Annotated in this window: 52 protein-coding genes, 1 tRNA gene and 1 pseudogene (1 of these 54 cut by a window edge); 29 read left to right on the forward strand and 25 right to left on the reverse strand. The window is 68.6% G+C overall.

Annotated elements, in window-relative coordinates; translation table 11 throughout:
• Positions 1–164: 164 nt before the first annotated feature.
• On the reverse strand, positions 165–1,553 hold the full coding sequence (pdxR, locus tag E0H73_RS30850; RefSeq protein ID WP_131362203.1) for a MocR-like pyridoxine biosynthesis transcription factor PdxR: 1,389 nt from the start codon (positions 1,551–1,553) through the stop codon (positions 165–167).
• 69 nt (positions 1,554–1,622) lie between these two features.
• On the opposite strand from pdxR, the gene E0H73_RS30855 reads away from it, so the two are divergent.
• Positions 1,623–2,303 carry a pyridoxamine 5'-phosphate oxidase family protein gene (locus tag E0H73_RS30855; protein WP_131362205.1) on the forward strand — a complete coding sequence of 227 codons (681 nt, stop codon included), beginning with the start codon at positions 1,623–1,625 and terminating at the stop codon, positions 2,301–2,303.
• On the opposite strand, the gene E0H73_RS30860 is transcribed toward E0H73_RS30855, so the two are convergent.
• The 5 genes from E0H73_RS30860 to E0H73_RS30880 form a co-directional block, all read right to left on the reverse strand.
• Positions 2,300–3,082 (reverse strand): ABC transporter permease, encoded by a 783-nt coding sequence (locus E0H73_RS30860; protein ID WP_131362207.1) that lies wholly within the window; start codon positions 3,080–3,082, stop codon positions 2,300–2,302. The two genes, E0H73_RS30855 and E0H73_RS30860, sit on opposite strands and share 4 nt — an antisense overlap.
• The gene (locus E0H73_RS30865) at positions 3,079–4,035 is read right to left on the reverse strand and encodes an ATP-binding cassette domain-containing protein (RefSeq protein ID WP_131362209.1); all 957 of its coding nucleotides are present in this window, start codon (positions 4,033–4,035) and stop codon (positions 3,079–3,081) included. Before E0H73_RS30865 ends, E0H73_RS30860 begins: the two co-directional genes overlap by 4 nt.
• Before the next feature lie 136 nt (positions 4,036–4,171).
• Positions 4,172–4,696, reverse strand: coding sequence for an EXLDI protein (locus E0H73_RS30870; RefSeq protein WP_131362211.1), 525 nt, complete (start codon positions 4,694–4,696; stop codon positions 4,172–4,174).
• 121 nt (positions 4,697–4,817) lie between these two features.
• The gene (locus E0H73_RS30875; protein WP_131362213.1) at positions 4,818–5,426 is read right to left on the reverse strand and encodes a hypothetical protein; all 609 of its coding nucleotides are present in this window, start codon (positions 5,424–5,426) and stop codon (positions 4,818–4,820) included.
• A gap of 48 nt (positions 5,427–5,474) precedes the next feature.
• A complete protein-coding gene (locus tag E0H73_RS30880) occupies positions 5,475–6,092 on the reverse strand; it encodes a hypothetical protein (protein ID WP_131362215.1) in 618 nt (205 codons plus the stop codon).
• A gap of 81 nt (positions 6,093–6,173) precedes the next feature.
• Between E0H73_RS30880 and E0H73_RS30885 the strand changes: the two genes are divergently transcribed.
• Positions 6,174–6,620 carry an Lrp/AsnC family transcriptional regulator gene (locus tag E0H73_RS30885; RefSeq protein WP_131362217.1) on the forward strand — a complete coding sequence of 149 codons (447 nt, stop codon included), beginning with the start codon at positions 6,174–6,176 and terminating at the stop codon, positions 6,618–6,620.
• Positions 6,621–6,815: 195 nt separating this feature from the next.
• Here the strand turns inward: E0H73_RS30885 and E0H73_RS30890 are convergent, their stop codons facing one another.
• The gene (locus tag E0H73_RS30890) at positions 6,816–7,076 is read right to left on the reverse strand and encodes a cell division protein CrgA (protein WP_131362219.1); all 261 of its coding nucleotides are present in this window, start codon (positions 7,074–7,076) and stop codon (positions 6,816–6,818) included.
• Between the two features lie 111 nt (positions 7,077–7,187).
• On the opposite strand from E0H73_RS30890, the gene E0H73_RS30895 reads away from it, so the two are divergent.
• A complete protein-coding gene (locus E0H73_RS30895; RefSeq protein WP_131362221.1) occupies positions 7,188–7,958 on the forward strand; it encodes a DUF881 domain-containing protein in 771 nt (256 codons plus the stop codon).
• Between the two features lie 17 nt (positions 7,959–7,975).
• On the forward strand, positions 7,976–8,593 hold the full coding sequence (locus E0H73_RS30900; RefSeq protein ID WP_131362223.1) for an aminodeoxychorismate/anthranilate synthase component II: 618 nt from the start codon (positions 7,976–7,978) through the stop codon (positions 8,591–8,593).
• A gap of 54 nt (positions 8,594–8,647) precedes the next feature.
• Here the strand turns inward: E0H73_RS30900 and pknB are convergent, their stop codons facing one another.
• The 6 genes from pknB to E0H73_RS30930 form a co-directional block, all read right to left on the reverse strand.
• Positions 8,648–10,474, reverse strand: a complete 1,827-nt coding sequence (pknB, locus tag E0H73_RS30905) for a Stk1 family PASTA domain-containing Ser/Thr kinase (protein WP_131362225.1) — start codon at positions 10,472–10,474, stop codon at positions 8,648–8,650.
• Positions 10,475–10,589: 115 nt separating this feature from the next.
• Complete coding sequence (locus E0H73_RS30910) at positions 10,590–12,041, reverse strand: peptidoglycan D,D-transpeptidase FtsI family protein (RefSeq protein ID WP_131362227.1); 1,452 nt, start codon at positions 12,039–12,041, stop codon at positions 10,590–10,592.
• Complete coding sequence (locus E0H73_RS30915; RefSeq protein ID WP_131362229.1) at positions 12,038–13,435, reverse strand: FtsW/RodA/SpoVE family cell cycle protein; 1,398 nt, start codon at positions 13,433–13,435, stop codon at positions 12,038–12,040. The genes E0H73_RS30910 and E0H73_RS30915 overlap by 4 nt, the downstream gene beginning before the upstream one ends.
• Positions 13,432–14,832, reverse strand: a complete 1,401-nt coding sequence (locus E0H73_RS48070; RefSeq protein WP_131362231.1) for a PP2C family protein-serine/threonine phosphatase — start codon at positions 14,830–14,832, stop codon at positions 13,432–13,434. The genes E0H73_RS30915 and E0H73_RS48070 overlap by 4 nt, the downstream gene beginning before the upstream one ends.
• Positions 14,833–14,842: 10 nt before the next feature.
• Positions 14,843–15,325 carry an FHA domain-containing protein FhaB/FipA gene (locus tag E0H73_RS30925; RefSeq protein WP_131362233.1) on the reverse strand — a complete coding sequence of 161 codons (483 nt, stop codon included), beginning with the start codon at positions 15,323–15,325 and terminating at the stop codon, positions 14,843–14,845.
• A 10-nt stretch (positions 15,326–15,335) separates the two neighbouring features.
• Positions 15,336–16,151 (reverse strand): FhaA domain-containing protein, encoded by an 816-nt coding sequence (locus E0H73_RS30930; RefSeq protein WP_131362234.1) that lies wholly within the window; start codon positions 16,149–16,151, stop codon positions 15,336–15,338.
• Between the two features lie 226 nt (positions 16,152–16,377).
• Here E0H73_RS30930 and E0H73_RS30935 point away from each other — a divergent pair.
• The 6 genes and pseudogenes from E0H73_RS30935 (at position 16,378) to E0H73_RS30965 (ending at position 22,759) form a co-directional block, all read left to right on the forward strand.
• A tRNA-Leu gene (locus tag E0H73_RS30935) sits at positions 16,378–16,461 on the forward strand.
• A 546-nt stretch (positions 16,462–17,007) separates the two neighbouring features.
• A pseudogene (locus E0H73_RS47450) lies at positions 17,008–18,006 on the forward strand (Abi family protein).
• 59 nt (positions 18,007–18,065) lie between these two features.
• A complete protein-coding gene (locus E0H73_RS30950) occupies positions 18,066–18,896 on the forward strand; it encodes a carbon-nitrogen hydrolase family protein (RefSeq protein ID WP_131362240.1) in 831 nt (276 codons plus the stop codon).
• A gap of 136 nt (positions 18,897–19,032) precedes the next feature.
• Positions 19,033–19,791: an ABC transporter ATP-binding protein gene (locus E0H73_RS30955; RefSeq protein ID WP_131362241.1), complete on the forward strand. Its 759-nt coding sequence runs from the start codon at positions 19,033–19,035 to the stop codon at positions 19,789–19,791.
• Entirely contained in the window at positions 19,776–21,599 is a 1,824-nt protein-coding gene (locus E0H73_RS30960; RefSeq protein WP_131362243.1) for a hypothetical protein, read from the forward strand. The genes E0H73_RS30955 and E0H73_RS30960 overlap by 16 nt, the downstream gene beginning before the upstream one ends.
• Before the next feature lie 182 nt (positions 21,600–21,781).
• Positions 21,782–22,759 carry a helix-turn-helix domain-containing protein gene (locus E0H73_RS30965; RefSeq protein ID WP_131362244.1) on the forward strand — a complete coding sequence of 326 codons (978 nt, stop codon included), beginning with the start codon at positions 21,782–21,784 and terminating at the stop codon, positions 22,757–22,759.
• 34 nt (positions 22,760–22,793) lie between these two features.
• On the opposite strand, the gene E0H73_RS30970 is transcribed toward E0H73_RS30965, so the two are convergent.
• Positions 22,794–26,426, reverse strand: coding sequence for a S8 family serine peptidase (locus tag E0H73_RS30970; RefSeq protein WP_131362246.1), 3,633 nt, complete (start codon positions 26,424–26,426; stop codon positions 22,794–22,796).
• Positions 26,427–26,571: 145 nt separating this feature from the next.
• Between E0H73_RS30970 and E0H73_RS30975 the strand changes: the two genes are divergently transcribed.
• The 9 genes from E0H73_RS30975 (at position 26,572) to E0H73_RS31015 (ending at position 34,013) form a co-directional block, all read left to right on the forward strand.
• Positions 26,572–27,369 carry a PrsW family intramembrane metalloprotease gene (locus E0H73_RS30975; RefSeq protein ID WP_131362248.1) on the forward strand — a complete coding sequence of 266 codons (798 nt, stop codon included), beginning with the start codon at positions 26,572–26,574 and terminating at the stop codon, positions 27,367–27,369.
• Positions 27,370–27,402: 33 nt separating this feature from the next.
• Positions 27,403–28,029, forward strand: a complete 627-nt coding sequence (locus E0H73_RS30980; RefSeq protein ID WP_131362250.1) for a helix-turn-helix transcriptional regulator — start codon at positions 27,403–27,405, stop codon at positions 28,027–28,029.
• Complete coding sequence (locus E0H73_RS30985) at positions 28,013–29,143, forward strand: aminotransferase class I/II-fold pyridoxal phosphate-dependent enzyme (RefSeq protein WP_131362252.1); 1,131 nt, start codon at positions 28,013–28,015, stop codon at positions 29,141–29,143. The genes E0H73_RS30980 and E0H73_RS30985 overlap by 17 nt, the downstream gene beginning before the upstream one ends.
• Positions 29,140–30,060 (forward strand): ornithine cyclodeaminase family protein, encoded by a 921-nt coding sequence (locus tag E0H73_RS30990; RefSeq protein WP_131362254.1) that lies wholly within the window; start codon positions 29,140–29,142, stop codon positions 30,058–30,060. The genes E0H73_RS30985 and E0H73_RS30990 overlap by 4 nt, the downstream gene beginning before the upstream one ends.
• Positions 30,061–30,415: 355 nt before the next feature.
• Positions 30,416–31,543 (forward strand): endonuclease, encoded by a 1,128-nt coding sequence (locus E0H73_RS30995; protein ID WP_238164385.1) that lies wholly within the window; start codon positions 30,416–30,418, stop codon positions 31,541–31,543.
• A gap of 131 nt (positions 31,544–31,674) precedes the next feature.
• On the forward strand, positions 31,675–31,929 hold the full coding sequence (locus E0H73_RS31000) for a type II toxin-antitoxin system Phd/YefM family antitoxin (RefSeq protein WP_131362256.1): 255 nt from the start codon (positions 31,675–31,677) through the stop codon (positions 31,927–31,929).
• Entirely contained in the window at positions 31,926–32,366 is a 441-nt protein-coding gene (locus E0H73_RS31005; protein WP_131362258.1) for a type II toxin-antitoxin system VapC family toxin, read from the forward strand. The genes E0H73_RS31000 and E0H73_RS31005 overlap by 4 nt, the downstream gene beginning before the upstream one ends.
• Before the next feature lie 123 nt (positions 32,367–32,489).
• Positions 32,490–33,287 carry a siderophore-interacting protein gene (locus E0H73_RS31010; RefSeq protein WP_272949165.1) on the forward strand — a complete coding sequence of 266 codons (798 nt, stop codon included), beginning with the start codon at positions 32,490–32,492 and terminating at the stop codon, positions 33,285–33,287.
• A 45-nt stretch (positions 33,288–33,332) separates the two neighbouring features.
• On the forward strand, positions 33,333–34,013 hold the full coding sequence (locus tag E0H73_RS31015) for a class I SAM-dependent methyltransferase (protein ID WP_131362261.1): 681 nt from the start codon (positions 33,333–33,335) through the stop codon (positions 34,011–34,013).
• On the opposite strand, the gene E0H73_RS31020 is transcribed toward E0H73_RS31015, so the two are convergent.
• Positions 33,976–34,695 (reverse strand): DUF1129 domain-containing protein, encoded by a 720-nt coding sequence (locus E0H73_RS31020; RefSeq protein WP_131362263.1) that lies wholly within the window; start codon positions 34,693–34,695, stop codon positions 33,976–33,978. The genes E0H73_RS31015 and E0H73_RS31020 overlap by 38 nt on opposite strands.
• Before the next feature lie 17 nt (positions 34,696–34,712).
• Here E0H73_RS31020 and E0H73_RS31025 point away from each other — a divergent pair, with 17 nt between their 5' ends.
• Both E0H73_RS31025 and E0H73_RS31030 read left to right on the forward strand, forming a co-directional pair.
• Entirely contained in the window at positions 34,713–35,633 is a 921-nt protein-coding gene (locus E0H73_RS31025; RefSeq protein WP_420323439.1) for an aminoglycoside phosphotransferase family protein, read from the forward strand.
• Positions 35,634–35,645: 12 nt separating this feature from the next.
• Positions 35,646–36,107 (forward strand): group II truncated hemoglobin, encoded by a 462-nt coding sequence (locus tag E0H73_RS31030; RefSeq protein ID WP_131362267.1) that lies wholly within the window; start codon positions 35,646–35,648, stop codon positions 36,105–36,107.
• A gap of 13 nt (positions 36,108–36,120) precedes the next feature.
• On the opposite strand, the gene E0H73_RS31035 is transcribed toward E0H73_RS31030, so the two are convergent.
• Positions 36,121–36,777 carry a hypothetical protein gene (locus E0H73_RS31035; protein ID WP_131362269.1) on the reverse strand — a complete coding sequence of 219 codons (657 nt, stop codon included), beginning with the start codon at positions 36,775–36,777 and terminating at the stop codon, positions 36,121–36,123.
• A gap of 157 nt (positions 36,778–36,934) precedes the next feature.
• On the opposite strand from E0H73_RS31035, the gene E0H73_RS31040 reads away from it, so the two are divergent.
• The 4 genes from E0H73_RS31040 (at position 36,935) to E0H73_RS31055 (ending at position 41,625) form a co-directional block, all read left to right on the forward strand.
• The gene (locus E0H73_RS31040) at positions 36,935–38,005 is read left to right on the forward strand and encodes a quaternary amine ABC transporter ATP-binding protein (RefSeq protein WP_131362271.1); all 1,071 of its coding nucleotides are present in this window, start codon (positions 36,935–36,937) and stop codon (positions 38,003–38,005) included.
• Positions 38,005–39,960: an ABC transporter permease subunit gene (locus E0H73_RS31045; RefSeq protein ID WP_131362273.1), complete on the forward strand. Its 1,956-nt coding sequence runs from the start codon at positions 38,005–38,007 to the stop codon at positions 39,958–39,960. Before E0H73_RS31040 ends, E0H73_RS31045 begins: the two co-directional genes overlap by 1 nt.
• Positions 39,957–40,916, forward strand: coding sequence for an ABC transporter substrate-binding protein (locus E0H73_RS31050; RefSeq protein ID WP_131362275.1), 960 nt, complete (start codon positions 39,957–39,959; stop codon positions 40,914–40,916). Before E0H73_RS31045 ends, E0H73_RS31050 begins: the two co-directional genes overlap by 4 nt.
• A 112-nt stretch (positions 40,917–41,028) precedes the next feature.
• Positions 41,029–41,625: a ParA family protein gene (locus tag E0H73_RS31055; RefSeq protein ID WP_131362277.1), complete on the forward strand. Its 597-nt coding sequence runs from the start codon at positions 41,029–41,031 to the stop codon at positions 41,623–41,625.
• A gap of 44 nt (positions 41,626–41,669) precedes the next feature.
• On the opposite strand, the gene E0H73_RS31060 is transcribed toward E0H73_RS31055, so the two are convergent.
• The 4 genes from E0H73_RS31060 to E0H73_RS31075 are packed head-to-tail and all read right to left on the reverse strand — an operon-like array spanning position 41,670 to position 45,648.
• Positions 41,670–42,869 carry an ROK family transcriptional regulator gene (locus E0H73_RS31060; RefSeq protein WP_131362279.1) on the reverse strand — a complete coding sequence of 400 codons (1,200 nt, stop codon included), beginning with the start codon at positions 42,867–42,869 and terminating at the stop codon, positions 41,670–41,672.
• A gap of 21 nt (positions 42,870–42,890) precedes the next feature.
• A complete protein-coding gene (locus E0H73_RS31065; RefSeq protein WP_131362281.1) occupies positions 42,891–43,781 on the reverse strand; it encodes an oxygenase MpaB family protein in 891 nt (296 codons plus the stop codon).
• A 29-nt stretch (positions 43,782–43,810) separates the two neighbouring features.
• On the reverse strand, positions 43,811–44,344 hold the full coding sequence (locus E0H73_RS31070) for a GNAT family N-acetyltransferase (RefSeq protein ID WP_131362282.1): 534 nt from the start codon (positions 44,342–44,344) through the stop codon (positions 43,811–43,813).
• Between the two features lie 8 nt (positions 44,345–44,352).
• Positions 44,353–45,648: an NsdA family TPR-like regulatory protein gene (locus tag E0H73_RS31075; RefSeq protein WP_131362284.1), complete on the reverse strand. Its 1,296-nt coding sequence runs from the start codon at positions 45,646–45,648 to the stop codon at positions 44,353–44,355.
• Between the two features lie 229 nt (positions 45,649–45,877).
• Between E0H73_RS31075 and E0H73_RS46085 the strand changes: the two genes are divergently transcribed.
• Complete coding sequence (locus tag E0H73_RS46085; protein ID WP_165555895.1) at positions 45,878–46,051, forward strand: hypothetical protein; 174 nt, start codon at positions 45,878–45,880, stop codon at positions 46,049–46,051.
• Between the two features lie 389 nt (positions 46,052–46,440).
• Here E0H73_RS46085 and E0H73_RS31080 read toward each other — a convergent pair whose 3' ends face one another.
• Complete coding sequence (locus E0H73_RS31080; protein ID WP_131362286.1) at positions 46,441–47,457, reverse strand: GNAT family N-acetyltransferase; 1,017 nt, start codon at positions 47,455–47,457, stop codon at positions 46,441–46,443.
• 99 nt (positions 47,458–47,556) lie between these two features.
• On the opposite strand from E0H73_RS31080, the gene E0H73_RS31085 reads away from it, so the two are divergent.
• On the forward strand, positions 47,557–48,933 hold the full coding sequence (locus tag E0H73_RS31085; RefSeq protein WP_238164407.1) for a sulfatase family protein: 1,377 nt from the start codon (positions 47,557–47,559) through the stop codon (positions 48,931–48,933).
• A 152-nt stretch (positions 48,934–49,085) separates the two neighbouring features.
• On the opposite strand, the gene E0H73_RS31090 is transcribed toward E0H73_RS31085, so the two are convergent.
• Entirely contained in the window at positions 49,086–50,537 is a 1,452-nt protein-coding gene (locus E0H73_RS31090) for an MDR family MFS transporter (RefSeq protein ID WP_131362290.1), read from the reverse strand.
• Between the two features lie 110 nt (positions 50,538–50,647).
• Here E0H73_RS31090 and E0H73_RS31095 point away from each other — a divergent pair, with 110 nt between their 5' ends.
• A complete protein-coding gene (locus tag E0H73_RS31095) occupies positions 50,648–52,906 on the forward strand; it encodes an NACHT domain-containing protein (RefSeq protein WP_238164388.1) in 2,259 nt (752 codons plus the stop codon).
• Here the strand turns inward: E0H73_RS31095 and E0H73_RS31100 are convergent.
• Entirely contained in the window at positions 52,896–54,029 is a 1,134-nt protein-coding gene (locus E0H73_RS31100; protein ID WP_238164389.1) for an MFS transporter, read from the reverse strand. The genes E0H73_RS31095 and E0H73_RS31100 overlap by 11 nt on opposite strands.
• A 55-nt stretch (positions 54,030–54,084) precedes the next feature.
• Here E0H73_RS31100 and E0H73_RS31105 point away from each other — a divergent pair, with 55 nt between their 5' ends.
• Positions 54,085–54,819, forward strand: coding sequence for an AraC family transcriptional regulator (locus E0H73_RS31105; protein ID WP_131362292.1), 735 nt, complete (start codon positions 54,085–54,087; stop codon positions 54,817–54,819).
• Here E0H73_RS31105 and E0H73_RS31110 read toward each other — a convergent pair.
• A complete protein-coding gene (locus E0H73_RS31110) occupies positions 54,792–55,403 on the reverse strand; it encodes a TetR/AcrR family transcriptional regulator (RefSeq protein WP_131511616.1) in 612 nt (203 codons plus the stop codon). The genes E0H73_RS31105 and E0H73_RS31110 overlap by 28 nt on opposite strands.
• Positions 55,396–56,791: the 3' portion of an AMP-binding protein gene (locus E0H73_RS31115; protein ID WP_131362294.1), read on the reverse strand. The gene runs 173 nt beyond the window's last position; 1,396 of the gene's 1,569 nt are visible here — the last part of the coding sequence; the start codon falls outside the window, past its right edge; it ends in the stop codon at positions 55,396–55,398. Before E0H73_RS31115 ends, E0H73_RS31110 begins: the two co-directional genes overlap by 8 nt.

Genomic DNA, 56,791 nt, shown 5'->3' on the forward strand with positions numbered 1-56,791 from the left:
GAGCAGGCAGCCCCTACTCGGCAACCCACGAATCTGTGCGAGTGAGGCCCCGGCCCGCAACCACCCAGCAACCCCGAGCGGTCACTTCATACCGTCTAGTCCAACCTTCATTGGTCCCCTCCCCAGACAGAGCCCTCCAGGTGAGAGCGTGTCAGGCGGTCAGGTCAAGCGGGAGCCTTTCGAGAGGTGTCGAAACGGTCGAGGACCTGGACCAGGATTTTGAGGGCTTGGTGGAGGTCGGGGGTGGTGGGGGTGGCGTAGCCGATGACCAGGCCGGGTGGGCCGGGGGTGGAGCGGCGGTAGTCCGAGAGCGGGGCTACTACTACGCCCGCTTGGCGGGCCGCGGTGGTTATGGCTTGGTCGTTGAGGTGGGTGGGGAGGAGCAGGGTGATGTGGAGGCCGGCTTCTTGGCCGATGATTTGGCCGTACGGGGCGAGGGCGGTGCAGGTGTGGAGGCGGCGGTCGGCGTACAGGCGGCGGCCTTTGCGGACGGTTTGGTCGAGGTAGCCGTCGCGGAGCATGGCGAGCAGGGCGGCCTGCATCGGCCAACCGGGCCAGTCGCCGGACTCGGCGCGGAAGCGGGCCAGTCGGTCGACCATCGCGTCGGAGGCGACGAGCCAGCCAAGCCGGAGCGCCGGGCTGATCGTCTTGGAGAGCGTGCCGAGATGGACCACCCGATCCAGGTCGAGTTGGGCGAGCGCGGGCAGAGGCGCGACGTCGTACCGGAACTCGCTGTCGTAGTCGTCCTCGATCAGCATCGCGTCGTTGCGGCGTGCCCACCGGACCAACTCGTTGCGTCGGGCAACGGGTAGCCGGCCGCCGAGCGGGTACTGGTGCGACGGCGTGACGTAGACGGCGGGGACCTCGGTCAGTGCGGAGACCCGCAGCCCGTCGGAGTCCACCGGTACGTCGACAACGTCGAGGTGATGGTCCCGCGCCGCGACGACCGCGTTCAGGTAGCCGGGATCCTCGATCGCGATCCGGTCGCCCGGCCGCCGGGTCACCGTGAGGATCAGCCGGAGGCCGTGCACGGTGCCGTTGGTGATCAGGATGTTCTCCGGCCCGCAGGCGATCCCGCGGACCCGGCCGACGTGATCGGCCAGCGCAGCTCGGAGCTCCGGCAGACCGGCGGCATCGTCGTACCCACGTGGTGGCGACTGCGTCGACACCTCCCGCCAGGCACGTCGCCAGCCCGGGTCCGGCGTCGGGGCGATGTACGGGATGCCAGGCCGCAGCGACAGCAGCTCGGCTGCCGGGTCCGGCTGGGGTGCGGCCCGGTGCCGTACGGCGGGCTGCAGCGGTACGACGTCCGTCACGTAGGTCCCGGCACCCGTGCGACCCTCGATCCACCCCTCGGCGTGGAGTTGGTCGTACGCCGCCTGGGTCACGGACCGGGACACGGACAGGTCGCGGGCGAGGTCGCGGGTGGACGGGAGCCGGTGGCCGGACCGGAGCCGGCCGTCCAGGATCGCGGCCCGGAACTGCTCGGCCAGCTGCAGGTGCAGCGGCAGACCGGTACGGCGATCGATGGTCAGCGGCAGGGAGCTTTCCACGAATGGACTACCTGATTCGCGCGGGAATGGACCGTGCCAGCATGCCACTCCGGACGCGACTCTGGTGACATGACCACGACGCCGCTGCAGCCGACCGACCGGACCGCCCTGCGCCGCTCCAAGGAACGCGCCGCCACCGACCGCCAGGCGCTGTACGACGTACTCCTCGACGGCATGTTCTGCCACCTGGGTGTCGTCGTCGATGGTGCACCGCTGGTGCTGCCGACGGCGTACGGCGTGGACCTGGACGAGGGACCGGACGGGACGCTGTACCTGCACGGGTCGGTCGCCGCCCGCAGTGTGGTCGCGGCGCCGCAGCAAACAATCTGCGTGACCATCACGCACGCTGACGGTCTGGTGCTCGCCCGCTCCGCGTTCCACCACTCGGTCAACTACCGGTCGGCGGTGATCTTCGGCGTACCGCGTCTGGTGACCGATCCGGACGAGAAACTGCACGCCCTCAACCGCATCGTCGACCACCTGGTGCCTGGTCGCTCCACCGCGGTCCGCCCGCCGAACCGCAAGGAACTCGCGAAGACCTCGGTCCTCGCGCTCTCCCTGACCGAGGCCTCGGTGAAGACCCGCTCCGGCCCTGCCAACGACGAGGAGCAGGACCTCGACCTGCCCTACTGGACTGGCGTGATCCCGCTCCATGTCGTCGCCGGCGAACCGGAGAACAACCCCGACTGCGACCTGCTGGTGCCTGCGCACATCCGCACTCGAGCGAACCTGCTCGGCGCACCGAGCTAGGCCACCGTCCCCTTGTTGTAGTTCTTCTGGGCCCAGAAGTAGCCGACCACGGCGATCGCCGCGCACCAGGCCAGCGCGAGCCAGCCGTCGCCGCTGTCCATCGGCGTACCCAGCAGCAGGTGCCGCAGGGTGTTGATGGTCGGAGTGAACGGCTGGTACTCGGCGAACCAGCGGATTCCGCTCGGCATCGACTCCAGCGGAATGAAGGTGTTGCTCAGGAACGGCAGCAGCAGGGAGATCGGCAGGACGACGTTGCTCGCCGCCTCCGGTGTCTTGCTGGTCAGGCCCAGCGCGATCGCGAACCAGGTCAGCGCGACGGTCAGCGCGATCATCAGGCCGGCTGCCAGCAGCCAGTCTCCCAAGGACGCGTTCGGGCGGAACCCGATCAGGACGGCGAAGCCGACCACCAACGCCAGGCTGACCATCGTCACGAGCACGTTGCCCAGCACATGTCCGGTCAGTACGGCGGGCCGGAAGATCGCCATCGTCCGGAACCGCGCGACGATGCCCTCGGTCATGTCCATGCAGACGGCCACCGCGGGAGACATCGTCCCGGACGCGATCGACATCAGCAGGATGCCCGGGGTGAGGAAGTCGATGTAATCGAAGCCGGCGCCGCCGCCGAGACCTGCCGAGAACGTGTCGCCGAAGACGAGGCCGAACAGCAGGATCATGATCACCGGCATCCCGAGGGCGCCGAGGGACAGACCGGGGTAGCGCTGGGCGTGCCGCAGGTTGCGGCGCAGCATGGTGGCGGTGTCCTGTACTGCGTAACTCATTTCGTCGTCACCTTCTCGTGCGAAGTCTCAACAGTGGGCTGACCGGTGACGGCGAAGAACACGTCGTCCAGGTCGGGGGTGTGGACCGTCAGTTCGTCGACCTCGAGCGAGGCGTCGTCGATCCGGGCCAGCAGAGCGCGCAGCGAGTGCACGCTGCCGTCGTTCGGCACCTGCAGGACCAGTGCCTCCTCGTCCCGCGCCGCGGCCGGCAGGACCTCGGACGCGAGGGCGAAGTCGTCGGGCGCGGTGAACCGGAGCCGGACATGTCCGCCCGGTACGAGCCGCTTCAACTGCTCGGCCGTCCCCTGCGCGACCAACCGCCCATGATCGAGTACGGCGATCTGGTCGGCGAGCTCATCCGCCTCGTCCAGGTACTGCGTGGTCAGGAGCACCGTGACGCCGCCGGCGACCAGCTCGCGGATCAGCTGCCACATGCTGTGCCGGCTGCGCGGGTCCAGGCCGGTGGTCGGCTCGTCCAGGAAGATGATCCGCGGATCGCCGACCAGCGTCATCGCCAGGTCGAGCCGGCGCTTCATGCCGCCGGAGTACGTCGAGGCCATCTTCGAGCCGGCCTCGACCAGGTCGAACCGCTCCAGCAGTTCGTCCGCCCGGAGGCGGGCCTCGCGACGGCCGAGGTGGTGCAGGTCGGCCATCATGATCAGGTTCTCGCGGCCGGTGAGCAGACCGTCGACCGCGGAGAACTGTCCGGTGACGCCGATCGCCGACCGGACGCCCTCGGGGTTCTGGCGCAGGTCGAACCCCGCGACCCGGATCTCGCCGGCGTCGGCCGCGATCAGGGTGGACAGGATCTGCACCGCGGTGGTCTTGCCGGCGCCGTTCGGGCCGAGCAGGGAAAAGATGGTGCCTTCGGCAACGTTCAGGTCGATGCCGTCCAGCACGAGCTTGTCGCCGTAGGACTTGCGCAGTCCGCGGACGTCGATGGCTGATGACATGGGTCTTCCTCGGGTGAAAGTGGGCAGGGTGAACCTGACCCAGTGGCTGAAAGGGTCTGTGGGAGGAGATTCAGGGCGTGCTGATCCAGCCGGCCGGCCTGTTGTCAGGCGCCGGATCAGCGAGGTTCAGTGGGGACTAGATGTCGAGGTCCTCCACCGTGGGGTGGCTCGAGGCTTCCTCGACCAGTTCGTAGAGGTCCTCGGGGATCAGCTCGCGGAGCTCCTCGATGGTGTCGACGACATCGAGGGTGGCCTCGCCCTGGGCCATGCTCCAGGACTGGTCGGTGCTCCAGTTGCCGATCCAGGAGCGCCAGCCGCTCAGGTACTGCTCGTCGTCGGCGCCCACGGTGAAGAGGTTGCTGCGGTCCGCGTGCAGCACGTACTTGCCGGTCCGGCTCCGGTAGACCTTGAAGGCCTCGTAGCCGTTCTTGCTGGATCGGCCGCCCTCGGCGAGCAGTACGCCGGAGAACCGCTGCTTGCGGCCGGTCCCCCGGCCCACCCGCACGGTGATCTCGTCGTACCCCTCGAGCCGGCCTTCCTCCAGTTCGACGTACTTGCGCAGCGCGATCGAGATCGCCGAGGACAGGTTCCCGGCGAGCTCCTGCGCCTTCTTGTACAGCGGCAGGTCGTCGTCCGACACGTAGATCGTCTTGTTAGGCATTCGCCCTCCTCCTACGTAGAACTATACGCAGAAGGCTACGCAGATGTCTACATATATCTCTACGTAGACGCGGAGCCGGCCACGACGAGGCTCGTCGCGGCCGGCTCGGGTGATCGGTGGCTCAGCTGGGTGAGTAGAGCCACGGCTGCTTGAGGTCGAAGAACTCCGGCGGACCGGCGGCGAGAGCGTTCATCTCGTCCATGTCCGCCTGCAGTTCCGGCGGGACCTCCTTCTGCTCTCCTGCGCGGGCCTCGGCCTCGGTGGAGAAGTACATCGCCATCGTGTAGTTGCCCTGGTCGTACATGGCGACCTCGCTGCCGAGGATCTCGGGCCGGAACGCGGCCCATTCGTCCCGGTGCTGCCCCATCACTTCACGCGCGCGCTCCGGGTTGCTGCCGGCGCCCTGCATGACCTGCACGAAACCGGCCGAGTCCGGGTTCCCCTGCACATCCAGGACCACGTCCTCGGTGTCGTGGAAGGTGGCACCGCTGCTGAGCAGCGACGAGAACTCGTGCCACCACTTGTCCTGCGCCGGCGAGTCGCTGTTCCGTCGGGCGGCGTCGGCGGAGTCGAAGCGAGCCAGCGCGATGAACCGTCCGTCCGCGGTGACACCGGCCGTGGTCCCCAGCCAGCCGGACGCCTCGGGCGCCAGTTCTTCCATCCACCGATCCATCGCGGCGTGCGCCTGCTCGGTGTCGGTGACCTGCCCCTGAATGACCTGTACGAACATGATGAGACCCTCCCCGTCTCCTCGGGCCGTAGGTCGGCGTTTTCGACGTTACGCCCGGCTCTCCGCCTCGTCGACGGCCGTCATCGTGACGGTCCGCTGACGCTTCGCACGGTGGATGCGGGCGAGCATGAGGACGCTGGCGAGGATGCCGGTGGCGCCTAGGGTGATCAGGCGCGGGTCGGTTTTCCACAGGCCGAAGACGAACCAGCAGGACAGTTCGCCGAACACCAGCGCCCAGGTGCCTTCGGAGATGCCGGTCGGGCGTGCGGTCCGGTACGCCGTCCACACCGACGGCGTGACCTGGACGATCGAGGCGGCGGCGAGCAAGGTGCCCAGGCCGATCCGCCCGCCTATGGCAGCGGCCAGCACGAGTAGACCCACCCAGCCGCAGATCCATGCGATCGCGCGCCGGTTCACCGCGCCACGTCGTACCAGCATCACCGAGAGGGTGCCGGCCAGGATGGCTGCCCCTGTGGACGGCAGGCTCGCGGTCCAGTAGCCCGAGGCCATGAAGTACGCGAACCAGGCCGCGTTGTTCGCACTCGTCAGCGTCGCCCAGGACCAGGAGACGCCGGCCGTGTCACCCGTGCCGCGGAGCTTGAGGAGCTGCGGCAGGTACTGCGGAATCCCGAAGCAGGCGGCGAGGATGGGCAGGAAGTCCAGCATGGCGCAAGATTACTGCTGAATCGACGACTTTATCGTGCGAATTCATGCTCACATCGCGGGATCGCGGCTAGGATCTGGGTCATGGACGCGATCGATCGCAAGATCCTTGCGGTGCTTCAGGCGGAGGGCCGGCTGACTGTCACCGAACTCGCCCAACGGATCGGGCTGAGTGCGGCGCCCTGTCACCGGCGGCTGCGGGAGCTGGAGCGGTCCGGAGTCATCAGTGGATACCGGGCCGTCATCGATCCGGGCGCGGTCGGGCGCGGGTTCGAGGTGCTGCTCGCGGTCACGATGGACCGGGAGGAGTCGGTGGCCGGGTTCGAGTCCGGGCTGGCCGAGATCCCCGAGGTGGTGCATGCCGAGCGGCTGTTCGGGGAGCCGGACTACTTCGTCCGGGTGGCGACGGCCGACATCGGCGCGTTCCAGCGGCTGCGCGACGAGCGGCTGGCCCGGCTGCCCGGCGTACAGCGGCTGACCTCGACGATCGTGATGAAGAAGGTGGTGGACAACCGCCCGCTGCCAACGTGAACGGTGTGGAAACTCATCCACTCAAACCCTACTTATCCACAGATTTGGCCGAGTTTCGGCCGGATTCGGTGGAGAAGTCGACGGTGAGCTGGGGATAAGTTCGCCAAAACGGTGTGCACAACTGGGGATATGGATGTGGATAACTCCACCGCTGTGATTCCGGACAGGTCCGGTTCACCGGCTGGTGTCAGTGCGTCAGACCCATTGGGTGGAGACGACGAAGCCGACCGCGATCAGGCCCATGCCGATCAGCAGGTTCCAGTTGCCCAGGTCGTCCATCAGCGGAATGTTCTGGCCGGCCACATAGAAGACGACCAGCCAGGCGAGCCCGAGCAGCCAGCAGGCCAGCATCACCGGCGCGACCCACACGCGGCTGGTGGTGCGCGGCTTCTTCGGCGTCTTCTGCACCTTGACCTTGTCGGTCTTCTTCTTGTTGCGACTGCTCGACTCGGGCACGGCTGAACTCCTTGTAAGGACGCATAAGCTGACCTCTGAGGCCAGGAGGCCCGGACCTGTCGGGTCCGGTCCGGGGTTAGCGTAGTGCAGACAGCAACATGGAGATCACAGGTGCGTAGGTTCAAGCGGATTTCGCTGTGGCGCGTGGGGGCACCCCTGGCGCTGCTGTGCGCCGGTCTGCTGTTCGCGACCAGCGCCACCAACGCCCGGGGCACCGACCTGCGTCCTTCCCGCAACACTACGCTCGCCGGGCTGGTGGAGGAACAGAGTCGGCGCAGCGCGAGCCTGGTCCGCCAGCACGCGGCGCTGACCCAGGACATCGAGAAGCTGCAGGAGCAGCAGGGTTCGATCGATCCGGCGCTGTCCAAGAAGCTCCAGGACCTGTCCGAGGACGTCGGGACCACGCCGGTCACCGGTCCGGGTCTGACGGTGACGCTGAAGGACGCGCCGTCCGAGGTGGTCAAGGAGAACCCGGACGTCGACGCCGACTGGTTGGTCATCCACCAGCAGGACATCCAAGCGGTCGTGAACGCGCTCTGGGCCGGTGGCGCCGACGCGCTGATGATCCAGAACCACCGGGTCATCTCCACCACCGGGATCAAGTGCGTGGGGAACTCCGTAGTACTGCACGGGGTGCCCTACCTGCCGCCGTACAAGATCACCGCGATCGGTGACCGGCGCAAGCTGCAGCAGGCGCTGGACGACTCGCAGTACATCGAGAACCTGCAGGACTATGTGGTGAAGTTCCAGCTCGGCTACGAGGTGAAGAACGAGTCGTCGATCGCGATGCCGGCGTACGAGGGCACGCTCGACCTGCAGAGTGCGACCGTGCCCGGGTTCGAGCACACCCCGTCGGTCAGCCCGACCGCCAGCGGCCGGTAACTGTCACAATGGTCCGCATGCCGCGGATCCTTGTCGTCGACAACTACGACTCCTTCGTCTACAACCTGGTGCAGTACCTCCAGCAGTTGCAGGCCGAGACCACTGTGCTGCGCAACGACGAGGTCACCCCTGACCAGGTCACCGAGTACGACGGAGTCCTGCTCTCGCCCGGCCCCGGTACGCCGGAGGAAGCCGGTGCCTGCGTGGACATCGTGCGCGAGAAGGGCGGCGAGGTGCCGATCTTCGGCGTCTGCCTCGGCCTCCAGGCCATCGGAGTCGCGTACGGCGGCGTGGTCGGACGCGCCGATGAGTTGCTGCACGGGAAGACGAGCCAGGTGTTCCACGAGGGCGCCGGCGTGCTCGCCGGACTGCCGTCGCCGTTCACCGCGACCCGGTACCACTCGCTCGCGATCGCCGAGGACACCGTGCCGGACGAGCTGCAGGTGACAGCGCGAACCGATGCCGGCGTGATCATGGCAGCCCGGCACCGCGACCTCGCGGTCGAAGGCGTCCAGTTCCACCCGGAGTCGGTGCTCACCGAGGGCGGCCACCGGATGCTGGCCAACTGGCTCGCGATCTGCGGCGACCCCGACGCGGTCTCCCGCTCGGTCGGCCTGGCGCCTGTCGTCAGCTGACACCAACACGAAAGGCCCTCGCCGAGGCGGGGGCCTTCGTGCGTTGTACGGCGGTCAGCCGCCGATCGTGATCCTTGGCGTATCCGGGCTCTCGGGGTCGGTCGGCGGGGTGTCGCTCGGAGTGGTGGTCGGCTGCTCCGGCTCCGTGTTGACGGTCAGCGTGATCGTCGAGCCCTTCGCGATCTTGGTGCCGGCCTTCTCGCTCTGCGCGATCACCGCGTCCGGACCGTAGTTCGGGTCGGTGCCGTTCTTGTAGCCGACCTGGAAGCCGAGATCCTTGAGTTGCTTGGTCGCGTCGTCCTGCGGCACGCTGACGACGTTCGGGACCTCGACCAGTTCCTTGCCGCTGGACACGGTCAGGGTGAACTCGGCGCCGGACGGGTACTGGCCGTTCGGATCCGGGCTGACCGCGAGGACGGTGCCGGCCTTCTCGCCGCTGTCCTGCTTGACCGTCTCTTCCTTGACCTTGAACTTCCCGGCCGAGTCCTCCAGCGCCTTGCGCGCCTGCGACTCGGACTTGCCGATCACATCCGGCACCGGGAACGCGGCCCGGCCGGACGAGAACACCACGGTGACCACCGAGCCCGGGTCGGCTTCGGTGGCCGGCTCCGGCGTCTGGCTGAGCGCGAACCCGCGCCCGACCGTGTCACTCGTCTGGTTCGGCCCCTGCGCGAACTTCAGGCCCTTCTCGGTCAGCGCCGCGGTCGCCTGCGTCGCCGTCATGCCGCTCACATCCGGCACCTGGACCTTGGCCGGCGGAGTGGTCGCCGTACCGCCGTTGTCCTTGCCCAGGTTGGTGAACAGGGCGTAGGCACCGACCGCGATCGCGACGACGGCCAGGCCGAGCAGGAAGTAGGCGAGGCCGCGGTTGCGCCGCGACCGGGAGTCCTCGAGGTCGTCCGGGTCGCCGCCGGGCGGCAGCAGGTCGTCGGCCGGACCCTGCCGGTACGCCTGCGTCGCCGCGGTCGCGGCCATGGTCGCCGGGATCGCGCGGGTCTCGGCGACCGACGCCATCGGCGCGGTCACCTGCTGGCCGGCCAGCACCCGGTGGATGTCCTGCCGCATTTCCGAGGCGCTCTGGTATCGCTCCTCGCGGCTCTTCGCCAGCGCCTTCAGTACGACGGCGTCGACCTCCGGGGGGATGTCCGGGTCGAACGACGACGGCGGCAGCGGCTGCTCCCGAACATGCTGATAGGCCACCGACACCGGCGACTCACCGACGAACGGCGGCCGGCCGGTGAGCAGTTCGTACAGCAGGCAGCCGGTGGAGTACAGGTCGGAGCGGGCGTCCACGGTCTCGCCGCGCGCCTGCTCCGGGGACAGGTACTGCGCCGTGCCGATGACGGCCGCGGTCTGGGTCATCGTGGACGAGGTGTCCGCGACCGCCCGGGCGATGCCGAAGTCCATCACCTTGACCTGACCCTGCGGGGTCAGCATCACGTTCCCGGGCTTGATGTCGCGGTGCACGATGCCGGCCCGGTGGCTGTAGTCCAGTGCCTCGAGCACACCGGAGGTGATCTCCAGCGCCCGCTCCGGCATGATCTTGCGGCCCTCGCGGATCAGGTCACGCAGGGTCTTGCCGGTCACCAGTTCCATCACGATGTACGGAATGGTGACGCCGGAGCCGTTCGGGTCGGGCTCCTCGCCGGTGTCGTACACCGACACGATGGTCGGGTGGTTCAACGAGGCCGCCGACTGCGCCTCGCGGCGGAACCTGGCCTGGAAGGTCGCGTCACTCGCCAGGTCGACCCGGAGCCGCTTGATCGCGACGGCCCGGCCGAGTCGGTTGTCGACGCCCCTGCGCACATCGGCCATGCCGCCGCGGCCGAGCGGTTCGCCTTCTTCGTACCGGCCGCCGACGAGACGTGCCTGCGATGTCATGACTCAGCCTTCCAACCTGTCCGGAAACTCACACTCGATCTGCCCACGGTAGCCACCGCCACCTGTGGATCCCCGTTGGAAAGACGCACTGTCACGGCATCATTCCGTATGGTGCTCATTGGTTCAGCACCGCCTCCATGACGCTCTTCGCGATCGGCGCGGCGAGCTTGCCGCCGGCGATGTCGTCGCGGGAGATGTTCGCCTTCTCGATCAGTACGGCGACCGCGACCTTCGGGTCGTCAGCCGGCGCGAACGCGGTGAACCAGGCGAACGGCGGCCGGTCCGGCGCGGTCTGCGCCGTACCCGTCTTGCCGGCCACCTGGATCCCGCTGATCCGGCCCGGCTTGCCGGTGCCGTTGTTCACGACGTCGATCATCATCGTGGTCAGCTGGGACGCGACCTCCGGCGTGACCGCCTGGTGCAGCGACTCCGGCTTCGTCTCCGACACCGTCTTCAGGTCGGCGGTCTTCACGTTCTGGACCAGGTAGGGCTTCATCACCTCGCCCTTGTTCGCGATCCCGGCCGACACCATCGCCATCTGCAGCGGGGTGGCCCGGACGTCGAACTGCCCGATCGCGGACTGCGCTGTCTGGGGCTGGTTCGGGTCGCCGGGGAACTGGCTGGCGACGGCCCCGAGCTCCGGCAGTTGCTTCTCGCCGAAGCCGAACTTCGCCGCCTGGTCACGCAGTACGTCCGGACCGAGGTCCAGGCCGACACTGCCGAACGCCGTGTTGCACGACAAGCGCAGCGCCACCGTGAGGGTCGCGTTGTCGCTGCCGCCGCAGTTGCGGCGGTCCTCGTTCACCAGCGGTTGCGTGGTCTGCGGCAACGGCAGCTCGGCGGGCGAGTTGACCTTCGTCTCCGGCGTGTACTTCCCGCTCGACAGCGCGGCCGCCGCCGTCACCAGCTTGAACGTCGAGCCCGGCGGGTAGAGCTCCTTCGCCGCCCGGTTCGACAGCGGCTTGTTCGGGTCGGCGTTCAGCCTCTTCCACGCGTCGCTGACCTTGTCCAGGTCGTGCGAGGCCAGCTGGTTCGGGTCGTACGACGGCCGGCTCACCATCGCGAGCACCTTGCCGGTCTTCGGCTCGAGCGCGACGACCGCGCCGGTCTTGCCGGACAGTCCGGCGTACGCCGCCTGCTGGGCCGCGGCGTTCAGGGTCAGCGTCACGCTGCCGCCCTGCTGCGGACGGTTGCTGATCACGTCGATGATCCGGCGGAACGCCATCGACGGGTCCGAGCCGTTCAGCTCGGAGTTCATCGTCAGCTCGATCCCGCCCCGGCCGAACAGGTAGGAGTAGAACCCGGTGAGCGGTGCGTACGTCGGTCCGGCCGGGTAGGTGCGCTGGAACTTGAACCGGTCGCTCGACTGCTCGCTCTTGGCGATCGGCGTACTGCCGATCAGGATCGGCCCGCGGTTCACCGAGAACTGCGAGTCGCGCACGCGGCGGTTGTCGTTGCGGCCGTTGAGCTCATTGGCCCGGAACGCCTGCAGGTACGTCGAGTTCGCCATCAGCGCGAGCATCAGGATGATCGCTGCCATGGCCAGTCGTCGGATCGCTGAATTCACTGCTTCTGCACCGCCATGGCGATCGTTTCGTCGGACACGGGAGCGGCCGGCGTCTGCGGCCGGCGTGCTTGGTCACTGATCCGCAGCAGCAGCGCGATGATCGCCCAGTTCGCGACCAGCGACGTACCGCCCAGCGCCATGAACGGCGTGGCCAGGCCGGTCAGCGGGATCAGCCCGGTGACGCCGCCGACGATCACGAAGATCTGCAGGGCGAACGACATCGCCAGACCGGTCGCGATCAGCTTGCCGAAGATGTCACGGCAGCCGAGTGCGGTCCGCAGGCCGCGCTCGATGATGAGTGTGTAGACCAGGATGATCGCGATCAGTCCGGTCAGGCCGAGCTCCTCGGCGAACGAGGAGATGATCATGTCGCTCTGGCCGTACAGCGTGATCTCCGGGCGACCCTGGCCGAGACCGCGGCCGAGGACGCCGCCCCAGGCCTGGCCCATCAGCCCGGTCGCGACTTGACCGCCGTCGATCGAGAACGGGTCGAGCCAGTCCTGGATTCGTTTGTGCACGTGTCCGAACGTCTGGTACGCGAAGAACGCACCGGCCGCGAACAGCAGGCCACCGATGATCAGCCAGCCGGCCCGCTCGGTCGACACGTACAGCAGGAACAGGAACAGACCGAAGAACAGCAGGGACGATCCGAGGTCGCTCTCGAAGACCAGCACACCCAGGCTGACCCCCCAGGCGATCAGGATCGGACCCAGATCGCGGGCCCGCGGCAGGTCGAGGCCGAGGAAGCGGTGCCCGGCAAGCGTCAGTACGTCGCGCTTCACCACCAGGTAGCCGGCGAAGAAGATGACCAGGCAGACCTTCGCGAACTCACCGGGCTGGAACGACATCCCGGCCAGGCGGATCCAGATCCGGGCGCCGTTCAGGTTAACACCGAGGCCGGGGATCAGCGGCAGGACGAGCAGGATCAGACCGGCCAGTCCGGCGGTGTAGGTGAGGGCCTGCAGGCGCCTGTGATCTCTGATCAAAAGGATCACCACGAGGAACAGCACGATGCCGACCGCGGTCCAGGTGATCTGCTGCGGCGCCGCCGGTGGCTTCGGGGTCCGGCCGTTCGCCTCGGCGATCGAGGCCAGGCCGAGGTCGATGCGGTGGATCATCGCCACGCCGAGCCCGTTCAGCAGCACCGCGCACGGCAGCAGGACAGGGTCGGCGTACGGCGCCCGGTAGCGCAGCGCGAGGTGGGCGATCAGGGCGAGCAGGCCGATGCCGGCGGCGTAGTACCCGGTACTGGCCGGGACCTTGTCCTGCACGGTGATGCCGATGTTCACGTACGCCGCGACCGAGACACCGACCGCGATGATGAGCAGGAACAACTCCACCCCGCGCCGGGTGCGCGGGATGATCTGGATGACCGACGTCGACGCGATGCTCATCGAACGCCGTCACAGTCGTCGGGGTCCACCGGCGTGCTCGGCGTCGTCGACGGTGTCGTCGACGGTGAGGTCACCGGGACCGTGGCCGGAGGCTTCGGCGGCGTGGACACTGGCTTGCCGGTCGGCGGCGGCGGCGTACTCGGCCGAGGTGTCGGACTCGGGGTCGGCTTCGCCTTGGCCTTCGCGCACTCGTCCGCTGTGTGCTGCAGTTCGCCGACGATGCTGCGGGCCCCGTCCAGGTTGTCGGCCTGGATGTTGGCCTCCACCTGCTCCCGGCTGTACGTCGGCAGCTTGTCCACCTGCAACGTCTGCCGCTCGTACACCTTCGACAGCGTCAGGCCGGGGAGGTCGGCTTCCACACCCTGGAAGATCGCCACGTAGTCGCCGTCGGTGCCGACGAAGTACTGCTTCTGGGTCCAGCTGTACGCGAACCAGATACCGCCACCGATCAGACCGAGAATCACCACCAGTACGGCGATCCGCCGCAGCCAGGGGAACCGCTTCGGCGGCCTCGGGGCGTATCGCAGCTCCTCCGGGTCCAGCGCGGGCCCGTGACCGCCGCCGCCGTGGCCGCCGCCTCCCCGGATCGCTGTGGTCGGCTCGCCGCGACCCGTGCTGCCCTGCGCCAGCTCGGCTGCGGCGCCGACCAGTTGCGGCGCCTCCCCGCTGACGGGCGGCGTCTCGATCACGTCCGCGACGACACAGGTGACGTTGTCGTTGGACCCGGCCTCCAGGGCGTGCGTGATCAACTCGACCACCACGGAGTCCGGCGTACCGCCGGCCATCGAGGCGGCGATCACCTCGTCGCTCACGTAGTCGGGCAGCCCGTCACTGCACAGCATCAACCGGTCGCCGGCCTGGACGTCGAGCATCTCCAGGTCCGGATCGGAGTCCGGGCGGCCGTCCAGCACCCGCAGGATCAGGTTGCGGTGCGGGTGGGTGAAGGCCTCCTCCTTCGAGATCCGGCCCTCGTCCACCAGCGACTGCACAAAAGTATGGTCGTGGCTCAGCTGGTACAGCTGGCCGTCCCGCATCCGGTACGCGCGGGAGTCGCCGAGATGCGCCAGCCCGAGCTGCTGCCCGTCGAACATCAGCGCGGTGACGGTCGAGCCCATCCCCTCGCGCTCCGGGTCCTCCTCGACCAGCTCGGACAGCCGCTCGTTGGCCCGGTGCACCGCGCCGGCCAGCGCCTCGATCATGTCCTCGCCGCTGATCTCCGGGTTGTCCAGCCGCCGGATCACCTGGACCGCCGCCGCGCTGGCCACCTCACCGGCCGCCGCGCCGCCCATCCCGTCGGCGAGCAGCAGCAGGTGCGGACCGGCGTACGCCGAGTCCTCATTGTTGCGGCGTACCCGTCCGACGTCGGACAGTGCTGCGTAGTCGAGCGACAGGGTCATCGAGGCAGGCCTACTTCGCGATGTTCAGCGTCGTCCGGCCGATCCGGATCGAGCCGCCGATCTCGGCCGGCACCGGGCGGGTCACCCGCTGGCCGTCCAGGTACGTCCCGTTGGTCGAGCCGAGGTCCTCGACCCACCACTGCCCCTCGGAAGAGAATATCCGGGCGTGCCGGGTCGAAGAGTAGTCGTCATCGAGCCGGATCTGACAGTCCGAGCCGCGTCCGATGATCACCGGCTCGTCGACCAGGGTCGCGCCGACGCCCGCCTGCGGCCCGTCCGCGATCGTCACCGACCCGGGCAGACCCTTGCGTTTCTTGGTCGGTTTGGCCGGCTTCGGCGTACGGGAGTTCTGCGGTACGACGGCGGCCGCGGCGCGGCTGTCCACCTTGGCGCCGAACAGGTCGGACCTGATCACGGACAGCACCGCGAGGACGAACATCCACAGCAGGGCCAGGAACCCCAGTTTGATCAGGGTCAGGGTCAGTTCCGACATGGAAGCTCAATCACCACCCGCTGCTCGGCGGCTGGGCCATCGGCTCGTCCGCGAGACGCAGCGTCATGGTTGTGTTGCCGATTCGTACGGTCGAGCCGTCCACCAACTCGGCCTCGGTGGTCCGCCGGCCGTTCACCAGGGTGCCGTTGGTAGAGCCCAGGTCGACCAGCACAACACGGATGCCGCCGGGGCCCTCCGGCATCAGCCGGATCTCGGCATGCCGACGGGACACACCCGGGTCGTTGATCTGGATGTCCGCGTCGGTCCCGCGGCCGAGGACCACGCCGGGCGGGTTGACCGGGCGACGCCGGCCGTTCACCTCGAGCATCACCTGGGGGTGACCGCGTCGGGGCTGCTGTTGCTGCGGGGGCGGGCTGGCCGGGGTGCTCAGCACCGGGCCGTCGTTCGGCGGCACGTAGGGCTCCTGCGGATAGGGCTGGGACCGCCGTTGTGGTGAACCGACGGTGGCACTGACCACCCGGAACTTACCGGTCGGGAGGTCGTCCTGCTGGGTCAGCTCGATCTCGATCGGGCCGGAGAACGTGTACCGCTGGATGTCGGCGTGGTCGCGCAGTTCGTTGGCCAGTTCGTGGTTGAGGGTCCGGCCGTAGGCGTTCAGACGCTCGAAATCGCCCGGACCGAGCTCGATCGTGAAGTGGTTCGGCACCAGCCGGCGGTCCCTGGACAGGATCCGCGCGGTGTTGTCGATCTCACGCTTGAGCGCCGCCGCCAGCTCGATCGGCTCGACGTCGCCCTTGAACGCACGCGCGAAGACACCGCTCACAATGCCCTCCAGGCGTCGCTCGAAGCGCTGCAGCGGTCGCACGCCTCCTCCTCCACGGTCGGTCGCCGGCTGGTGCCAACGATCGTGCCTGCCGTCCGGCGCCCTCAGCAGGCACGCCGTACGCCGCGTCCACCCGCACGGTGGACACACCGGGTACGACGATCGATCGTATCGGGAGGTTCGACCGAACCCGCAATGTGAACGTTCCGTTGGACCCGTGCTAATGTTCCTTCTCGGTTGCAGACGACACTGTCAGACGCATCCAAGCGCGCGGGTGGCGGAATAGGCAGACGCGCACGGTTCAGGTCCGTGTGCCCGAAAGGGCGTGGGGGTTCAACTCCCCCCTCGCGCACAAAGTCCCGGTCTCAGACCGGGACTTTTTCAATTCCCAGACGGGCTGCTGTGGTCCCGCAGGACAACTGGGTTGCGGGGGCTCGTGGTCTGATTCGCGGACGTGGTGCGGCGCAGACGGACTCACCTGAGGCGGATCATGGTCTGGTCCGCTCTTCGGAAACTTCTCGTCTCCTGGTGGACGTTTGTTTCCGCAAAGCCACCGTGCGTCGAGGGATCCACGCACGGGCGAGCCGATTGCCGTATCCCGTCGCCGTACACCTGGACCTTGTGCACGAACCGACCGTCAGCAATCCGCACCCGCGGCGGATGCGTGCACAAGGTCACACCTGGAGGTGCGGCTAGTGTGCTGCGATTCACCCGCGCGAGTGGCTACGTGCGTGCTGACTTGCCGACTCAATCGTGTCCAGCACTTCCACGTCGCCGGGGTTACTGGCGGCGAACTGGTAGCCACGAATACTTTCGGTTACGGTGGGTGCATCAACACCGGTCCCGCTGCTAGTCGTCCAGGCTGCAAGGGCCGGTTTTCTTTTGGAGCACTCGCCCGATGCCAGTCGCCTACACCAAGCCGCATCTGTCGTACCAGGAGCAGTTGAAGCTGCTTCGCAGCCGAGGGCTCGAGGTGAACGATGAGGCCGCCGCGCTGCGTCTGTTGACGAGCGTTGGCTACTACCGACTGTCGGCGTACGTCTATCCGTTCCGGGAGCTGCTCCCGATGGATGAGCGTGCTGTCGCTAGTCCGGCGCACTATCGCTCGGAGTCGATCACCGCCGGGACGACGTTCGAGCAGGTCGATCGCCTGTGGCAGTTCGACCGTAAGTTGCGGCTCCTCGTACTCGACGTCATCGAGACGGTCGAGATCGGGCTGCGAACCAAGGTCGCCTACATCCTCGGCGCCTGAGATCCGTTCGGGCATCTCCGTGTGGCCTCCCTCGACGCGGCCGCGTGCGACGAGTCGGTTCGACGCAACGGTCGCCGGGAGACGAGGCACCAGGCGTGGTCGAGGAACTATCGGCAGGCGATTCGCGATGCCGGCCGGGAGGACTTCCTGCGGCACAACCTGCACAAGTACGACGAACTTCCGGTCTGGATCGCCGTCGAAGTCCTCACCTTCGGATCCTTGGTCAGACTCTTCAATCTCATGCGACCGGAGGATCGCACAGTGATCGCCAGGGAGTTCGGCGTGAAGGGTGGCGGTCTGGTCGGCGGGTGGCTCGAGGCGATCAACTATCTGCGCAACGTCGCCGCGCACCACGCGCGGTTGTGGAATCGCTCGATGACCTACACGATCCGGCGATTCAATCGCCACCAGGTGGGTCCGGTTCTGGAGCACCTGGCGGGCTCGGTTCCGACCGACAAGGTCTACTCGAGTCTGGCGATCGCGGCGTACCTGTCGAGTGCTGTTGTCCAGGACAACGTTTGGCCACGCTCGCTGCTGACTCATGTGCGGGCGTTTCCGGCGACCGCTTCTCTGTCGCCGACCGACAGCATGGGTTTTCCCGTGAACTGGGAGCACCAGCGCCTCTGGACGGGTGGATCCTCCTGAGGGTCGGGAGGTGTGTGGCGTTCTGTGGTTCTGTCGGTGCGGGGTGCGACTGTAGGGCGATGACGGGGATTCGGGTTGCTATTGCGCAGCCGGCTATCAGTGCGGACGCGCGGGTGAATGGGAAGACGGTCCGGTCGCTGATGCGGAAGGCGGCGGCTGGGCGGGCGCGGTTGGTGCAGTTTCCTGAGGGTGCGCTGAGTGGGTATGCGAAGGAGCAGATCGCCGACTGGTCCCAGGTTGACTGGGAGGTGGTCCGCGGCGAGCTCGAGCGGATCATGGCGTTGGCAGCTGAGCTGCGGCTGTGGGTGGTGCTGGGGTCGGCGCATCCGTTGACGCCGCCGCATCGGCCGCACAACAGCTTGTATGTGATCTCGGATGCCGGCGAACTGGTCGACCGTTACGACAAGCGGTTCTGCTCGAACACCGAGATCAACCACTTCTACAGCCCTGGCTTCGACCCGGTCGTGTTCGATGTCGACGGGTATCGATTCGGCTGCGCGATCTGTGTCGAGGTCAACTTTCCGCAGTTGTTCAGTCAGTACGAGCGTCTCGGCGTCGAGTGCCTGTTGCTGTCGGCGTACCCGGTGGACTCGATCTTCGAGTTGAAGGCCCGCGCGTACGCCGCGATCAACTGCTACTGGGTCTCGATGTCGCTGCCCGCACAGACTGTCGACCTGATGCCGTCCGGTCTGATCACCCCCACTGGCACGTACGCCGCCCAGCTCAGCGGCAACTCCGGTCTCGCCATCACGACCCTGGACCGTGACGACCCCGCCCTGACTGTCCCGTTCCAGCACGCACGCCCGTGGCGCGCTACCGCCATGAAGGGCGACATCTACCGCACCAGAGCTGTTGACGACCTCCGCTCCCGCGACAAGACCGTGCTCTGACCGGTCCGAGACGAAGGCGGTCTGACGTAGGCCGTTTGGGGGACGGCGGGGGTCGGTCGTGGGGTTGACGACCTGGGACCTCCCGCGGTGGCAGGGTTTGACTTCTAGGGGTGTGAGCTGGAAGGAAACTGGCGGTATGGAGAGTGCGGCGTTCGAGTTGGTCGGGTTGACCAAGGTGTTCGGCGAGGAGCGGGCGGTTGACGGGCTGAGTCTGTCGGTGCCGACCGGGTCGTTCTTCGGGATGCTCGGGCCGAACGGGGCGGGGAAGACGACCTCGCTGTCGATGGCGGTCGGGTTGCTGCGGCCGGACGAGGGGACGGCGCGGATCTTCGGGGTGGACGTGTGGGACGAGCCGACGAAGGCGAAGGCGCTTGTCGGGGTGCTGCCGGACGGGCTCGGGATGCCGGAGCGGCTGACCGGGCGTGAGGTGCTGACGTACCTGGGCCTGCTGCGCGGTCTGCCCGAGGACGAGGTCCGGAGGCGTACGTCGGAACTCCTCGAGGTGCTCGAGCTCGATCACGAGGACGAGAAGCAGGTGATCGGCTACTCGACCGGCATGCGGAAGAAGCTCGGACTGGCCGTCGCCTTGCTGCACGCGCCACGGCTGCTGGTGCTCGACGAACCGTTCGAGGCGGTCGACCCGGTGTCGGCGGCGACCATCCGGACCATCCTGAACAGGTTCATCGCCGGCGGCGGGTCGGTGGTGATGTCGAGTCACGTGATGGCGCTGGTCGAGCAGCTGTGCGACCGGGTGGCCGTTGTCGCCGAGGGCAAGGTTGTTGCCTCGGGCACCGTTTCCGAGGTGCAGGCCGGTGGCAGCCTGGAGGACGCGTTCGTGTCGCTGGTCGGTGCGTCGACCCGGGGTGCGGAGGGTCTGTCGTGGCTCTCGGCCTGACCTACACCACCTCGCACACGCTGGTCCGGATGCGGCTGTCCTCGTTCCGGCATGCGCTGAAGGACCAGAACCGGGTCTCCTGGATCGGCACCGGTGCGTTCTGCGGCCTGGTGCTCGCCGGTGGCACGATCTGGGTCGCAGCTACCGGCGACAACGACGGACTGGTCGTCGCGCTCGGGATCTGGATGCTCGGCTGGGTGGTCGGGCCGCTGTTCGCCGGTGGTGGTGACGAGACGCTCAAGCCGGAGTACTTCAGCATGCTGCCGCTGCCACCGCGCACGCTGTCGACCGGACTACTGGTCGCCGCGGTCGCCGGTGTCGCGCCGGTGATCAGCCTGGTGGCCCTGCTGAGTCTGGTCGTCGCCGGCGCGCAACTGAGCGTCGCGGCAGCACTCATCGCCCTGCCTGCCCTTGTACTGCAGCTGTTCTGCTTCATCCTGGCGTCCCGGCTCGCCGTCGCGGTGTACGGCGTACTGCTGCAAGTCCGCTCAGGTGCCGTCCTCGCCGCGGTGGTCAACGCGTTCATCCTGGCGTTCGCGGCGCAGGGCTGGGCGCTGATCGTCGCGTACGTCTCCACCGACGTGCAGGGCACCGTGGCCACTGCTGCGCGCATCGCACCGTCGGGCTGGGGTCTCGCTGCGGTCGAGGCCGCCGGTCGTGGCGACTGGCTCGAGGTGCTGCTGCCGCTGGTCGGCCTGGTCCTGCTCGCCGCCGTGATGCTGATCGCCTGGTCCGCTCTCCTGGTACGCCGTACGACCGCCAGCCACAGCAGCCACAAGGTACGGCGACCACTGTCCGCCGACGGACCGAGCACCGCGGCCGCAGCCAAGGAACTCCGCTCGTGGACGCGGGACCTGCTCTACGGTCACAAGGCGGTCTTCGCCGTCAGCTACGGCCTCTTCTTCTGCATGATGCCGCTCGCACTCAAGGCGACATACATGTTGCCGTGGGCCGGTCCGGCGGCCGTCATCATGGCCGGTGCGATGGCGTCCAACCTGTACGGCGCGGACGGTACGGCGCTGTGGACGACGCTGATGACCCCCGGCTCGGCCGGACCGGACGTGCGAGCACGCCAGCGCGCGTTCCTGCTCGTCTTCGGACCGCTCACCGTCCTGATCACCGTGCTCTTCACGTGGTGGGCAGGCGACGCCGGTGCCTGGCCGCTCGTGCTCAGCGTGATGCCGGCACTGCTAGGTGGTGCGGCCGGTCTGATCGTGGCCTGCTCGGTGTGGGCCGCCGTTCCGACGACCGACGCGCACAAACGGTCCGGGAACCCGCTCAACTCGGGTGAGAACGAGGGCGAGACCGTGGGCCTCGTCTACGTGATGCTCGTCCTGGTGTCCGTGACCGCGGCACCCGCACTGGTCGTCGCGCTGTACTGGTCGTGGTGGGGCGTCCCGATCGGGGTGCTGTCCGGCGTGCTGGCGTGGTGGTACCTCGGCCGCCTCGCCATCAACCGGCTCGAACAGCGCGGGCCCGAGTTGCTCACGCTGCTCAGGCATGGCCGGACCGTCGAAGAGGCCAAGAAGAAGGCGCAGTACGAGTCGATCCCCCGCTGGAAGCGGACGACGGCCGGCTTCTGTCTCGGCTTCGGCGCCATCCCGTTGTTCCCGCAGGCGCTCGTACCGGCGATCTTCCTGCTGACCAACAACCACGACACCAAGTCCTGGTTCCTCGCGCTCTACGTGCCGAGCCCGTGGCCGTGGCTGGTGATCGTGGGGATGGCCGCGCTCGGCCTCGGGATGTACGCGTACGGCGGTCCTACCTACTACAACGCGCGGAAGGTGTCACCGGCGGAGGCGGGGTAGGCCCGGCTTGGGAGTCCCCCGATGGCGGGCGTTGGTGACGCTTCGGGCGCCCATAACCATCCACAGGGCGAGGACGGCCGCGGCACGGACGTGCCGTGGCACCGAACGGCCAGCGGGAATCGGCTCGCTTCAGCGTTGTCACGCCTGATTAGGTGGACTACCGCGCCGAGAGGGGGCCGCCCATGCAGGAAGGCTTGTTGCTTGATGCCCGGGAGGAGCAGGCCTACCGCCTGCTGGTCGGATTGTCCGCCGCCCGGTCCGCGGAGCTCGCCGAAGTCGCGGAGCTGACCCGGCACGAGGCGGACGAGGTACTGCAGCGGTTGCAGGCGATGGGTCTGGTCGCGGCGAGCCAATCAGACGACCCCGTGTTCCGCCCGCTCCCGCCCGACGTGGCGCTCGGTACGACGCTGCTCCGCCGGCAGGAGTCGCTGGAGACGGCCCGCAAGACGGTGGCGGCGTTGAGCGAGGAATTCCGCGCGAGCGCGAGCCGCCGCGACGCGCACCACCTGGTCGAGGTGATCGTCGGCGCGACCGCGCTCCGGGAGCGGCTGCGCGACCTGCAGGAGTCGGCGCGCGAGGAGATCCTCTGGTTCTGCCGCGCCAACCCACTCGCGATGCAAGGCGCGGACAACACCGAGGAGTACGGCGCTCTGACCCGCGGCGTCCGGTATCGCGCGATCTACGAACGCGCCCTCCTCGAGACCCCGGGCGAACTCGACTCGATCGCCGAGGGCGTGAGCTGGGGCGAGGAGGCTCGGGCGTTGCCGACGCTCCCGGTCCGGCTGGCGATCGTCGACCGCTCGACGGCGGTCTGCCCGTTGGTCCGCGACGACGAGCTGGGGATCGGTGAGCCGACGGCCGCGGTCATCAGCCGCGGCCAGTTGCTGGATGCGCTCCTGGCCCTCTTCGAGAGCCACTGGGAGCAGGCGACGCCGGTGAAGCTTCAGCGCGGCGACTCCGCGGAGACGGAAGGTCTCGACGACAACGAGCGGTTCCTGCTGTCGCTGCTGGTCGCCGGTGTGCCGGACAAGTCGATCGCATCCCAGCTGGGCATCAGCCGTCGTACCGTCCAGCGCCGGCTCGACCGGATGATGGCGCTGGCCGGCGTCGACACCCGCACCGGCCTGGCATTCCAGGCCGCCAAGCGCGGCTGGATCTGAGCTGGGGCGACCGAAGCCGCCCCAGCTCACCCAACTACTTCACGCCGTACGCGCGGATCACCGTCTGCGTGAACTTCGCGCCGTCCGTGCCGGTGGCCTGCACCCTCAACGAGACGGTGTCGTGGGCGTTGGCGACCACGGCGACATAGTGGCCGAGGGCACCTACCACGAGGAGCTTCCGCCAGGTCTTGCCCTCGTCGAACGAGGCCCAGGCACTCAACGAGGTCGACCGGGGTGCTTCGAAGCCGACGACGTGCGTACGGGCGCCGACACGACCGGTCAGGTCGGTCGGGACCTTGTAGCCGACCTGCAGCAGCGGCAGCGGCGTCGCCTTGTCCTCAGCCTGCTTACCGGACCGGAACTCCCACGATGTCTCCGTGTTCGTCGCCCAGTTCCACTCCCCGTCAGCGTCGCTCCGCGAGGTGGCGAGGTCCAGCTTGTACGCCGCGGTGTCGCTCGAGGTGATGACGTCCTCCCACGCGTCCGGCAGTTCGGCGATCACCTGACCGTTGCGCGACAGCTTGGCGCTGGCCGAAGTGGTCTCGCCGACCGTGTAGTGCCCGTCCGCGTCCACGAACGACGGGATCCGCAGCGACAACCGATCGCCGGTCCGACTCGACACCACACCAGGTGCCGTGGCCGGCCGAACCACAGGACCGAACCACGTCTCTTTCGAGGTGCCGTTCTTGTAGGTCCGCGGCAGCGTGGTCATGCCACCGGCCAGCGGGTTCATGTCGTCCCAGGTGTAGAGGTGGTGCACCCGGTGTTGCCAGATTGAGTCACCAGAGGTCACCCACTCCTCTCGCACCTTCGGCGTCTGCACGAACCGCTGCGAGTCGTTCCAGGAGTACTCCTGCCACGGCCGCCACCCGAACCGCTGCTCCTTGGCCCAGTCGAAGCCGCCGTTGTCGGCGTACCCGGTGGTGATCCGCGCGCCGTTGGCCGGGGTCACCTTGTAGTCGATCTTGCTCGGGATCGACCCGGTCGAGACCTGCTGGACGTCGTACAGGTACGGGCTCGAGGTGGTCAGGGTCAGGTCGATCGTGGCGTGGCCGCGCTCGGCCCGGTCGATCAATCGATGACCGTCCTTGAACGTGGTGACCATCGCCGGGATCGGTTCGCGGTCGCCGGTCGGGCGCCAGACCGTCCACGCCGACCAGTCCGCCGGCCGTACCAGGATCACCCCAGCGGCACCCGCCTTCGCGGCCGCCGCGATCTGGTCTTGCTCACTGCCGTCCTGACTGGAGTCCAGCACCGCCACCGCGCCCTTCACTCCCTGGAACGAGGCGTCGGCGGCCACCAGCGGGAACCGCTTCTTGCCTTCGTACGACGGCGACTGGTGCAGCAGGTTGATGTCCAGCGGTCCGGTGACACCGGAGACCGTGGCCTGCACCAGCGGCGCGACCAGTTGCCAGCGGGACGAGAACTCGAAGGTGCCGTCCTTGACCGGCTTGGTCGGGGTGACACTGACCTCCTTGACCGTGCTGAAGTGCATGACGCCGTGGCTGATCGAGCGGCCGTTGCCGTACTCGCGGTGCACGTAGTAGCTGAGCACCGCCTGCTGCTCGGACGGCTTCGGCGTCCGGATCGTGATCGGCACCGCCTTGCGTGCGTCGATCACCACCTCGATGTCCTTGCTCACCTCGATGTTCGGGTCGGTGAACAGGCTGACCTTCTCGTCCTGCGGGTCGCCGTTCTCGACCAGCGAGTGCAGCAGGTACGTGCCCTCCTCGACCTCGGCGGTGTAGCTGGAGCCGTCCGGGATCCAGGCGAGTACGTCGGAGCGCGAGTTGTCGCCGTACAGCGAGATGACCGGGACTCCGGTGGGCTGTCCGTCGAGGCCGACCGCCCGCAGCGTGACGGTGTGCTTCGGGCCCTGCCGGAGCGCGCCGATCGCGGTGTGGGTGACGACTCCGTCGGGGCCGGTGGCAACGATCCAGCCGCTGTGCAGACCGCGGTCGAGCTTGGCCGCGGTCAGGTCCACCGGTACGTCGCTGTTGCCGTGCGCGGGCACGGTGATGGTGGCCGGGACACCGAAGGCGTCGGTCTCCGGCTTGCCGGCGTCCAGGTTGCTGACGGCAACGGACAGGGTGAGCGTGACGGGCGCGTCCGAGTCGTTGCGGTAGTTGATGGTCCGGGTGGACGAACCGGTCGTCGTCTGCAGACCGAAGTCCGCCACACCGGTGGCGAACACCTTCTGCGCGACCGCTCGGGTCAGGTCCACGCGGCCGGCGCCCTGGGCGTACACGGTCTGGTTCGGTTGGGTCTTGGCGGTGCTGACCAGCGCGTTCTTCAGCTGGTCGGCTTTCCAGTCCGGGTGCTGCTGCGCGAGCAGGGCTGCCGCTCCGGCCACATGCGGCGCGGCCATCGACGTACCCGAGGCTGCGGTGTAGAGCTCGTCCACCGGCGCACCCATGGCCGTACCGGCCGCCCGGGCGGCGATGATGTCCACGCCCGGTGCGGTGATCTCCGGCTTGAGTCCGGCGTCGCCGAGACGCGGTCCGCGGCTGGAGAAGTCGGCCAGCCCGTCGGTCCGGTCCACGGCACCGACCGTCAGTGCGGACGCCGCGGCTCCCGGCGTACCGATCGTCTCGTCCGCGCCGTCGTTGCCGGCCGAGACGACGAACAATGTGCCGGTCTGTGCACTGATGTCGTTGACTGCCTGGCTGAGCGGGTCGGTGCCGTCGGTCGGACCACCGCCGAGGCTCATGTTGACGACCTTCGCGCCCTCGGCGGCGGCCCACTCCATCCCGGCGATGATCCAGGAGTCGTAGCCGTAGCCGTCGTCGCCGAGCACCTTGCCCACCAGCAGGTCGGCCTGCGGGGCGACGCCCTTCCGGGTCCCGCCCGCGCCGGCTCCGGTGCCCGCGATGGTTGCAGCGACGTGCGTGCCGTGACCGAAGTGGTCCTGCGCGCCTGTCGGGCTACCGGAGAAGTCTTCGGCCTCCTTGACCTTGCCGACCAGGTCCGGGTGCTGCGCGTCCACACCGGTGTCCAGTACGGCGACCTGGACGCCGGAACCCTCGTAGCCGGCCTTCCACGCGTCCGGTGCACCGATCTGCGGGACGCTCTTGTCGAGCACCGGCTTCACCTTGCCGTCGAGCCAGATCTTGCTGACCCCGCTGCTCAGCGAGCGAGCACCGACCGCCGGGGCCAAGGATTTCCACAGCTCGGGCAGTTGGTCCTTGGCCGCGTCCACGGCTTCGCCACCGATCGACGCCAGCTGCCGGGTGGTCGTCGTACCGGCGAGGGCTTCGGACGTGCGGAGGCCTGGGGCGTACTTGACGATCAGCGGGAGTTGCAGGGCGGCGGAGTCGCCGTACCCGTCGGCGATCAACTCGTCCACGTCGAACAGGTCGACGTCGAGGACGCCGGTGGAGATGTACGGGACGGCGTCGCTGGGCAGGACGCGGAGGCCGCCGTCGGCCTCGATGGTGTGGAACGAGACGCCCTCGCGGCCCGGGGCCGGGTGGACGCTGGCCGCCTTCCGGCCGCCACCCGCGTCGGTCACTTCGACGACGTCTCCGGTGATCAGGGTGACCGCACTGCTCTTCGGGCTGGTGTTCCCGGTCGGGGGTGGTGACGCGGCGGCGGCCGGGGTCACCGTGACCGCGCCGAGGGCCAGCACCGCTGCAAGGGTGGCAGCAGTGATCCGTGGATGGGACATAAGCGGATTCTCCTTCGAGAGGTTGGGGGCAGGACCACCTCTTCTTGGGACAGAGTTTGCAATCAGGTCACGGGGATCCGGCCTGTCCATCACTGCCGTCCCTGCGACATGGCGCAAGCACGCCAGCCCCGGCACCATCGGAGGCATGACCGCACAGCAGGTGGCGCGTAGGTGGGCTTGGCTGGGCACGTTGCTGGTCGGCGGTGCGCTGTACGTGCTGGTGCTCGCGGTTTTCACCGACACCGGGAACCCGAATCTGTTCCCGACGCTGATCCTGCTCGGCGCGCTCGTCGTACCGCTGACGTTCGTGACGTTCGCGGCCGGACGGTCCGGGCGCTGGCTGATCGACGGCCCGACGCTCGGTGGATCCCTGCTGTTCGGCGGCGTGGTCGGTGTGGTCGTCGCCGGCTTGCTCGAGTACGACGCGATGCGGCGACTCGGGACGCTGCCGATGCTCGGGGTCGGGCTGATCGAGGAGGCGGCGAAGCTCGTCGTGCCGGCCATCCTGGTGCTGTTCTTCGGACACCGGTACCGGACGTCGCTCGGGACCGGGATCGTCATCGGGGTCGCAGTCGGCACCGGGTTCGCCGTACTGGAGACGATGGGCTACGCCTTCGTCGCGCTGCTGCAGTCCGACGGGAACGTCGGGGCCGCCGAGCGGACCCTGTTCATCCGCGGCCTGCTCTCGCCGGCCGGGCACGCGGCCTGGACCGGACTGGCCTGCTGGGGACTCTGGCGGTTCGTGATCGTGCCGAGCGGTAAGCACTTCGTCGGATTCCTCGGCATGTACGCGCTCGCCGTTGCCCTGCACACCACCTGGGACGGGATCGGCGGCTGGGTCACCTACATCATCGTCGGCGTGATCTCGATCGGCCTGCTGCTCTACGGCCTGAAGCGAGCGCAGCGGATGGACCAGGCGCGCGTCCCGGTCCCAGCCGCCTAGACAGACCGTCCATGGTGGACCTATTGTCCACACGTGAAGCCGGATCAACTCGCACCGCTCGGTGACGCCCTGGCGCGGCTGCTGTCGCCGCACGCCGAGGTGGTGCTGCACGACGCCGTGACCGACGAGGTCGCCGGGATCTGGAACCCGCTGTCCGGCCGCGAGCCCGGCGAGCCTTCACTCCTCGGCGAGCTGGCCGAGCTGACCGCGACCGGCGAGGGCGTCTACGGCCCTTACCCGAAGACACTGCCCGACGGCCGCCGGCTGTCCAGCGTGAGTGCTGTCATCCGCGACGACGACGGCAAACCGGCGTACGTCCTGTGCATCAACGTCGACCGGACCGCCTTCGAAGACGCTTCGCGGCTGTTGGCCGCCTTCGCGGCGCCGGTGGCCGGGCAGCCGCGGGTTCTGTTCGAGCACGACTGGTCCGAGACGCTCAACGAGATCGTCGGTGCGTACGTCCGCGAGCGCGGCGCCACGGTCGACCGGCTGACCCGCGCGGACCGGCTCGAGGTGCTCGGTCAGCTGGACGCCGCCGGCGTCCTGAGTCAGCGGCGATCGGTCCCGGCCGTTGCTCGCGCGCTCCGGATCTCCCGATCCGCGCTCTATCAACTGCTCGCCGAGGCGCGGAAGGAACCCGCCGATGCCGACCCTGCCTGACTTCCGGCTGGAGACCTACTTCGCGCAGTGGGAGTTCAGTGCGCGCTACCACCTGACGGCGTCGGACGCGCAGACATTGTCGCTGGCCGAGCTGCTCGCGTTGGCCGGCGACGACGGCCGGGAGCGGTGGGAGACGCTGGCCCTCGGCTACACCGAGACGCGCGGACTGCCCGCGCTGCGCGAGGAGATCGCCGCGACGTACGAGCACGCCGAGGCGGATGACGTATTGTGCTTCGCCGGGGCCGAGGAGGCGCTCTACCTGGCGATGCGGACGTTGCTCGAGCCCACGGATCATGCAGTGGTCCTGACCCCGAACTACCAGGCGGCAGAGACGGTCCCGCTGTCGGTGTGCGAGGTCAGCGGTGTCGCGCTGCGGCCCGAGGACGGCTGGGCGCTCGACGTCGACGCGATCGAAGCCGCACTCCGGCCGAACACCCGGATGGTGTCGGTGAACTTCCCGAACAACCCGACCGGGGCGGTCCCGTCGCTCGACAGCTGGTATCGCCTGGTGCGGCTGTGCGACGAGCGCGGGATCACGCTGTTCAGCGACGAGGTGTACCGCGGGCTGGAACTCTCCGCGCCATCGTTGCCGCAAGCAACAGATCTGTCCGGTACGGCGCTCTCCCTGAACGTGATGTCCAAGGCATACGGGCTGCCCGGCCTCCGGATCGGCTGGATCGCCTGCCGGGATCGGGCCGTGCTGGACAAGCTCGAGCGCGCCAAGCACTACACGACCATCTGCAACTCCGCGCCGAGCGAAGTGCTCGCGCTGATCGCACTGCGGGCCCGCGAGCAGGTGCTCGACCGCAACCGCGGGATCGTCGCGGAGAATCTGCCGATCTTCACTGAGTTCTTCGCGCGCTATCCCGAGCTGTTCGAGTTCACCGCACCGGACGGCGGCTGCGTCTGCTTCCCGCGCTACCTTGGTGCGGACGGTGTCGAGGCCATGTGCACTGACGTCGTCGAACAGGCCGGCGTACTGCTGCTGCCGTCGAGCATCTACGGCTCGGCGCTGACGGAGAGCCCGACCGACCGCTTCCGGGTCGGCATCGGGCGGAGCGATCCTGGTGAGGCCTTGACCGTGTGGGGCGAATGGTTGGAGAAGCGCGGATGACGCTGCCGGTGATCGGTCTGACCGAGATCACGAGAATCGCCACACCAGATCGGGTCTTCGGCGCGGTTCGCGATGCCTTGATCGCCCACGCCGAGGGTCGTACGTCGGTCCCGGCGCCGATGGTGCTGGACTTCCCGGAGCACGCCGGCGACTGCCACGTGAAGGCCGGGTACGTCGACGGGTCGCCGTACTTCGTGGTGAAGGTCGCCAGCACGTTCGCCTCGGTCAACAACGGGCTGATGCTTCTCGTCGACGCGACGAACGGCGCTCCGGCCGCGGTGCTCGCCGACGAGGGCTTGCTAACCGCGTGGCGTACGGCGGCCGCCGGGGCGCTGATCACCGACGCGATGACACCTCCCGACGTGGATGAGGTCGCGGTCCTCGGGACGGGCGAGCAGGCTCGGATGCAGGTGCAGTGGTTGTGCGAATTGCGCCCGCTGCGCCGGGTCAAGGTCTGGGGTCGTCGTCCCGAGGCTGTGGAGGCTCTCTGTGCGGTCTTCGCCGAGGACGGCCTGGATGCGCGGCCCGACGGACTGGACGGTGCGGCGTGCGTGATCGCGACGACCGCTGCCCGGGAGCCGTTGCCGGTCGAGGCGTTCCGGTCCGCGCTGCACATCACCGGGATCGGGACCGACATGCCCGGCAAGGGTGAGTTGCCGGTCGAGGTGTTCGCGGGTGCGGTCATCGCCACCGACGACCACGCGCAGTGCCTCGATCACGGTGACTTCGGGAACGCCGTACGGGCTGGTGTCGTGGGCAACGACGTCGACCTGGCGGTCGGCGCCGTACTGCGGGACGGCGTGGATCGGAGCCGCCGGTCGGTGGCCGATCTGACCGGGATCGGTGCGGCCGACGCCGCGGTGGCGAGCGCCGTACTGGCCAGGGCGACTGCTAACGAGTCAATTTCCCGTCAGTAGGGTGAGACAGCCGCGCCGAGGCATGGACAACGTGTGCTGGACTGAGTACGGTCCGTAAACGGCGTCCGCACCACGCCACCGCAGGAGGGCCGCTCGTCTGGGGCCGTGCCCTCCACCTGTGCGGTGAGGTGCTGCCCGCCAGTAGCGCCTCACTGGTGGATGGGCAGAGCGGCCCGCGGCGGCTCGTCGCGGCCTGATGGGGGCCCATACACCCAGGTGGGGCGGTTGAGCATCACTCACATGCTCACCGCCCCACCGACTCAATTCACCGACGGTTTCACCGCCGGACGTTCGGTGACCCGATCCGGTGGGCAGACTGAGGACGACCGGACCCCAACCGCCCCTGGGAGTTGCCGTGCCCATTCCACGCGCACTTCGTCCCGCCCTGGTCGTCTCCGTTGTGCTCGCCCTGCTCGGCTTCGGCATCACGCCGTCGACCGCGGCGACCACCGCGACGATCTCCGTCAGTACGGCGATCGGCCGGCAGGACGGATCCACCGCGACGGTCGAGGGGTACGTGGTCGGTCAGCCGACCGCGACCAGCACCGTTGTCCGGAGCAACTTCCCGAACGACTACGCACTCGCGCTGGCGGACTCGGCCGCGCAGACCAGTACGTCGGCGATGCTGTATGTCCAGATCCCTTCCGCGTTCAGGGCGTCGTACGGACTGCAGAGCAACCCTGGACGTCTCGGTCAGAAGATCACGGTGACCGGGACGCTGGCGGCGTACTTCTCGCATCCGGGGCTGAAGAACGCGACGGCGTTCGGCGGCGGCTCGGGTGATCCGGGGCCGGATCCGGGTGACTACTACGCCGGCGCCGAGGGCAAGAGCGGTCCCGCACTGAAGGCCGCGCTGCACACGATCATCTCGAGTCAGACCAAGCTCACCTACGACCAGGTCTGGAACGCGCTGAAGGACACCGACCAGGACCCGGCGAACAGCAACAACGTGATCGACATCTACTCCGGCCGGTCGCAGAGCAAGAGCAGCAACGGCGGCGACCCCGACGACTGGAACCGCGAACACGTCTGGGCCAAGTCCCACGGCGACTTCGGTACGGCGACCGGTCCCGGCACCGACATCCACCACCTGCGGCCCGAGGACGTGTCGGTGAACGGTGCGCGCGGCAACCTCGACTTCGACAACGGCGGCTCAGCGGTCGCCCAGTGCTCCGACTGCACCGCGGACTCCGACTCCTTCGCCCCGCGTCCGGCCGCCCGCGGCGACGTGGCTCGGATGATCTTCTACATGGCGGTCCGGTACGACGGCGGCGACGGCTTCGCCGACCTCGAGCCGAACAACTCCGTCAACAACGGCTCCGCCCCGGCGATCGGCAAACTCTCCGTCCTCAAGGCCTGGGCCGCCGCCGACCCCCCCGACGCCTTCGAGAAGCGCCGCAACGAGGTCATCTACACCACCTACCAACACAACCGAAACCCCTTCATAGACCACCCCGAATGGATAACCTCCATCTGGCCCTGACCGATCTGCCCCGCGCTGCCCCGCCCTGCCCCACGATCTGCCCTTCGCGCCGGTCACTTGCGTGCTCCACAGTGGTGGGGACACGGAATGTGGCTAGAATCGAAGGAGGGAAAGTGGCCATAGGAGGTCTGATGGACGTCGGGATCCGGGAGTTGCGCGACGGGCTGAGCCGCCATCTCGCCGAGGTGCGCGAGGGACGAACCATCACCATCACGGACCACGGCAAGCCGATCGCCCGCATCGTGCCGGTCGACGGCCCGACCAGGTTGCAGCAACTGGTGGCAGAGGGGAAGGCGCGGCCGCCGCTTCAGAAGAAGCGTCCGGCACGAATCCCCAGCAAGGCCGACGGCATTGTCAGCGACCTGATCGCGGAGCAGAGGCGATGATCTGTTACTTCGACACCTCAGCCTTCGTCCCGCTGCTGATTCCCGAGCCGGTTTCCCCCGTCTGCCGCCGGTTGTGGGACGACGCCGATGACGTCGTCACCACGCGACTGCTCTATGTCGAGGCCGCTGCAGCCTTGGCGCGGGCGGTGCGCTGTCACCGGATCACTCACGCTCGGGAAGCAGAGGCGCTAGGGGATCTCGATCGCTATTGGCGAGAGATGGCTGTCATCGATCCGACGGAGCCGGTCGTCCGCAGGGCGGCCGCGTTGGCTTCGTCGCAGGCGCTTCGAGGGTACGACGCTGTGCATTGTGCGACAGCGGAGACTGTCGACGCGCGAGACCTGCTCTTCGCATCCGGTGACCAGAAGCAGCTGGAAGCCGGCGAGAAGCTCGGGTTCTACATCGCGGACGTCAACGAGCCGGAGCTCAGCGGGTAGCCGGGCTGGCTCGTCACGGCGGGGCAGGGGCTGGGGTTGGTGGGTTAGGGTTTGTTAGGTAGGCCTAACTTCCGCTGAGAGGACTGTGGTCGTGTGACCAGCCCCGCACCCCGTCGTAATCGCGTGTGCAAGCGCGCGACTGTTCGCCGTACCGAACAGATCACTCCGCACATGATTCGGGTTGTGTTCAGCTCCGAGGACTTCGCGGACAACGGATTCACCGACCACTACGTGAAGCTGCTGTTCTGCCAGCCGGGTGTCGAGTACCCGGAGCCGCTCGACATGGGTGTGGTCCGGGAGACGTACCCGCGCGAGCAGTGGCCGACGATGCGGACCTACACCGTGCGCAGCTGGGACGACGACACGAAGGAACTCGCGATCGACTTCGTCTACCACGGCGACGAGGGCGTCGCCGGGCCGTGGGCCGCGGCGGCCAAGCCGGGCGACGTGCTGTGGTTCAACGGTCCGGGTGGCGCCTACGCGCCGGACGAGGCGGCGGCCTGGCACCTGCTGGTCGGCGACGAGAGTGCCCTGCCGGCGATCGGTTCCGCGGTCGAGCAGTTGCCGCCGGGTGCGCGGGCGACGGTCCTGGTCGAGGTGGAGGACGAGACCGAGGAGCAGAAGCTCAGCGGCTCCGGCGACGTCGACGTGACCTGGTTCCACCGCGCGGGCACGTCGGACGGTCGTGGCGACGGGCTGGTCGCCGCGTTCGAGTCGCTCGACTTCCCGGCCGGCGACGTTCAGGTGTTCGTGCACGGCGAGGCCGGTTTCGTGTTCCGGATCCGCAAGAACCTCTTCCAGGAGCGCGGCCTGCCGCGTGAGCGGGTCTCGCTGTCCGGCTACTGGCGGCTGGGCAAGAACGAGGACGGCTGGCAGGCGGAGAAGGCCGAGACCGCCCGCAAGGAGCGCGAGGGTTCCTGACGCCGGCAGGCGAACCAGGTCGGCCCGCGCGGCATCGTACGAAGCATGGATGACCCTGCCTCGTTCGCTCGTTTCGCGGCCGGGTACGACCGGTTCGTCAGCCTGCAGCCCGGGCAGCACGTCGAGTGGGTGCTCGGGCTCGGGCTGCACGGCCGGCGTGCGCTCGATGTCGGGTGCGGCTCCGGACATGCGGCCGAGCGGCTGGCCGGGCAGTTCGACCACGTCGTCGGCGTCGACCTGAGCGAGCCGATGATCGAGCTCGCCCGCCGGACCCGGTCCCGGCCGAACCTCGAGTACCGCACGGCCGACGTGTTCACGATCGACGACGCCGGCTTCGACCTGGTCTACAGCCACACGATGATGCACCACCTGCCCGACTACCGGGCCGGCCTCGAACACCTCAAGAGCCTGGTCCGGCCGGGCGGCACGGTCGCGATCGTCGACAACGTGAGCGATCGCTACCCGACCCCACCGCGATATCTGTACGTGCTCGGTGCCTGGCTGGGGTTCCGACGGCAGATCGCCCGGCTGGGGCTGCGGGACGCGTGGTTCGAGTTCCGGTTCTGGCACAGCAAGCCGTGGCTCGATCACCTGGCCAGCGACCGCTACCTGTCCCGCGCCCAGTTCCGTGAGCTGTACGACGGCGTCTTCCCGGGAGCGCAGTACGACGACCTCGGGTTCGCGCTGGCTATGCGATGGACCTGCGCCGGTCCAGAAGCTCGATGAGGGTCGGAGCCTGGTTGCTCGGCAGGACCCAGTCGTCGCCGGACGCCTGCAGGATGATCGCCGGCCCCTCGGTCGCGACCGGGTGTGGAATCGCGATCGGGAACTTGAGCCGCTCGGCCCCACTCAGCGACACCTCGAAGGTCCCGGTGATCGCGGCCAACGGATACGACCGCGACTGCTCCTCGGACCGCGGGAACGGATGACCCTGGATCGTCACTGACTCGGCGCCGAGCAGTACAGCGGCCAGCGGCATCCCGCGCAACCGGAAGACCAGCTCGTACGGCGTCTCCGCCAGTTCAGGTACGACGGGAACCAGCAGCGCACGATCCGCGGCACGGGCCAACGCGAGCCCCGCGACCAGTCCGACGATGAGCGCCGGCAATGCCATAAGCGCCGGCCACCAGACGCCGAGCACCAGCGGATAGAGCGTCGCGAACAACCCAGCGATCCCGCCGAACAGCCCGCCGACGCCGGCCCACCAACGCGGCATGTACCGATGCCGTCGCCAGAGGATCCACCCGAACACGAGCATCCCGGCCGGCACGACGCAACCGATCCAGGTCGCGGCCGATCCCTTCGTGCTGATCCACGCCACGATCCCGAGCAACACCAGCGGGATCCCCAGATACGTCACTGCCACCACGCGTTGCACTCGCCGGTGCCGGCGTTCCACCTCGGTCACGGAGAAAACCCAAGCACATCCGACCCGAACCACCTACTGTGCCGAGGGTGATCGAGATTCCCGCGAAGCTGATCAGGAACCACAGCGAACGGTCACCCGAGTGGCTGGCGAGCCTGCCCGGCACGGCCGCGACGTACCTCGACCGGTGGCAGTTGTCCATCACGGGTGAGCCCCTGAGCGGTGAGGCGTCGCTGATTCTTCCGGTCGTCCGGCAGGACGGAACCGAGGCGATGCTCAAACTCCAGTCGGTCAACGACGAGAGCGAGGGCGAGGCGCTCGGCCTGCGCACCTGGAACCACGACGACGTCGTCGAGGTCCTCGAGGACGACCCGGCGACCTCGACCCTGCTGCTCGAACGGCTCGAACCGCGCACGCTCGAGGACCTGCCCGACCACGTCGAGGCGACCCGCATCCTGGCCGAGCTTCTGGTCAGGCTGAGCGCCGTACAGGCGCCGCCCGGGATCCGGCGCCTCGCGGACATCGCCGGCGGCATGGTCGAGGACGCGCCCGGCCTGATCCCCCGGCTGGTCGATCCGGCCGACCGACGGCTGGTACGGCGTTTCGTCGACCAGGTGACCGAGCTGCTGCCGGACTCCGGTGACCGGCTGCTGCACTGGGACCTGCACTACGCCAACGTGATGGCCGCGCAGCGGCAGCCGTGGCTCGTGATCGACCCCAAGCCGCTCGCCGGTGATCCCGGCTTCGACGTCTTCCCGGTGTTGTGGAACCGGTGGGACGACCTGGTCGCGACCGGCGATCTGCCGAAGGCGATCCGGCACCGGCTCGACCTGATGCTCGAGGTCACCGGGATCGATCGGGACCGCGCACTCGGCTGGACGGCCGGCCGCATCCTGCAGAACGTGCTGTGGTTCACCGAGGACGGAGCGACCCGGATCGAGGATGAGTTGGCCGCTGTCGCCGCTGCCCTGCACTCGTGATTACATCATTACATGACGACGACTCCGACGCTGTACGAGTGGGCCGGTGGGCATGAGGCGCTGCTGCGCCTGACCCAGGTGTTCTACGACAAGGTGCCGAGCGACCCGGTCCTAGCGCCGGTGTTCGCGCACATGAGCGACAAGCACCGCGAGCATGTGGCGATCTGGCTGGGCGAGGTCTTCCGCGGCCACAGCCGCTACACCGACGAGCTCGGCGGCTACCCGGCGATGCTGGGCCACCACCTCGGCCTGGCGCTCACCGAAGAGCAGCGTTCGCGCTGGGCTGCCCTGATCGCGCAGAGCGCCGACCCGGCCGGGCTCCCCGACGATCCGGAGTTCCGCTCGGCGTTCGTCGCCTACATCGAGTGGGGCACGAGGATCGCCCTGTCCAACTCCCAGCCCGGCGCCACTCCACCACCCGAGGCGCCCGTCCCCCACTGGGGCTGGGGCGAAGCACCGCCGTACCAGCCCTAGGCATCGTTATCCGTCAGGTCCGCTGACCCCAGGTCTGGCGGACGTGACGGACGACGAGCAGTACGACGCCCGCGAGTGCCGCGGCGCCCGCGACGATCCCGATGACGACGGACACCGTGAGTCCGGTGCCGAGCGCGTCGCCGATGAGGCCGGCCAATGCGCCGACCAGGACCGCCACGATCACGCTGACGAGCAGCGCGATGCTCGACAGGTACTGCGTCGCCGGGATCCGCGTACGGCGGGTGCCGTAGGTCCGCATGATCCCCGCGACATCCTCGCGATGCCCGGTGACGAAGTACTCCTCGAGTTCCGGCGCGATGTCGAGATAGCCCCGCCGCAACCGGTTCATCCCGATCACCAGCTCGACGTCCTCGCCGTTGAGTTGCACCAAGCGGATGACGGTGGCCACGCCGATGACCACCAGCAAAGGGATGACGAGCAGCGCGAAGATGCGGAAACCGACGCCGAAGTCGGTGCTCTGCGCCACCAGGGCCAGCGCGACCATGGCCGCCGAAACCACCGTCACGAACCAGCTCGCGCGGCTGAAGCTCTCGCTCCACGCCAGGCTGCGGGTCGCCAGCAGACTCCAGTGCTCGGTGGACAGGATCTGTGCCCGCACGGACGCCGGGGCGGGCCCGGCGGGCTGGGTTTCGGCGGGAACGTCAGGCATGTCGCCACTCCTCGCATCGTGGGGCCTACCAGTTTCACCGACGGTGGGGGCCGTTCGCTGACGTCGCAGACACCCCGCGCCCGCGCCGGGGGACTGTGGGTTGGATACAGTCGCGGTTCACGACGAATCCGCGTGGCGGGGATGCGAGGGTGAACCAGTGACCGCTCAGCTCGAGTATCCCGGGGTGCAGGACGACAACGCGCTGCTGTCGATCCAGGGCCTGTGGAAGGTGTTCGGCCCGAAGGCGCAACGCGTCCCCCGCCGGCCGGAGCTCGCCTCGCTCGATCGCGCCGCGCTGTACAGCCAGACCGGATGTACGGCGGCCGTCCGCGACCTCAGCTTCGACGTCGCACCCGGCGAGGTGTTCGTGGTGATGGGCCTGTCCGGCTCGGGCAAGTCCACGCTGGTCCGGTGTCTCACGCGCTTGATCGAACCGACCGCGGGCAGCCTGATCTTCGAGGGTGAGGACCTCCGCGCGGCCGACGAGAAGCGGCTGCGTGCACTCCGCCGGAGCAAGTTCTCGATGGTGTTCCAGCACTTCGGGCTACTGCCGCACCGCAAGGTGATCGACAACGTCTCGTACGGTCTGGAGATCCGCGGCGAGAGCAAGCCGGACCGGCGTCGCCGGGCCCAGGAGGTCATCGACCTGGTCGGACTGGCCGGCAACGAGAACCTCTATCCCGAGCAGTTGTCCGGCGGCATGCAGCAGCGCGTGGGTCTGGCCCGAGCGCTCGCCAACGACCCCGACGTACTGCTCTTCGACGAGCCGTTCTCCGCGCTCGACCCGCTGATCCGCCGCGAGATGCAGACCGAGGTGGTGCGCCTGCACCGCGAGGTCGGCAAGACGATGGTGTTCATCACTCACGACCTGTCCGAGGCGCTCAAGCTGGGTGACCGGATCCTGCTGATGCGCGACGGCGCCGCGGTGCAGTTCGGCACCGGCGACGAACTGGTCGGTGCTCCGGCCGACGACTACGTTCGTGAATTCGTTCGGGACGTGCAGCGGGCCGACGTACTGACGCTGCGCTGGATCGTCCGCGAGCCGCGCCCGGAGGAGCCGCTGGACGGACCGGAGCTTGGCCCGGACGTGCTCGTCCGGGAGGCGACCCGGCTGGTGCTGGAGTCGGACCGCCCGGTCAAGGTCGTCTCCAACGGCACGCTGCTCGGCGTCATCGGTGACGAGGAGATCCTCGCCGTCGTAGCGCCGCCTCACAAAAAGCCCGTCTGATGGCGTCCATTACCGGCTCGGTCGAGTTCGAGGTACGACGACCTCGCCGCAGCGTGATCGTCGGGATCCTGCTCGTCGTCTGGGTCGCGGCGTACTTCCTGCTCCGCGGCATCGACACGCTCGTCCTCGGCGGTCAGGAGACGACCCCGTTCCACCGCTGGCTGACCGATCACCGCGACGACGTCGGCCAGGGCAACGCCGTCTTCGACGGGATCCGGGTCGGCGTGGACCACTTCGTCGTACTGCTCCAGAACGTTCTGGCGCAACCGTCGTACGGGCGTCCGGTTCCGGTGATCGGCTGGCTCGGTGTGGTAGCGGTGGCGGCGTACCTGGCCTGGGCGTTCGGGAGCTGGAAGGTCGCGCTGCTGGCCGCCGCCGGGCTCGGGTTCGTCGGGCTGCAAGGGCTGTGGCAGGAGAGCATGGACACGCTCTCGCTGACCATCGCGGCCGTGCTGCTGTCCTTGCTGATCGCGATCCCGCTCGGCATCTGGGCCGGTCTGTCGGACCGGGCCTTCAAGGTCGCGACGCTGGTGCTCGATCTGATGCAGACGCTGCCGACGTTCGTGTACCTCGCGCCACTCACGCTGTTCTTCGCGATCGGGCCGGCCGCCGCAACCATCGCGACCGTCATCTACGCCGCGCCGCCGGCCGTCCGGCTGACCGCGCACGCGATCCGTTCGGTCCCGCTGGAGAGTGTCGAGGCGGCCCGTTCGCTCGGATCGACCCGCGGCCAGACGCTGACCAAGGTGCTGCTGCCGATGTCGCGCAGCACTGTTGTCGTCGGCATCAACCAGACGATCATGGCCGCGCTGTCGATGGTGACGGTCGCCGCGCTGATCGATGCGCCCGGTCTCGGCCAGACCGTGCTGACTGCTCTGCAGACGCTCGACGTCGGCGTCGCGTTCAACGCCGGTCTGGCGATCGTGGTGATCGCGATCGTGCTCGACCGCGTCACCACCGCGGCCGGCGACCGGCCCTGGCGTACGGCGAGCGTCCGCCGGAAGGTCCTGCTCGGCGCGGGCGCGGTCGGAGTACTGGTCGCGGTCTGGTTCTCCCGGACCTACGTGTGGGCGGCGGAGTTCCCGGACACGGTGAACATCGGGTCGCGGATCGCGGTGATCGCCACCGACGTGACGAACTGGGTGCAGGACACCTTCGGCGGTTTCACGTACGGCGTCCGTGACGCGGTGACCAACGGTCTGCTGAACCCGCTCGAGGCCCTGCTGACCGGGTCGCCGTGGTGGCTCGTGGCCGCGGTCGTTGTCGCGCTTGCAGCAGTACTCGGGAGCTGGCGGGGCGCGGTGCCGGCGGTGGTGTGCTCGGGACTGCTGGTGGCCACCGGGTTGTGGCACGACAGCATGATCACGCTGGCCTCGACGTTGCTCGCGACCGTCGTGGTCGTCGTCGTCGGGCTTGCGCTCGGAGTATGGGCCGGGCGCAAGCACCGGGTCGACACCTGGATCCGGCCGGTCCTGGACGCCGGGCAGACGATGCCACCGTTCGTGTACCTGGTGCCGTTCCTGGCGCTCTTCGGCACCAGCCGGTTCACCGCGATCGCGGCAGCCGTCGTGTACGCCGTACCGGTCACCACCAAGATCGTTGCTGACGGCATCAAGGCGGTGCCGGTGGCAACGGTAGAGGCGGCGAACTCGGTCGGCTCCAGCAGTTGGCAGGTGATCAGCAAGGTGCAGCTGCCGGTGGCCCGCAGAGCCATCACACTGGCGGTCAACCAGGGCCTGATCTACGTGCTCGCGATGGTGGTGGTCGGCGGCCTGGTCGGCGCCGGTGCCCTCGGGTACGACGTCGCCGCCGGCTTCGCGCAGAGCGAGCTGTACGGCAAGGGACTGGCCGCCGGGCTGGCGATCGTGCTGCTCGGGGTCCTGCTCGACCGCATCACCCAGGCGGCCGCGCGGACCCGGAAGTTCAACGGAACAGTTAGAGGAGACAAGCTGTGAAGAAGCTCCGGTACGCCGGTGTCCTGACGGCCGCGGCACTCGCGCTCGCCGGATGCGGTGGAGAGAAGGTCGGCGCGGAACAACCGGCCGCGAGCGGTGGCAAGGACTGCGGCACGTTCAACCTGGCCGTCAACCCGTGGGTCGGGTACGAGGCGAACGCGGCCGTGGTCGGGTACGTGGCCAGCAAGGATCTCGGCTGCACGGTGGTGAAGAAGAACCTCAAGGAGGAGATCTCCTGGCAGGGCTTCGGCACCGGGGAGGTCGACGCGGTGCTGGAGAACTGGGGCCACGAGGACCTGAAGAAGAAGTACATCGAGGAGCAGAAGGTCGCGGTCGAGACGGGGTCGACCGGCGTCAAGGGCGTGATCGGGTGGTACGTGCCGCCGTGGATGGCCGCGAAGTACCCGGACATCACCGACTGGAAGAACCTGAACAAGTACGCCGCCCAGTTCAAGACCTCGGAGTCCGGTGGCAAGGGGCAGTTGCTCGACGGCGACCCGTCGTACGTGACGAACGACGAGGCGCTGGTGAAGAACCTGTCGCTGAACTACAAGGTCGTGCAGAGCGGTAGCGAGACCGCGCTGATCCAGGCGTTCCGGGACGCGGAGAAGAACAAGAAGCCGCTGCTGGCGTACTTCTACGAGCCGCAGTGGTTCTTCAACGAGCTCAAGCTGGTGAAGATCGACCTGCCGCCGTACAAGTCCGGCTGCGATGTCGATCCGGCGAAGGTTGCCTGCGACTACCCGCCGTACGACCTGGACAAGGTGGTCTCGAAGGAGTTCGCCGACTCGGGCAGCCCGGCGTACGACCTGGTCAAGAACTTCCAGTGGACCAACGAGGACCAGAACGCGGTAGCCCGGATGATCGCCGTCGACAAGATGACACCCGACGCCGCCGCCGAGAAATGGATCAAGGACAACCAGTCCAAGGTCGACACCTGGCTCGGCAAGAAGTAGCTCTGAAGCGGGCTTGAGCTTGTTCACACGGGCTGGGGGCAACTATCACGATGTGGGTGAGCAACGCCGACGACACGCCGGAAATCGGACAGGACCGGGTAAGTTCACTCTCATGATCATCGTGACAGCTGCACTGAAGGGCGGGGTCGGAAAGACAACCACGTCGGTGTACTTGGCCGCGCTGGCATCTTCCAACCGTCGCACAGCCACCCTGGTCGACGCCGATCCACAAGGCAGCGCCGCCGACTGGGTCGACTCCTCCGAGGACGACCATCTGAACAGGATCGAGATCGAGGAGGCGCCGACCGAGCGGCTGCTGAACAAGGCACTCGACAAAGTGCCGCCCGAGGGCATCGGCATCGTGGACATGCCACCGTCGCACGAGCGGCTGCTGAACAAGGCACTCGAGCGAGCCCGGATCGTGGTGATCCCGACTCGCATCGGCGGCGTGGAGACACCTCGCGTGAAGGCGGTCCTGGAACTGGTTCCGGACGACGTCCCGGCAGGCCTGGTGATCTGCTCGGCCCGGACCTACACCCGGAGCTATCAGGAAGCGATGCAGCAGTACGCCGAGGAAGGCATCCCGGTCTGGGGCACGATCCCGGAGCGCGTGTCGATCACGGCCGGGCCCAGCGGTCCGCTCGCCGCCGACGGCCTGGAGTCCTACAAGAAGGTCTGGCGCAAAATCCTGGCCGCGGCCAGGACCTGAAGTTCGCGAGAGCCCGGGCGCACGGTGCGGCTGTGTGCCCGGGCTCAGCGGTTGAGGGGTGGTTCGCCGCGGACGTACGAGCGGATCACCGTGGCGGCAGCGCCGCGCGCCCAATCGTCGAACGTGTGCGAGCGCAGCATCAGGCGGCAGTCGCCGGCAGCGCCGAACGCATGCTCCGCGAACGTACGCCGCAGCCGTTCCTCGTACAGGTCGTACTCCGCCACGCCCTCGCCCGCGATCACCACAAGCTCCGGCCCGACCAGGTTCACCATCGCGGCCAGCGCCGCACCGATCACCTCACCGGCCCGGTCGAACGCCTCGCGCGCATGCTCATCGCCCTCGTGCGCCAGCTTGATCGCCCCGGCCAGATCCAGATCCGCCCGCCCGGTGGTCTCCCGGGTCCGGGCCAGGATTGCGTCGGACGAGGCAACCGTCTCCACACATCCGCGCCGCCCGCAGGTGCAGACGAGGTCTCCCGGAGCCAGCGGTAGATGGCCGAGCTCACCGGAGACGCCGTACGCCCCGGACACGACCTCACCGTTGATGTAAAGCCCACAGCCGATGCCCGACCCGATCGTCACCACCGCAAACGAGTCCGCGTCGACGCCGACCCCGAACCAGTGCTCGGCGACAGTCAGCGCCCGTACGTCGTTCGTCACCACGACCGGGACCCGGAGTCGCTGACCCATCAGCTCCGCGACAGGAACGTCCCGCCAGCCCATGAACGGCGAGTCCCGTACGACGCCGTGCGCCGCATCGACGTCGCCGGACACCGCCACACCAATCCCGACCAGCGGCCCGGCCATCACCTCACCCAGCTTGAGCGAGGTGATCAGTTCCTTCGACAGGTCCGCCAGTTGGTCGACCACCCGCTCGGGTGTGGTGTCGTCGAGGCGCTGGTGCCGGACGGTCAGGATCCCGGCGGTGAAGTCTGTGGTCACGCCGATCAGGCTGGTCGGGGTCACCTTCAACCCGATCAGCGAGACGCTCTCGCGGACCACGGTCAGCGGGCTCACCGGCCGGCCGATGCCGAGCTGGTTGTCCTCCGCCGGCACGGGTGCCTGGTCGGTGACGAACCCGGTCTCGATCAGCGGCGCGACGGCCTTGGTGACGGCCGCCTGGGACAGTCCGGTCCGGCGCGCGATCTCCACCCGCGGGATCGGGCCCTGGGTCAGAATCCTGGTCAGCACCTCGACTCCCGCCGGCGTGGCCAGGGGGAGTGGACGATGAGGACGCAGCGGCACGAGAACAACCTACCGGCGCGTTCAGGACTCCGCTCCGATTTCTCCCAGTGTTGGGGACGTCAGAGCCCACCGGATGGTCCTGGTCAGGCCGTTGCCGGCGGCGCGTACGACGGTCCGCTCGGCCAGCGGGAGGTAGGGCAGCCGCAGTGGCAGCCGCGTCCACCACGGCAGCAGACCGACTGCAGCAGCCGTGAGTACGCCGTACGCCGGGCGCGCGGCCCACGGGACAGGTGGGTGCACGAGCATGAAGCGGGCGGCCTGGCGGGCTTCGGTCGTGCCGCGCAGCTCCGGCTGATACTCCGTCAGTGTCTGCTGCAACTCGGCCACTGTGGTCGGTGGGTCAATGACTCCGAGCCTGCCGGCCACGAGTGCCGCGTCCGCGACGTACAGGTCCTGCTCCTCGGCATTGAGCGGTTCGACGCCGTACTGCTGGTGTGCAGCGAGGAAGCTGTCGACCTCAGCCACGTGGACCCACTTGAGCAGATGCGGATCGGAGGCGCGGTACTTCACCCCGTCCGGACTGGTCCCGCGGACCCGCTCGTGCACCGACTTGACGCGCGCGATCGCCTCCTCGGCGTCCGGGATCGCGCCGTACGTCGTGATGGCCAGGAAGTAACTGGTCCGGCGCAGCCGCCCCCACGGGTCGCCGCGGTAGCCGGAGTGCGCGGACACGGCAGCCATCGCCAGCGGGTGCAGCGACTGCAGGAGCAGCGCCCGGAGTCCACCGGCGAACATCGACGCGTCGCCGTGCACCCGCCGGATCGGGCGGTCCGGCGCGAACCAGCGGGGACCGGGCGTGTTGTGCACCCGGTTGCGTTCGGCGCGCGGGTCCGGACCCGCCACCTTGGTCATGATCAGCTTCGCCAACCCGTCCCGGAGCGGGTCCAGCGGTCCAGCAGTGGTGGCGGCCATACAGTCAGTCTCCCCCTGGCCCCAACCCGTCAGTCGGCGTACTCGTTCTCCAGCAGGGAGTAGAGCAGGGAGTCGCGCCAGGCGCCGTTGGTGAAGACGTGGTCGCGGAGGTGGCCCTCGTAGGTGAAGCCGAGGCGCTTCACCACTCCGATCGAGGCCTCGTTCTCCGGGCCGATCGCGGCGGTCACCCGGTGCCGGCCCTGGGTGGAGAACGCGAACCGCAGCATCACCCGGGAGGCGTCGGTGGCGTAGCCGTGACCCCAGTGGTCGGCGTGGATGGCGTAGCCGAGCTTCGCTCCCCACGGCCCGCTGGGCGCCAGCCGGGCGAAGCCGATCACCCGGTCGTCGTTCCGGCGGGTGACGGCGAGCATGTGATCCGGCCGGTCCTCCCGGGCCGAGCGTTCGATGATGCCGGCCAGGGCCGAGGCGGCCTTGGCGCGGTCGTAGCTGTCGAAGGCCATCCAGGTGGTCACCCTGTCGTCGCCGGCAACGGCCAGATAGTCGTCCAGATCGGTGGGGCGGAATTCGCGCAGCGTGGTCAGGTCGCCGCTCAGGGGATCCATCCGGGCGGCTACCGGGGGAACGTCTGCATCGGTGTCCGGGTGAACATCTCGATCTCCTCCTGCAGCTCGCGGGCGTCGTCCGCACGCCCGGACTGCCGCAGCGCCTGGTGGACCCGGCGGGCCGAGTGCACCACGCCGTTGATCCGGCGCTCGGTCGGCAGGCCCAGCACCGGCGCGATGGCGTCGGCCGCGCCATCGAGCTCGCCACTGGCGATCCGGTTGATCGCCATCGCGGCCTGGCTGCCCGCGGCGTCGCCGAAGGCCCACTCCGGGTGGTTCTGGTCCGTGTAGGCGTCGACGGCCTGGCTCGAGTACCGCGACGCCTGCTCGACCTCGCCGGGCAGCCACGCGAGCGCGTCGGCCGCGTAGTACAGCTGGCGGTGGCGGCCGAAGGTGCACAGGCCACCCATGTCGTCCAGGTCGTCGTTCTGCACCGTGTTCCAGGCCTCTTCGGCCCGCTCGAGCGCGGCGCGGGTGGCCTCCGGGTTACCCAGCGCGGCCCAGGCGCGGGCCTCGCTCACCGGGAGCCAGACGCTGGTGGTGCTGTTCGCCTGCTCGGCGTACCCGGCGCCGAGCTGTGCGTACCGGACCGAGTCGTGGGGGTTGCCGGCCCAGTACGAGACCAGCGACTGCAGGCCGCGCACCCAGGCGCGCAGGCCGTGGTGGTCGGCGTTGTCGGCGCACAGGAAGGCTGTCCGCGCCTGGGTCAGGGCGGCGTGGGGGTTGCCGAGGTCGTGGGACGCCTTGGCGAGCAGACCGCCGGTCACGCCGCCGAGGAAGTACAGCTGCCGCAGGTGCTCCGGGCGTTGCCTGCTCTCCAGCAGCGCGAAGACCAGGTCCTGCGTCTCGACCAGCTGGCCGAGGATTTCTGGCAGCGGACGCTGCGGGTAAGCCTTCGCGACGTGACGCACGTCGTCGTACACCTGTTCCATGGCCTCGCTTCCGAGACCGGACTGGGCCGCGAGGGCAAACGCCCTCGCTCGGCTGGCAGCCATGTCGAGAACCTCCATCTCATTACCTGTCGTGATCCGTCCACTCGCGGCAGGTGCCGGCACCACCTGGGATGCCTGTTCGGGAACGTGCGGCGAGAAGAGCTCCTCGACCGGCTTTCCGAACATGCGTTGCAGGGTGCGCCGGGTCTGAGGAGTGGTACCCGCGCGCTCGCCCGATGCGAGGCGCCGCAGGTGCCGCTCGGTGATGGTTCCACCCAGCTCGACGAACTCGGCGACGATCTCGGAGTAGGTCTGGTTCCGGCGCTGGATCAGGTGCGCCAGGACCGTCTTTGGCGTGTACCTCCCCGCCATCGTTCCTCCCGTTCACGTCAGATCAGACGTTGTCTCGACTGATGCCCCACGACAAGGTGCGGTCCCCCAGATGTCCGCGAGAGGTCCGGAAGAGGTCCGGCAAAGGTCCGGTCCAGGTCCTAGAGCGGTCACGTTGGGCTCGTGCACCATTACTGCCATGACAACCAGTAAGTCCAACTGGTTGCAAGGGCTCAGAGTTACGGGGTGAGAAGTAGTGACCATCGCGGAAATGACGTCGAGACAGCACCGGCGCCGAGTTCGGGTCTGGTTCGGCGAGCACGTGATCGCTCAGTACGTCGCGGAGGCGCCGTTGGCGGCCCGCTACGAGCAGGCGATGCGGCGCCGTTTCGCCGGTCTCCGAGTCACCAACGACGTCCTCGGCCCGCACGACAGCACCGACTGAAACACCGTGACCTTCCGGGTCCTCCTCAGACCCGGTTCGCTGCGCCCTGGGGGCTCCTCACGCTCAGGGGCAGCGCTGGAAGGTCCGAGACACTCCTCAGTCCCGGACGAAACCCAGGTGTGGTCCGGAGCACTCCTCAGCTCCGGACCACACCGCCCTCCCGAACCCGGCTGGGCCTGGCGGTTGAGCTCCCTGTATCACCGCCGCCCAGCCGTTCCAAACCACCTCCTGGCCGACACCTCGGGCCAGGCTGGGCCGAGTGTCCTGGGCGGTAGGACACCGGTGGCTCTTGACACCTCACCGAGAGCCACCCCCTGAGGTGGCCGGCTCCGCTGTGTGACCGCCGCGCCTGGGCGATCACACAGCGGAGCCCTTTCCACGGGCCGCGGCTATGACCGGTGGATGTCCGCTTCGGGTCCGGTGATGTACACCGCGAACGGCGCGTCCGGCTGGACCTCGGCCGAGCCCTCGACCAGCCCTTCGTAGGTGGCTTCACCCACGTAGGTCATCCCGAGCCGCTCCATCACCGCCCGGGACGCACGGTTGATCCGCTCGGTGAACGCGACGACCGAGTTCCCACCGAGCGTGCGGAACGCGAAGTCCAGTCCGGCCCGGCCGATCTCGGTCGCGATGCCCTGGCCGCGGTACGCCGTGAGCAGACTCCACCCGAGTTCGAGCCGATCGGCCGCCCACTCGGACCCCACGAGCGCGGTCATCTGCTCGGAGTCCCCCAGGCGCGAGAGCCCGCCCCGACCGACCAGTGCACCGGACGTCCGGTCGTAGGCCATCCACTTGCTGACGCCGTCCCGCTCCCATGCCTCATGCATCCCGGTGGCCCGCTCAAGTGACTCCTCGGCGGACCAGGTGCCGGCGAACCACTGGGCGACCCACGGATCGGCATGCAGAATCTCGAGGTCCGCGGCATGTCCGGGCAGTACGGCGCCCGGCGCGGTCATCGGTTCGAGCCGGAGGCGCTCGGTGAACCGGGTCCGGACCGCGTGGGCCACTATGTCGCGCAGCCGCCGGTCGCCGTCGGTGCGGCCGACCATCAGCAGTTCGAGGTCGTCCGGCCCGACCCAGGCCGATGCGTCGTGCTTGCCCTCTTCGAGTCGCGGCCGGCTCAGGTCCCCGTCGACCGTGATCAGGTAGTCGAGCTCACGCCGTACTCGGCCCTCGTGCTCCCATTCCCAGTCGGCGACGGTCCAGAGGATGTCGCGGACCTTCCAGCCGGTCTCCTCCTCGACCTCCCGCGCCAGCGCTTGCTCCGGTGTCTCGCCCGCCTCCAGGTGCCCGCCGACGATGTCCCAGATCCCCGGCAGCAACCGCCGCTCCGCCGTACGCCGCTGCACGTAGACACGCTGCTGCTCGTCCCGGATCAAGGCACCGACACAGTCGACCGCACGCATTCCCCCAACCTAGACCCGCGCGGCGACGACCCGCATCAGAGATAACCGGTGCCAGTGCACGCGCCGCAAGGTGTGGCAGAGTGCTGAGGCGTGACGTCGGTGCCGAACATCTTGTTGATCGTGTCGGATGATCATGGGTATGCGGATCGGAGTGCGCGGGGGGTGCATTCTGAGGTGCGGACGCCGGGGCTGGATCGGCTGGCTCGTGGTGGAGTGAGTTGCTCCAGTGCCTATGTGACTGCGCCGATCTGTAGTCCGTCGCGGGCCGGGATCATTTCGGGGCGGTACCAGCAGCGGTGGGGTGGTCAGTGGTTCGACTCGGCCTCCTTCGCGCCGGACGACGTACCGAGTCTGGCTGAGCTGCTGCAGGAGCGCGGCTATCGGACCGGGTACTTCGGCAAGGTCCACTACGGCGGCGAGAATGTCGGGGACCGGGCCTGCCCACCACAGCACGGCTTCGAGGAGACGCTGTACGGCCTGGCCGGACAGTCGCTCGGTCGGCTCAACTATCTGCACCACTCCGAGCAGTCCCAGAGCGAGTACGGCGCCGATGCCGCCAAGTACATGGCGGTGCAGCCACTGCTGTCCGGTGACGAACCGGTCGAGCACGAGGGCTTCCTGACCAGCGAGCTCGGCCGCCGCGCCGCGGAGTTCATCGAGACCGAGGACGAACGCCCGTACTTCTGCATGCTCGCCTTCAACGCGGTGCACAACTTCTGCTGGCAACTGCCCGCCGACGAACTCGCCCGCCGTGGTCTGCCGGAGTACAACGACTGGAAGCCTGACTCCGGCCGCACCTACACCGAGTGGTACGACGACGTGATCGTGCCGAACCTCCCGCACGGGCGCGAGTACTACCTGGCGCAGCTCGAACTGATGGACGCCGAGATCGGCAAGCTGCTCGACCTGCTCGACGCCACCGGTCAGGCGGACAACACTCTGGTCGTCTACACCACCGACAACGGTGGATCGACCTGCAACTTCGCCGACAACACTCCACTGCGCGGGACGAAGTACACGGTCTGGGAAGGCGGCATCCGGGTCCCGATGCTGTGGCGCTGGCCGGAGCAGTTGCCGGCCGCACAGCAGACGGACGCACTGGTCAGCACGCTGGACCTCGTGCCCACCCTGGTCGCGGCGGCAGGTGGTCAGGCCGAGTCGGACGGCGTCGACCTGCTGCCGGTGCTCACCGGCGAGACCCAGTCCGCCCACACCGCCCTGCACTGGGACTGCGGCTTCCAGTGGGCCGTGCGATCCGGCGACTGGAAACTCAGCTGGGTCGACAGCGACAGCCCATCCGTCGCGCACCTCAGCGAGTACGAGCACGCCCCCATGGGTTCCGGCTGGCAGCTGACCAACCTCGCCGCCGACCTAAGCGAGCAACACAACCGCATGACCGAGGAGCCCGAGATCGCCCAACGTCTCCAAGCACTGCACGCCACCTGGCGCACCGAGGTAGGACGAGGGCCTGTCTGACGGTCCCCCGCCTACTGCGCGGTGCTCGGCACGGCACCTCGCCGCACTGGAGCAAAGGCCACGATGGAACCACATCGAGGCCTTCGCTCCAGCACGCCGATGCACCGCACCGAGCACCTGCTCGCTACGGCGCGGGACCGTCAGACACGCCCCTAGACCCGGTTGGGCTGCTCGGGGATCCGGTTCGGCATGAAGAGAACGGCAGCGACGAGTAGGACGGCAGCACCCGCGGCGCCGTAGTAGACGTCGTGGATGGCCGGGGCCAGGACCTCGCCGGGCAGTGTCTCCAGGTCGGCGTGGTCGTCGCCAAGACGTGCAGCGACCACACCGTTGGCCACGGCACCGAAGGCGGCCACTCCGATCGCGCTGCCGACCGATCGGGCGAACATGTTCGCGCCCGTCACCACGCCACGCGTCTGCCACTCGACCGACGACTGCGCAGCCACGACCGACGGCGACGCCGAGAAGCCGAGTCCGATGCCGATGACGAAGCACGCACCGGCCAGGTGCAGCACGGAACTCTCAGGCCCGACCGTGAGCAGCAGCCCGGCGCCAACGACGACGATGCACGCGCCGAACAGCATCGTCGTACGGAACCCGAGTCGCAGGTAGATCCGCCCGGCCACCGAGGCAGCGATCGGCCAGCCCAACGTCATAGCGGCCAACGCGAACCCGGCGACCAGAGCCGACGTACCCAGCACGCTCTGGGCGAAGAGCGGCACGTACGTCGACAGGCCGATCATCAGCACGCCGATCAGCAGGGCCGCCGAGTTGGCCGAGTTCAGGACGCGCCGGCTGAGCACCCATAACGGGAGCACCGGCTCGGCCGCGCGACGCTCGACCACGACGAATGCGGTCAGCAGGGCGACCGCCCCGGCGAGGATCGCGATACTCGCGCTCGAATCCCAGGACCACATCACTCCGCCCTCGAGCAGGCCGAGCAACAGCATTGAGCCGCCGATCGCCAGCAGCACCGCACCGGCGTAGTCGATCCGGTGGCTCGTCTTCGGTACGGCGTTCTCGTGGAAGCGACGGACCAACGCCCAAGCGGCGGCGATGCCGAGCGGGATGTTCACGAAGAAGATCCAGCGCCACGAGATGAAGTCGGAGAACACGCCGCCGAGGGTCGGGCCGACGAACGACGAGATGCCCCACACGCTGGCCAGGTAGCCCTGGACCTTGGCCCGCTCCGCCACCGTGTAGATGTCGCCGACGATCGTCATCCCGATCGGCTGGATCGCGCCCGCGCCGAGACCCTGGATCAGCCGGAACGCGATCAGCGCCGGCATGCTCCAGGCGAACCCGCACAGCACCGAGCCGAGCAGGAACAGCCCGACGCCGACCAGCATGATCGGCTTGCGGCCGCGCAGGTCGGCGAGCTTGCCGTAGATCGGCACCGAGACGGCCTGGGCCAGCAGATAGATGGAGAACAGCCAGGGGAACTGGGTGAACCCGCCGAGGTCGTCGACCACCGACGGAACGGCCGTGGCCAGGATGGTCGCGTCGATCGCCACCAGCCCGACGCTCAGCATCACCGCGAGCAGGATCGGTCCCCGCTCCGACCGAAGGCCCACACTCGCCCGGTCGATCCGCTCAGTAGTCATGACAAAGGTCAATCTAGCTGCCGGGACAACGATTCCCGCAGCCCCGGATCGTCAGGTGGACGCACGCTAGGCCAGGCACGGTCGGCTAATGCGCGGCTACGCTCCGGGGGGTGAGGATTCGGGATGGGATGCTGCGTGCCGTCGTGCTCGTGGTGACCGTGTCGCTCACGCTCGTACTGCTGCCGATCGCGATCAACGTCGGCACCGGTGGCACTGCTCCTGGCTTCCTCGCGCCGTACGCGGATTGGACCTGGCCGGTGATCGGTGCGCTCTGGCTGGTCGCGATCGTGACCGCACTGTTCGAGTTCCGCAGCCGTCGGCTGCCCACCGTCTCCGGCCGCTCCGCCGGCCATCCGCGCAATCGGCCCAACGCACTGGCTCGCGTCGACCGCTACCTGTCCCAGCGTGTGGCCGGGTCACTCGCCTCTCGCACCCGCATCGCGCTGGCGCTCGAGGAGCGTCCCGAAGCCGTCATCCGCCCGTACGACCTGTTGGTCCAGCCACTCGACAGCTCGCCCCGACCGGTCTCCGATGACACCGACATCGCCACGGTGTTCGACCAACTGCAGGACTCGATGCTGATCCTGGGCGCACCGGGTGCAGGCAAGACCACTCTGCTACTTGAGCTCGCCCGCGCCCTCGCCGAGCAGGCCCACGCGGACGAGAGCAAGCCGATCCCGGTGTTGATCGACCTGGCCGGCTGGACCGCGCAGCCGTCGCGGAAGGACGACGACGAGCCACAGGACAGCCCACTCCTGGCCGGCTTCGTCCGCTGGCTGCTGGGCGAGCTCGACAACCGCTACGGCATCCCGGCCGCCGTCGGACGCACCTGGTTGCGCCGTGGTCGCCTGGCACTCCTGCTCGACGGCCTCGACGAGATCGCCAAACCGAGCCGCGCCAAGCTCGCACCGGTCATCGAGGAGTTCCGCCGCCGCTACCTGATCGGCAGGCTCGCCATCACCTGCCGCACCCAGGACTACGAGCTGCTTCCCGACCAGCTGAGCCTGCACGGCGCTGTGCACATCAGGCCACTCACCCGGCAGCAGGTGCTCGACTACTTCGCCGCCGTCGGTCCGGACCTGGACGGTGCGCGCGCGGCGATCGAGCAGGACGACGAACTGTGGGACCTGGTCAACTCACCACTGATGCTGAACGTGATGATCCTCGCGTACCACGGCCGCGTGCCGGAGGAGGTCGTCGCCAGCGGTGTCGCGGACCTGCGGCGCGAACTGTTCGACACCTACATCAGCGAGGTCCTGGCCCGACACCGCTCCACCAGCCGCCAGTACGACTCCAGGACGGCCGTCCGCTCGCTCTGGTGCCTGGCGTGGTGGACCCGCAGCCGCGCCGGCGACCGGACCGCCGTACCGCGGTGGCTGTTCCCCAACGGCTGGTACGGCCTGTCCCTGCCAGAGGTGGACTACCTGGCCCACGCGGTCAGCCTGCCCGGCATCTTCGCCGGGCTCGCCGCGGGCGCGATCCTCGTGACGCTCGCGCAGTACGGCGTACTCGCCGGACTGGCCCTGGCCGGAGCGGCATTGCTGCTCGTGCATATCAAGCCGCACCCGTGGCAGGCCCTCATGACCGAAGAGCCCAAGCCGCAGCGGACGCCACTGCTCGCGCTCACGCTTGTCCTGAGTACGGCGTGCACGGTCGTTGTGACCGTCGCCGTGATGGGACTGGTCGAGTTCCTCCCGGTGTGGCTGGTGCTCGGTGTCGAGGCGGCTGCGATCGCAGCGTCGTACGTCGTCGAGCAGGTCGTCTCTCACAGCAACCGGCGGCGGTTGCTGCTCGGAGTCCGGCTCGCTGTGGTGGTAGCGGCCGGCGGGCTGACGCTCAGCATCGGTGATCGGCCCGACAGCTTCGCCACCGGTCTGGCAATCGGACTACTCGTCGCGCAAGGCATCCGGATGGTCAAGTCGCTACCGACCGACCACGTGGTCCAGCAGCCCGCTGGACATGGTTGGTGGATGGATTCGTGGGTGCTGGGCGGTGCAGCCGCCGGATTCCTGCTGGCCGTGGCACTCGGCGCCGATCTGACTTCCCCTGACCTCGAAGCGGTGGCCGGTGTGATCACCGGCGCTGTCGCCGCGAAAGCTTGGCGGCGTCGGCCACCGCTGTTCGCCGGACCGCTCTCCCGCCTGCTGCACGACTTCCTGCTCCGCTGGACCGGCTACCTCCCGTGGCGCCGCCGCGCCTTCCTCCGGTACGCCGCCGACCGGTACGTGCTTGCCCGCACCGGACGCGGCGAGTACTCCTTCATCCACCTGCTCGTCCGCGACCACCTGGCCGAGTGCTCCCCCAACCACCTGGCCGAGAAGGTCGACCGCCGGATCGCCCAGCGGGCGACCACGGCGGCTACCCGGTAGCGGGTTCGTTCAGCGCGAAGCCCATCAGGCAGCCGGTCAGAACCAGCGCGATCAGCGGGCTGAGCGCGACGCGCAGCGAGGTGTGTTCGGCGATCGTGCCAAGAACCGGAGTGGCGACCCCGCCGATGCTGACCGCGAGACCGAGGGTCATGCCGCCCGCGGTGCCGACCCGGCCCGGAAGGAAGTCCTGGCCGAGGGTGACGTGCAGCGAGAACGGGATCGACATCGCGATCGCGGTCAGCGCGAGGAAGCCGAAGAACGCCGGACCGGGCACGAACACCAGCGCCGCGATGGCCGGTACGGCGACGGCGTACGACGTCCGCATCGTCCGGACCCGCCCGTAGCGGGTGGCGAACCGGCCGCCTAGCAGGGTGCCGAGGGCGCCGGCCGCGAACAGCACGAACAACGCCGCCCCACCGGTCGTCGTGCCACCGCCGACCCGCTGACCGGCGTACAGGGCGATGAAGGTGCCGAGGCCGACGAACACGATCGAGCGGCAGATCATGATCGCCGACAGCCGCAGGAACGACGGCCAGTCGTCATTCCCGGCCCGATCCAGCCGGTTGCCTCCAGCAACCAAGCGTGCGGAGCGCACAGCCAGCCTGGTGATCACCGCACCGACCAGCGCCGGTACGACGAGCAGCGGTGTCAGCGACAATCCGCCAGCCGCCATGATCGGCGTGACCAACACCGGCGCCAGCGCGAATCCGACGTTCCCGCCGACCGAGAACCAACTCATCCCGACGTGGCTGCCGCCGCTCACCGCGCGCGCCATCCGCGCCGCCTCCGGGTGATAGGCGGCGACGCCGAGCCCGGACAGCGCGGCCGCCAGCCAGCTCAGCAGATACGTCTCGCCGACGCCGACCAGCGCGATCCCGAGTCCCGCCGTCGTCATCGCGACCGGGATCAGCCAGGCCAGCGGCCGCCGATCGGTCAGTACGCCGAACACCGGCTGCACCACCGAGGACAGCAGCGTCGCGGCCAGCGTGATCCCGGACACCGCGACGTACCCGAGCCCGCGCTCGGCGACCAGGAACGGCACCAGCGCCGGTACGGCGCCCTGGTACACATCCACGCACGCGTGCCCGATCGCCATCAGTCCGATCGGTCGAAGTCTCAGCACACCGTCGATCGTTGTCGCCGAGGCGGCTGTCCGGCTTCCGATAAAATGCCAACCTATGCCGGAAATCCGCCAGCTCCGTCCCGCGAACACCGGAATCCGGCCGATCCCGGCCGGCGGTGCGATCGAGGCGCACTGGCACGACCGGAACCAGATCGTGTACGCCGGCCGCGGCGTCCTGTCGGTGACCACGGATGCAGGCAGCTGGATCGTGCCGGCGACCCGAGCGATCTGGGTTCCGGCCGGCACCCTGCACGAGCACCGCGCGTACGGCGAAACCGCGCTGCACACCGTGGGACTCGAGGAGAACCCACTGGGCCTCGGCGCACCTTCAGCCCTCGTCGTGAGCCCACTCCTGCGGGAACTGCTCCTCACCTACACGTCAGAGGAAGAGGTGGACGCGGACGAACGGCGGCGGCTCCACCTGGTACTGCTCGATCAGCTGAGGCGATCGCCCCAGCGTCCTACGTACCTGCCGACACCCAAGGACGCACGGCTGGCCGCCGTCTGCGACCTCCTGCGTGCTGATCCTGCGGACGCCAGAACGCTCACCGAGCTCGGCCGGGAAGTCGGCGCGAGTGAGCGGACTCTCAGCCGGTTGTGCAGGACGGACCTCGGCATGACCTTCCCGCAGTGGCGGACGCAGCTCCGGCTGCACCTTGCGCTCCGGCTGCTGGCCACGGGCGACTCGGTGACGCGGGTCGCGCATCAGTGCGGCTGGGCGTCGACGAGTGCCTTTATCGACACGTTCCGGGCGGCGTTCGGTCACACCCCAGGAGCGCGCAGAGCCTGATCGAGGATGCGGCTCCACTGCCGGACGATCCCCTTGCGGCGTGCGCTGTCGTCTGTGAGCAGGTCGGCGAGTCCCAGCCCGCGGGCCATGTCCAGCACGCCCTGCACGGTCTCGCGTACGCCGGGAGTCCGTTCACTCACCTCCAGCACTTCCAGCAAAGCCCGGTGGGCTTGGCGTCCCACGTGTGCTTCCAGCCGGACGATCTGCGTCCGCAGCGCGGCCTCCGTCGACGCGGCCACCCACAGATGCAGCGCGGCCCGGAACAGTGGTCCGGTGTAGACGTCCGCCAGCATCCCGACGATCGCCTCGGTCCGCGCCGGGCCGCTGGGCAATGCGGCCGCCTGCGCCTTGATCTCCGCCAGCCGCACCTCGGTCATGTACTCGACGGCCGCCTCGAACAGGTCCGCCCGCGTCGGGAAGTGGTGCTGGGCGGCACCCCGCGACACCCCGGCCCGGGTGGCCACGACGCTCACCGTCGTCGCGGCGTACCCGACCTCGGCGAGCGACTCGACGGCCGCCTCGAGCAACCGCTGCCGGGTGGCCCGGCTGCGGTCCTGCTGGGGTGCCTTCAGCACTTCACTCACGGGCAGCAGCCTCGCGCGCCCGCAGTTCACGCCGCAGGATCTTGCCCGACGCCGCCTTCGGCACCGCGTCGATGAACTCCACCTGCCGGATCTTCTTGTACGGCGCCACCCGGGCGGCGACGTACTCGATCACTTCGTCGGCGGTCAGTTCGACGCCGGGCATCGGCACCACGAAGGCCTTCGGCACTTCGTTGCCGTCGGCCTGGACGCCGATCACCGCCGCGTCCGCGATCCGGTCGTCGGTGAGCAGCACGGCCTCCAGTTCGGCCGGCGGCACCTGGTAGCCGTGGTACTTGATCAGTTCCTTCACCCGGTCGACGACGTACAGGTAGCCGCGCGCGTCCATCCGGCCGATGTCGCCGGTGTGCAGCCAGCCGTCCTGGTCCACGGTCGCGTCGGTCTCCGCCAGGCGGCCCAGGTACCCCTTCATCACCTGCGGTCCGCGGATCCAGATCTCGCCGGTCTCGGCATCGCCCACATCGTTGCCGTCGGCACCGACCAGTCGCATCTCGGTGGACGGGAAGAGCTTGCCGACGGCACCGGGCGGCGGCTCCGGGTCGTCCTGCGGTACGGCGTGCGTTCCCGGTGACAGCTCGGTCATGCCGTACGCCTGCAGCACCGCATGCAATCCGAGCCGCTTCGCGCAGGCCTCGGCCAGCTCGCCGTCCAGAGGTGCAGCCGCTGACGTCACGTGCTTCAGCGCGGACAGATCGACGCCGTCGACCGCCGGGTGTTTCGCCAGCGCCAGCACGACCGGCGGAGCCACGAACGCCCGCGTGATCCGGTGCTGGTCGAGGGTGGTCAGGAACTGCTGCAGGTCGAACTTCGGCAGCACCACCACGGTCGCGCCGAGCCGCAGCGGCAGGTTCATGAGCACCGACAGGCCGTAGATATGGAAGAACGGCAGGATCGCGATGATCCGCTCGTCCTCCCCGAGCGTGATCATCGGCTCGGCCTGCGCGATGTTGGTGGCGATGTTGCGGTGCGTCAGCATCACGCCCTTGGCCACGCCCGTCGTCCCGCTCGAGTACGGCAGGACGGCGACGTCGTTCGCCGGATCGATGGTCACCTCCGGCTCCGGTCCGGTCGACGCGAGCAGCTCCATCACCGAGCGGTACCCCTCGGCGCTGTCGCAGACGAAGATCTCGCCGACATCGGTGCCCTCGATCGCCGCGGTCGCGACCGGCAGGAACAGCGAGATCGTCACCAGCAGCTTCGCCTTCGAGTCGACCAGTTGCTTGTGCAGCTCGTCGGCTGTGTAGAGCGCGTTGACTGTGGTGACAGTCGCTCCGGCGCGAGTGGCGCCGTAGAAGACGACCGGGTAGAGGATCGTGTTCGGGCTGTAGAGCGCGATCACGTCGCCGTGCCGGACGCCGAGCTCGGCGAGA

Source organism: Kribbella pittospori, assembly GCF_004331465.1.
Classification (GTDB): Bacteria; Actinomycetota; Actinomycetes; order Propionibacteriales; family Kribbellaceae; genus Kribbella; species Kribbella pittospori.

What these genes read in the sequence shown, in the direction of transcription:
- E0H73_RS30855 (WP_131362205.1), top strand. Translation starts at nt 1,623, where the DNA reads ATGACCACGACGCCGCTGCAGCCGACCGACCGGACCGCCCTGCGCCGC.
- E0H73_RS30860 (WP_131362207.1), bottom strand. Translation starts at nt 3,082, where the DNA reads ATGAGTTACGCAGTACAGGACACCGCCACCATGCTGCGCCGCAACCTG.
- E0H73_RS30865 (WP_131362209.1), bottom strand. Translation starts at nt 4,035, where the DNA reads ATGTCATCAGCCATCGACGTCCGCGGACTGCGCAAGTCCTACGGCGAC.
- E0H73_RS30870 (WP_131362211.1), bottom strand. Translation starts at nt 4,696, where the DNA reads ATGCCTAACAAGACGATCTACGTGTCGGACGACGACCTGCCGCTGTAC.
- E0H73_RS30875 (WP_131362213.1), bottom strand. Translation starts at nt 5,426, where the DNA reads ATGTTCGTACAGGTCATTCAGGGGCAGGTCACCGACACCGAGCAGGCG.
- E0H73_RS30880 (WP_131362215.1), bottom strand. Translation starts at nt 6,092, where the DNA reads ATGCTGGACTTCCTGCCCATCCTCGCCGCCTGCTTCGGGATTCCGCAG.
- E0H73_RS30885 (WP_131362217.1), top strand. Translation starts at nt 6,174, where the DNA reads ATGGACGCGATCGATCGCAAGATCCTTGCGGTGCTTCAGGCGGAGGGC.
- E0H73_RS30900 (WP_131362223.1), top strand. Translation starts at nt 7,976, where the DNA reads ATGCCGCGGATCCTTGTCGTCGACAACTACGACTCCTTCGTCTACAAC.
- pknB (WP_131362225.1), bottom strand. Translation starts at nt 10,474, where the DNA reads ATGACATCGCAGGCACGTCTCGTCGGCGGCCGGTACGAAGAAGGCGAA.
- E0H73_RS30915 (WP_131362229.1), bottom strand. Translation starts at nt 13,435, where the DNA reads ATGAGCATCGCGTCGACGTCGGTCATCCAGATCATCCCGCGCACCCGG.
- E0H73_RS48070 (WP_131362231.1), bottom strand. Translation starts at nt 14,832, where the DNA reads ATGACCCTGTCGCTCGACTACGCAGCACTGTCCGACGTCGGACGGGTA.
- E0H73_RS30925 (WP_131362233.1), bottom strand. Translation starts at nt 15,325, where the DNA reads ATGTCGGAACTGACCCTGACCCTGATCAAACTGGGGTTCCTGGCCCTG.
- E0H73_RS30950 (WP_131362240.1), top strand. Translation starts at nt 18,066, where the DNA reads ATGACGGGGATTCGGGTTGCTATTGCGCAGCCGGCTATCAGTGCGGAC.
- E0H73_RS30955 (WP_131362241.1), top strand. Translation starts at nt 19,033, where the DNA reads ATGGAGAGTGCGGCGTTCGAGTTGGTCGGGTTGACCAAGGTGTTCGGC.
- E0H73_RS30965 (WP_131362244.1), top strand. Translation starts at nt 21,782, where the DNA reads ATGCAGGAAGGCTTGTTGCTTGATGCCCGGGAGGAGCAGGCCTACCGC.
- E0H73_RS30970 (WP_131362246.1), bottom strand. Translation starts at nt 26,426, where the DNA reads ATGTCCCATCCACGGATCACTGCTGCCACCCTTGCAGCGGTGCTGGCC.
- E0H73_RS30975 (WP_131362248.1), top strand. Translation starts at nt 26,572, where the DNA reads ATGACCGCACAGCAGGTGGCGCGTAGGTGGGCTTGGCTGGGCACGTTG.
- E0H73_RS30985 (WP_131362252.1), top strand. Translation starts at nt 28,013, where the DNA reads ATGCCGACCCTGCCTGACTTCCGGCTGGAGACCTACTTCGCGCAGTGG.
- E0H73_RS30990 (WP_131362254.1), top strand. Translation starts at nt 29,140, where the DNA reads ATGACGCTGCCGGTGATCGGTCTGACCGAGATCACGAGAATCGCCACA.
- E0H73_RS31000 (WP_131362256.1), top strand. Translation starts at nt 31,675, where the DNA reads ATGGACGTCGGGATCCGGGAGTTGCGCGACGGGCTGAGCCGCCATCTC.
- E0H73_RS31005 (WP_131362258.1), top strand. Translation starts at nt 31,926, where the DNA reads ATGATCTGTTACTTCGACACCTCAGCCTTCGTCCCGCTGCTGATTCCC.
- E0H73_RS31015 (WP_131362261.1), top strand. Translation starts at nt 33,333, where the DNA reads ATGGATGACCCTGCCTCGTTCGCTCGTTTCGCGGCCGGGTACGACCGG.
- E0H73_RS31030 (WP_131362267.1), top strand. Translation starts at nt 35,646, where the DNA reads ATGACGACGACTCCGACGCTGTACGAGTGGGCCGGTGGGCATGAGGCG.
- E0H73_RS31035 (WP_131362269.1), bottom strand. Translation starts at nt 36,777, where the DNA reads ATGCCTGACGTTCCCGCCGAAACCCAGCCCGCCGGGCCCGCCCCGGCG.
- E0H73_RS31045 (WP_131362273.1), top strand. Translation starts at nt 38,005, where the DNA reads ATGGCGTCCATTACCGGCTCGGTCGAGTTCGAGGTACGACGACCTCGC.
- E0H73_RS31055 (WP_131362277.1), top strand. Translation starts at nt 41,029, where the DNA reads ATGATCATCGTGACAGCTGCACTGAAGGGCGGGGTCGGAAAGACAACC.
- E0H73_RS31065 (WP_131362281.1), bottom strand. Translation starts at nt 43,781, where the DNA reads ATGGCCGCCACCACTGCTGGACCGCTGGACCCGCTCCGGGACGGGTTG.
- E0H73_RS31070 (WP_131362282.1), bottom strand. Translation starts at nt 44,344, where the DNA reads ATGGATCCCCTGAGCGGCGACCTGACCACGCTGCGCGAATTCCGCCCC.
- E0H73_RS31075 (WP_131362284.1), bottom strand. Translation starts at nt 45,648, where the DNA reads ATGGCGGGGAGGTACACGCCAAAGACGGTCCTGGCGCACCTGATCCAG.
- E0H73_RS46085 (WP_165555895.1), top strand. Translation starts at nt 45,878, where the DNA reads ATGACGTCGAGACAGCACCGGCGCCGAGTTCGGGTCTGGTTCGGCGAG.
- E0H73_RS31080 (WP_131362286.1), bottom strand. Translation starts at nt 47,457, where the DNA reads ATGCGTGCGGTCGACTGTGTCGGTGCCTTGATCCGGGACGAGCAGCAG.
- E0H73_RS31090 (WP_131362290.1), bottom strand. Translation starts at nt 50,537, where the DNA reads ATGACTACTGAGCGGATCGACCGGGCGAGTGTGGGCCTTCGGTCGGAG.
- E0H73_RS31105 (WP_131362292.1), top strand. Translation starts at nt 54,085, where the DNA reads ATGCCGGAAATCCGCCAGCTCCGTCCCGCGAACACCGGAATCCGGCCG.